The organism is Bacillus sp. JJ675 (genome assembly GCF_036963165.1).
Taxonomy (GTDB): domain Bacteria; phylum Bacillota; class Bacilli; order Bacillales; family Bacillaceae; genus Bacillus; species Bacillus glycinifermentans.
The window spans coordinates 10,112-67,782 of sequence record NZ_JBALMR010000040.1; the positions used below are offsets into that span (position 1 = coordinate 10,112).

A 57,671-nucleotide genomic window follows, 5' to 3' on the forward strand; every position below is an offset into this window, starting at 1 on the left:
ATGCGGATGCTGTCGGCTGCCGCTTGTCCGAATTCTGCAGCGACCGTTTTGCGGATGTGTGCGCACACCTCGTTTGCGTCTTGTGCTGTTGAAGATTTGCCTGTTCCGATCGCCCAGATTGGCTCATAAGCGATAACAGAAGCAGACACCTGGTCAGCCGTCAGTCCGGCGAGCGCTTTTTTCACTTGATCTGCAACAAGGGCATTTGTTTTACCGGCTTCACGCTCTTCAAGCGTTTCACCTACGCAGATGATCGGCACGATTCCGTGTTTGAAGGCTGCGTGCGCCTTTTTGTTTACGGTCTCGTCGGTTTCGGCGAACATTTCGCGGCGCTCAGAGTGGCCGATCACGCAATATTGAACCCCGATGTCTTTCAGAGCAACAGGGCTGATTTCTCCGGTGAAAGCGCCGCTTTCTTCAAAGTGCATGTTTTGCGCGCCGACTTTCAGGTCGGTGCCTTTTACAGCTGATGTCAGCTTTTCAAGGAACAGCGCAGGCGCACAGACAACGGCTTCTGCTTTATCTGCTGCGGGAATGGAAGATTTCACTTCTTCAACGAAGCTGACAGCTTCTGAAAGCACTTTATGCATCTTCCAGTTACCGGCTATAATTGGTTTTCTCATGTGCTCCACTCCTTATGCTGTGTGTTTTGCTTACTTGTCGTTCAAAGCTTTGACGCCAGGAAGTTCTTTTCCTTCCATAAACTCAAGAGAAGCTCCGCCGCCTGTTGAAATGTGGCTCATTTTGTCAGCAAGACCGAACTTTTCAACTGCAGCTGCAGAGTCTCCGCCGCCGATGACAGAGTATGTATCTTTTGCCTCTGCTAAAGCTTCAGCGACAGCTTTTGTTCCTTTAGCGAACGCATCGAGTTCGAATACGCCCATCGGTCCGTTCCAAACGACAAGCTTGCTGTTTTTGATGACGTCGGCATACGTTTTCTGAGTCTCAGTACCGATGTCGAGCGCTTCCCAGTCGCTTGGGATTTCGCTGATCGGAACGATTTTCGTATTGGCGTCATTTGAGAAATCGTCGGCAACAAGCACATCTTTAGGCATGTAGAAATTCACGCCTTTTTCTTTGGCGCGGTCCATGAACGACTTGGCCAGGTCAATTTTGTCCTCTTCAAGAAGGGATTTTCCGACTTCATGGCCGAGCGCTTTGACGAATGTATAAGCAAGACCGCCGCCGATGATCAGATTGTCGACTTTTTCAAGAAGGCTTTCGATCACGCCGATTTTGTCTTTTACTTTCGCTCCGCCGATGATCGCTGTAAACGGACGATCAGGGTTTGAAAGGGCTTTTCCAAGCACTTCAAGCTCTTTTTCCATCAGGAAGCCTGCCACAGCCGGAAGGTGCTCAGCGATTCCTGCTGTTGAAGCATGGGCGCGGTGGGCCGCTCCGAATGCGTCATTGACATATACATCCGCAAGGTCGGCAAACGCTTTTGACAGCTCGGGATCATTTTTTTCTTCTCCCGGATAGAAGCGTACGTTTTCCAAAACGAGAATGTCTCCGTCCTTCATTTCGGAAATTTGCGCTTTTACGGCGTCGCCGTATGCTTCATCCGCTTTTTTCACCTCTTTGCCAAGCAGTTCTCCGAGGCGGGCCGCCACAGGAGTCAAACGAAGCTCTTCCACAACCTGTCCTTTTGGACGGCCGAGGTGGCTTGCGAGAAGAACTTTCGCACCTTGCTCAGTCAAATATTGAATCGTCGGAAGTGCGGCGCGGATTCTCGTCTCATCCGTCACTTTCCCGTCTTTCATCGGCACGTTGAAGTCAACGCGGCAAAAAACAACACGGCCTTTTACATCAATGTCTTTTACTGATTTTTTGTTCATGGCTTTTAGGAGATCCTCCTTTGATTGATTTACAAGCCCGAAAACGGAAATCCCCAAATGCGGCGTTTTCATTCGACTTCCAAGGCGCCGCATACGGAAAAAGGGAAAGGGAGTGTCTGTCCCCTTCCCTTGTCCGCTTTCATTATAGCGCTTCTCTCTTAAAGAACCAAGTCCGATTCTATTTTATTAAAGACCTTGTTTTGCAATGTAAGCTGCAAGATCTACAACACGGTTAGAGTAGCCGCTTTCGTTGTCATACCAAGAAATGACTTTCACCATGCTGCCTTCCATAACCATTGTAGAAAGGGCATCGATTGTAGAAGAGTTTGTGTTGCCGTTGTAGTCTTTAGAAACAAGCGGCTCTTCGCTGTAGCCAAGAACGCCTTGAAGTTCGCCTTCTGCTGCTTCTTTAAGCGCTGCGTTTACTTCTTCTGCTGTTACTTCTTTATCAAGTTCCGCAACAAGGTCAACAAGTGATACGTTTGGAGTCGGAACGCGCATTGCGCCGCCGTTCAGTTTGCCTTTGAGTTCAGGCAGTACAAGAGAAACGGCTTTCGCAGCACCAGTAGTTGTCGGAATGATGCTTTCTGCTGCCGCACGCGCACGACGGTAGTCTTTGTGCGGAAGGTCAAGGATTTGCTGATCGTTAGTATATGAGTGAACAGTTGTCATCATACCGCGTTTGATGCCGAATTTGTCGTTAAGCACTTTTGCAAACGGCGCAAGGCAGTTTGTCGTACAAGATGCATTAGAGATGACATGGTGGTTTGCAGCATCGTATTTATCTTCGTTAACACCCATAACGATTGTGATATCTTCTTCACTCGCAGGAGCTGAGATGATGACTTTTTTCGCGCCAGCTTCCAAATGTTTAGCTGCATCAGCGCGTTTTGTGAAGAAACCAGTTGATTCAACGACGATTTCAACGCCTTTTTCTCCCCAGCTTAATTTAGCAGGGTCGCGTTCAGCTGTTACTTGGATCGTTTGACCGTTAACAACAAGGTTGTTTCCGTCAACAGACACCTCTGCGTCAAGTTTGCCGTGAACTGAATCATATTGTAATAGGTGAGCAAGCATGTTAGCGTCTGTTAAATCGTTAACCGCCACAACCTCAACATCAGGATTATTTAACGCTGCACGGAATACGTTGCGTCCAATACGACCAAAACCATTAATACCGACTTTTACTGCCATGATGATTTCCTCCTTTAAGTAAGTAAGAGATATTTTAATTTATATTGAGGGAAGAAACTTCCCTTAATAACTGTTTTGCGGCTCCTTCGTCAGTGATCAGAACCGTGTTGCGCGGCTTTTTAAAATAGGCCTCAATGGCCTCCGCCTTTGATGAGCCTCCCGCCACCGCGATGATGTTCGGGATCGAATCGAGATCCTCAAGCTGAATGCCCACGCTGTGCACCTTGTGAATGACTTCTCCGTGGCGGTCAAAATAATAGCCGAACGCCTCTGCAACAGCTTCGTTTTCTTCTATCTTCCGCAAATCTTCCTCCGGCGTATTCCTTCGTTCAGCCATTGTTTTAGCATCCCCGATACCGTGGATGACCATACTGGATGATCGAATCGTTTGCAGCACTTCCTTGATGGAAGGCTCTTCGATGATAGAAGAATAGGCTTCTTTGCTCAGCTGCCCCGGCACGAATAACAGTTTGTATGTACCGGAAGCTTTTTCAGCCATATGGGCGCAAATCGTGTTCGCCTGATTTCTGACGTTTTCGCCGAGTCCGCCTCTTGCCGGAACAAAAAGCAGTTTGCGATTTTTCGAGTCGGGCGTCATCATTTCAGCCACAGCTTCGAGGGTCGTGCCTCCGGTTACGGCGACGATATTTTCCCCTTGAAACCTGTTTTTCATGCATGCGACGGCCGCTCTCCCCATCTCTTTTTTGACCCATGGGGAATGGTCGCTGTCTCCGGATACGATGATAACCTGTTCAAGATTCAGCCTCTCTTTTAATGTATTTTCCAAAAGAGTCAACCCTAAAACGTCTTTCATCGTATCTTCGAGGATGTACAGCAGGTCAGAGCCTTCAGGTGTCAATGTCATGCCGCTCGTTTTGATCTCGAGAAGATTTTGTTCTTTTAAAAACTGAACCTCCGCCCTTAATACGCGTTCGCTTATGCCGAGGCTGGCGGCGAGGCTTCTTCTGCCGATCGGTTCAGTCAGCCTTATGTACTGCAAGATTTCGTACCTTTTTTGCATGACATCGAGAAGATCCGGCAATAATTTTTTTTGAGCCTGTATTAATTGATTCATGCCAAAACGTTCCTTTCATCTCGTCCTGGACAAAAAATGTCCCACTGTGACTGAAAACGTCCCGCCTCAGCCAAAAAAAATTACTCCTGCTTACATGTCTTATTGTAACAGGGTTAAAATGTTTATTCAACTGTTAAGAAACCAATTCCTTGACAATATTCGCACCGTTTCGACAAAACGTTTTTTTGTCATCATCAATTGTTTCCTATTATTCTCCAGCTTATACAGCAACTGATCAAAAGGTGCAGACGAAAAAAAGCCCTTTTCTCGAAAGGGCCTTAAAGCGCTTTTATTTTACCCAAAGCTTTTCTATCTCTTCCAGCGACTTATTCTTTGTTTCTCTTTCAATATTTTAATAGACTGAATGTGCAAATATTTTATTAAAATACGATTATCTCCGGCGTTCAGATGTTTCCCGGCTTTCAACTTGAATAGACATAAAAAAGCAATGGATTGGCTTCCCATTCCATTGCTTTTTTTCGGCTTTTGTCAGCTTTTCCAGACGTCTGCGATGATTTCGAAGGACCGCAGCCTGTCTGCATGATCAAAGGTTTCTGAGTTCACGATGATTTCGTTTGCCTGTGTCGTTTGAATGAAGTCTTCAAGCTTTGCTTTCACTTCTTTCGGTCCGCCGATGATCGTTGAGCTGAGCTGTTCATTGACCATCGCTTTCTCGCGCGGGGACCAGATCTGGTCCATATCGTCAACAGGCGGCTTAAGCTTTGTCGAATTCCCGCGGACGAGGTCCAAAAATTTCTGATAGTGTGATGTCGCAAGATGCTGCGCTTTTTCATCAGAATCAGCCGCGATCACCGTCACTCCGACCATCGCATACGGTTCATCCAGCACGCCGGGTGTAAATAAACTCCGGTACAGCTCTAAAGCGGGAATCGTATTAGCCGGCGAAAAATGAGCCGCAAATGCAAACGGCAAACCGAGCTCACCCGCGAGACGGGCGCTGAATCCGCTCGAACCGAGAAGCCATATCGGCACATTCAGCCCTTCGCCGGGGATGGCGCGCACATGGTTCCGGACATTACCGGACGGCTGAAAATAATTGCGCAGCTCGGCAAGCTGCTCGGGAAAATCCTCGCCGTTGTTAATGTTTCTTCTCAATGCCCTTGCTGTTAATTGATCGGTGCCCGGCGCCCGGCCAAGCCCCAGATCGATTCTTCCCGGATAGAGGGATTCAAGCGTTCCGAATTGTTCCGCAATGACGAGCGAAGAGTGGTTCGGCAGCATAATGCCTCCCGATCCGACGCGGATCGTTTTTGTCCCTCCGGCGATATGGCCGATCAAAACAGCTGTGGCTGAACTCGCCACGCCCTCCATGCTGTGATGCTCGGCCAGCCAGAACCGGTGATAGCCCCATTTTTCGGCGTGACGGGCCAAATCCATGGAATTCTGAAAGGATTCTTCAACAGTCCCGCCTTGGACGACGGGAGACAAATTCAATACGGAGTATTTGGTGTTTTTGAAATGCTGTCCAGGCATGTTTTCTCCTTCTTCCTATTCGATATCGTACTTAGACGATACCACAACAGAAGATGATAATTAAAGAAATTAGTTCGATCAAATTCGAACCGTTATTCAAAAAAACCGCCTCCTTAATGCGGAGGCAGTCATTTTTACGCCAGTTTTCGTCCTTTGACGAGATAAGCGATGGTAATGAGCAAGTATATTCCTGCCGTCACCAACGTGATAGCAATCGAAGTTGTCCAAATGACGCCGATTAAAATTGCCAAAAGCGCCAGTATCGCCAGCCAGGTCGTATAAGGAAAACATTTGACATAGTAGCCGCCTGGGGCCGTCTGAGTCCGTTTTCTTGACTTCAAGTGGGCGAAGGCGATGACGAGCCAAATCATCAGCACCGTATAGCCTAAAGACCCCATCAAATATTCGAATGCCTGGCTGCCCGCAAAGATTGAAAACAATACGCCTAAATATAAGAAAGAAGTACATAGCAAAATCGCATATACCGGAACCTTTCTGCCGGACAGCTTTGAAAAGATTTTCGGCACCCGGCCGTCTGCAGCCTGTGTATATAATATCCGCGAAGACCCGTAGAGTCCGGAGTTCATCGAAGAGATGACCGCCAATAAAATGACGGCGTTCATGACATGGTCCGCCCCTGGAATTCCGATCAATTTAAACACCATGACAAACGGGCTTTCGGACACCTGATTCACTTGATTCCACGGTATCAGGCTGACGATGATGTAAAACGGAAGGATATAAAAAGCAATAATCCGCGTCAGCGTCCCGCGGACGGCTTTCGGCACAACCTGCTCAGGATTTTTTGTCTCCGCCAATGTCACGCCGATGATTTCGGTTCCTCCGTAAGAGTAAATGACAACAAGCATCGCCGTGACCAGCCCTCCGGCTCCGTTCGGAAAGAACCCGCCGTGATCGGTCAAATGAGAAAAACCTACAGCTGTATGACTGCCAAATGAGAAAAATAATAAAATAAATCCGGCAATAATAAAGACGACAATCACTGTGATTTTAATCAAGGCGAGCCAATATTCCGTCTCGGCAAAGCTTTTAACAGAAAGCAAATTGACGCTTGTAATGACGAGGGCGACAAACAGCGCCAGCACCCACACCGGCATGCCCGGAAGCCAATATTGCAAAAAAGTCGCCGCCACGACAGCCTCTGCCGCAATATTCAACACCCACATTTTCCAATAAATCCAGTCCAAAAAATACGCTGCATAAGGTCCTAAAACCGATTGAACGAGGTCCCTGAACGTTCTCGCTTCGCTGTTTTTGACCGCCATTTCGGCGAGACCCTGCATGATGAACAGCAGGATGATTCCGCCGATTAGATAAGCGATCAGAACCGACGGCCCCGCTAAATCTATCGCATTGCTGCTTCCTTTAAACAATCCGGCACCGATGGCTCCTCCCAAAGCCATCATCATAATGTGCCGCGATGTCATCGTTCTCTCCAGTTTCTGCGTCTTTTTCTCCATTCTTTGCCACTTCCTCTGCTGAAAATAAAAAAGCTCACCGTCTCTTTTCTTCATCATTGAAGATTAAGAGACGATGAGCTATTAAAGCCTACCGCGGTACCACTCTTTTTGATTCCACTAATAGAATCCGCTTGTAAACCCGGTAACGGGGGTTAATCGTAAAGCCTTCAGGAATTGATGTCTTTCCCTGTTAGCAAGTCCACTCCCGGGCGAGTTCAAAGATTCATTAGGCTGCGTCACACCGACCCGCAGCTCTCTTGGCTAATGATTGTCTTCTACTGCTCCCATTCATCGCGTTTCTTTTTGCCTGAAAATTTATTCATTTAATATACGACCTAAATTTCACTTTGTCAATAACAAATAGAGTGATAAAATTAAAAAAACAGAATATTTCTCTATTTCCAGGGAAAATCGCCTTTTCTTTTGCAGAATGCAAGAGGATTTGAGCATGAGTTTTCAGTTGATCGGCCGTTGCATGAACAGATCGACAGGAAAAAACCGGCTGAAACTCCCCGAAAAAAATGGTTGAATCGATATAATATTCAAACTTTACAAAATATTTTAACGATGATAGAGTGGGACCCGAATCAATTGATCAGCTAAAGGAGGAAGATGCATGAAAAAACTGTCGTTGATGGTGATCCTATCCGTATTGACGATCGTATTCAGTACGCCTGCCAGCTTTGCGAAAGACGTGCCGGAAGATAAGTATACCGTGCCGACAAAAGCCGAATTTAGCCAGATTCAACAAGTCTTGGAGAATGCTGATATTAAGACCGGCAGCCTGAAAAAGGATAACGGAGTAATCGTGAATGAACCTCACGAAAAAGTCGGCATCATTTCGGACATCCCCGACAAAAAAGACGACTGGAGCCATGTCAGGTTCCATTCATACTACGCTGATCTGAACAGCGACACGCTCATTGCAGACATCCGGTTTACATTGAAACAAAACGATGACGGTACATCAACAACTGAATACAAAAATGTCACGAACGGCGGCAAGTACGTCGTCAAACATGACAAAAAAGGCAATGTCGTCTATGAGAAAACGACCGGTGATATGTCGATTTTGTGGAGATACTGAATTCTTGCCTGCCCCCCTTTTATAACGCCCTTTTTATCAGGGCGTTTTTTTGTTTTGAATGCCTTCGGACTCCCTTGTTCTATAACGTACAAACCACTAGTTAAAAATTTGTTCTATGACACATATAAACAATATATTTACTTTTATGTATTTTTTAGAATCAATCTACAAAAAACCTCAAATAACGCAATCGGCTTTAATACAGTAGAAGGGTAATATCACCTGATAAAGGCCGTTGTTCCAGGAAGAAAACCGGCGAGCTCAATCTACAACGGATCCCGCATGCAGAACGACAAAGGATGTAGTTATCCCTTCATTTAGAATTCAAAATGTCATCTATGTCTTGACTATCGTATTGGCTGAAATCAATCATTGGTTCGAAATTCTTTTTTTTGTTCTTCACGTTTTTAAGGTATTTTTCAAAAAAGGGTTTATCCAACCTCGGCGGTATATAGCCTAATCGGGTCTTCATAATGTTTTCAACTACGTACATTTTTTTAGAGACGAATATATAATCTTCATTGAGTACCACATAAGCTTCTTTAAAAGAAGAAGCACTTCCTGCCTGTTGAATTTCCTTCTTTAATTTACGTATCTCACCTGTGATGTCGTTTCTTACCTTTCTTGCTTTCTTCAATAAGAATAGAAGATCGACGGTAGGAAGTGTCATCAACTCAGGGGTGCTTTTTTCTAGGTCTTTTTTTGATGCACCTTCTTTGTAAATTACGCTAATTCTTACTCCGGCCTCTTTAACAAGGTCTGAAGGAATGTTCATGGTACAGAATTCGCAATAATATCGTGAAAGGTCTATTTTCTCGGCTTTGCTGCCGCAGTATGGACATGTTTTCATTGTTTAAACTCCTTATTTTAAATGATCATTTCCCCAGCAGCTAAGTACGAGGGGAGGTTGTATATCCACTGAAATCAGACGGATCTTTTCTTCTTCCATCTACAACAACAAAGGTGTTTCGTGAATTGCACCGATGTTTTTATTCTATCATCAAGCCCTTAGGTGCAGCAGATGTAGATACTTTATGCTTGAATAATGATGACAGAAAAACTGTGTGCCAAAGAATTGCTACGGTTTTCTAATTGGTAAACATTATGATAATATCTTTTTTTAATCAGATATACATCTATAGTTTTTATAAAGCTTGCAGCACCGGTTGTTCCGTCTAAAAAATTCAATGACAAGGTTGTGCCCCGGGATTTGTTTTGACTTTGTAAAGATGATTTGGTTGGTTGATTGTATATTCCAAGGTGTTATATCCATTTTCAATGGCCATAATGTCCTTCTTCGGAAGGGCATTCGCTCGCAAATGAAAGACGAGAGTCTTATGATCTCTTTTGGCTTTTTTTCGGGTGCGAAATTGATTGTATAAGCCTAGGAAAACAACTTCTCATCATTTTGCGCTTGAGTCTTTTCATAATCTATATCGTCCATAGATGTCTCGATATAACATGGGGCAGCTTCTAATGATTTTGTTAGCAGCTGTTTAGCATTATCGATTCTTACATATACAGGATTAATCGTACCTTTGCCATCGTAAATATTGAGCGCCCGATCAAACGTGTCAAAAAGTGAGCTGTGAAGAAGTTGCAGTTTTCGGTATATAATAAGGTTCTTGTTCTTTTTCATGGCGTTCCCCTTTTCTTTTTACAACATGGGGAAATGCGACAAATAAGATAGCTATTCCTGTTGCAAAAATGCGGTAATGTTGTCTCCTACAACAATATTCTCACTTTGGCTTTCAAGTTCATGTAATTTGATCATACATCTGTATGATCAAAATCTGTGTGTGCACCAATGCTTCTATCAATTATGCTATAATTAAATTTACTTTATTGTTTGGAGCAGTGATTCTTTGGTCGGGGTCACCTGCTCTTTTTTATTATTTTTGGTTCAAGAACGCAAAGCACGCTTTATAAATTTTTCTACATTTAGTTTTAGATATTGAAGTTTTTTGCCTTCAAAATCAAGCATGATCAAGACGGACTGATGCCGATCGAGACGCCGCATTTGGAGCTGCCGGCTTCACAGACTTATATGATATGGAAAAGAAACAGTGAGCATATTAAACAATTCCACGCCATGTTATGCGAATTTTTGAGGCAGGAACAGATGTAGTGATCAAAAATCAATCTGCCGGTTGACGCATTCCTTTCCAGCGTTCGTTATACTCGTTGCAGAAAGGATTTGATCAACATGACAATGACAATGGGTCCATACATTTTAGTGGTTTTTGCCCTTATGATTTTAAATATGTACCGTGAACGGACAGTGCGGCCCTGGAAGCTGCTATTCTTTCCCATTCTGCTTTTTTGGGGGGTGTCTTCTTCCGTTCAGCCGGGATATTTCAATTCTACACTGCACATCATAATAAGCGGCATTTTACTGGTCATCGGCTTGGGAATCGGATGTGCCATCGGAAAAATGGTGACCGTTCGAATTGATGAGGAAAGCGGAAATATTACATCACGCGGTTCTCTCGGTAGTGTCATCCTCATCATAGCCGTACTGCTGCTTCGGATGGCTTTAAGAACATGGCTGCCAGAGGATAACGAATGGTTTTCAGCGATTGTCCATTCCATGCTGTTCGTCCCGCTCGGCACCATTGCCGCCCGCAATTTCATGCTGTTCAAGGAATACAGCAGGCTCACAAAGGTCAAAGCACAGATTCACTAACTGAAAGAAGGATCTGCATGGTCAGACAATTTTCAGCTCGGCATTATCGACCGCTTTTGCCGAGCTCCATTCTTATTGCAAATCTCATACAATCTCTTTCTTCTCCTGCCAATGCCGATCCGCTCTTTACTGCGGCGGTATTCGCGCTCTTTGTGGCGGCAGTCTGGATCATTCCCCGCCTAACGCCGGTTGCTGCCCTTTTAAGTATATTTGCAGTCCTTTGGCTTTCGGCAGGCTTGTTATGGATCGTGTCCGGGCATGAACAAGGGTCTGCGTTATTTTTAATGGCCTTTTTAACCGTCTATGTCTCTTCAAAGCTTCCGGGAAGGCTATCAGCGATATTCGTTGCGTTTTTGGTCATATTCAACAGCTTGCTGGTCTTTAGCGTTTATCATAGCGGTTTGGGTGTGCTCGTCGATAACGCAGCGGTGATCACCGGGCTGTATATTCTCTTTACCTCTTTCCGCATCAGAAAAGAAGCCCGGTAAGAGACGGAGCGAAATCACGCCAAGCTGGCGCACATGCACAAGGAATTAGAGAAAGCACACGCAGAGCTTCAACAGGCACACCTTGAACTCAAGGAAGCATCAGTCCTTTCCTTGCGGTATGCCGTCCTTGAAGAACGGACGAGGATCGCCCGCGACATACACGACAGCATCGGCCATGAACTGACGTCTGTCATCGTCCAGCTCCAATCGCTTCCGTATGTATTGAAAGGAAGCGCCGAAGATCCGGAAAAAGTCATCCAAAACGTGCTCACCGTCGCAAGGGGATGCCTTCAGGAAGTCCGATCGGTCGTACATCAAATGGGCAAAAGCGAAGCCATGGTGGGACTCGCCGCGATCCGGAGCCTTATTCACCAAACCGGGGAACGCAGCGATTTGGCCATTTCTTTGGATACGTCCGGCCTGCAAGAAGAATCATGGCCGCAAAACATCAGCGAGACGGTATACCGCGTTTTGCAGGAATCGCTGACAAATATTCTGCGCCATGCAGGCGCTTCCCGTGCGGACATCGTCCTGTCAAACGATGAAGGCCGTCTGAATATGACTGTTTCAGACGACGGCAAATTCAGCGGAGATCTCACATTCGGGTTCGGATTGACAGGCATGAAAGAGCGCGCCGAGCAAGCAGGCGGCTCCTTCTCTATCAAGGCACTCCAGCCGAGCGGCATGCAAGTCGAATTACAGTTGCCGCTTTCGCAACAAATCAATAAGGAGGAAGCAGATGAACGATCATAAAATCCGCGTCGCGCTCGCCGACGACCAGCCGCTTGTACGCGAAGGCTTCCGCTATGTCATCAATGCACAACACGATATGACCGTATCATGCGAAGCAGGCGACGGAGACGAAATCACATCACTCGCAAAACAAACAAAACCCGATGTCATCCTCATGGATGTCCAAATGCCGTCTTGCTCGGGCATTGAAGCGACGAAACAGATCATGTCTGCATATCCGGATACGAAAATCGTCATTTTAACGACCTTTGACACTGAAGAATATGTATTTGAAGGCATCCGCGCGGGTGCAGTCGGCTATCTGCTGAAAGATACCCTTCCCGAAGAACTGATTGACGCCATTCGCGCCGCAGCCAGAGGAGAAGCCATCTTCCGGACCGCCACAGCCGCCAGAATCATCAGCGAAACGTTCCGGACAAAACAACAATATCAACCGCAGGACGGAGACCTGCTTGAGCCGTTTACAAAAAGAGAGCTGGAGGTGCTCCAGCAAATGGCCTATGGCTTAAGAAACGAAGACATCGCAGACAAGCTTTTCGTCAGCGAAAGCACCGTCAAGACGCACGTCCACCGCATCCTGCAAAAATGCAGCGCCCAGGACAGGACGCAGGCCGTCGTTTTTGCGATACGGAACGGGATCGTTGAATAGTTTGTTGAACGGAAAAGCTCCGCTGTGTTGATTGTAAAGCAAAGCGGCCGGACAACCTTTCACACCCGATTGTTGTGCAAAAGGTTATCCTGCCGCGGGGTCTTTTTTATATTTCATATTCGCAGCAACAGTTACAGCAGTTCTATCCCAACCTGTTTAGAGAACTTTACCCTTACTTTCTCTTCATTCTCAACGAATATCACCATTGAATGTTTGTCAGCTTTTTTTATTCTGGTAACATTTATAAAATCACCTGCAAAAACGATGCAATCGTTATATGTTATGCTAAGGCCGCACGTTTTTTGATAGACTTCCAGGGTTAAAATCAATTTAAAATTTTGATTATCTTCATATGTATAATTAAATTCACCAGCATCTTGATGTGTGATAATTACCGGTTCATTCTCAAAAAGTTCTAAAAGGTCATATTCATTATACTTGATAAACATTCAAGCACTTCCTCTTCTATGTGCGGGCGTATTTTTCCAGTACCGTGCCTTTCCGGAGGCTGCCTAATATCCGCTGTTTTCTTGTTCACGGTCCAAAAAAATGTCTTCCAGAGACGGTTCGTCGACATGGACCCTGTAAATGTTTACTTTGCAATTGGTTAAGACGCGGATAATGGCGGGGATTTTTTCTTCTGAATTGACGACGAGCGAAAGCTCAGTGTCACGGAAGTTGACTTCCTCGCCTGCTGACTCGAGGAAACTGCTGATCAAGCCGAAATGCTGTTCGGGAATTTGCGAATGCCTGATATAAACCGTAATAGAAGACATGAAATGCTTTCTTAATTCATCGAGCGTCCCTTCGCATAAAATACCGCCATCCTTCATGATCGCAATTCTGGTACAAATCTTTTCGATTTCATATAGATTGTGGGACGTCATAAATACCGTTTTTCCTTCTTTTTGCAGATCGATGATCAGCTTTTGTATATTCAAGGCTGATTCTGCATCGACTCCGGAAGTCGGCTCATCCAAGAAGATCAACTCCGGGTCGTGGATAATGGCTTGGGCGATCCCAAGCTTTTTTTTCATGCCGAAGGAAAAAGTCCCCGCCTTTTTGTCGGCGTGTTCAAGCAGACCGACCCTTGCCAAAACGGACTCGCACTGCTGTCTTGACACGTTTTGTCCGGTCAGCTTGGCGAAGTATTTTAAATGACAGGCCGCCGTCATTGAATCGTAAAAGGTCGAATAGTCCGGCAAAACGCCGATGCGGTGCTTTATATGATCAATAGAAGATTCGTTTAATAGTTGAAAACTGCCGGCTGACGGTTCAATAATTCCGGTGATCATGTTGATGAACGTCGATTTCCCGGCGCCATTGCGGCCGAGGAATCCGTAAATCTCCCCTTTTTCCACCTGAAGATCAACATTGTTTACGACCGTCCTCGATCCGAATGTCTTCGTCAATCCCTTTGCCTCGATCACAACACCCATTATAAATCTCTCCTTTTAAATAAAGCGATGGCCCCGCCAAGCACCGCAATCGCGTAAACGATGTTGATCAGGGTAAAATAATGTCCTAGATTTGAATAATAATAGGGCGACAAATATTTAAACCAGCTGATCATCATATTGTCCGAGAAGATGGCCCATATGCTGAGTGCGGGAAAGAACAGGGCAAACACGATGCCGAAAAACATTGACATAGCAGGCTTTGGAAAGATAACCGAGAATAAGAGATTTAACGCGATTGCCGCTGTCAGAAATGCCATGCTGTCAGCAGCGCTCTGCCATAAAAACGTTTTAGATACGACCATGACCAATATGTATGATGCCAGAATACACGTGAACCAAAACAGCCAGACTCCTAAAAATTTGCCTATGATAATTTTTGGACGCGACGTTTTCGTCACTAGAAATCTTATCGTCCGCGTATAGACCTCGCGGTTGACGATGTCATGGGACAGTCCGGTGATGATCAGGAAACCGAGCAGGAATACGATCATAGCAGTTCCGGCTGCATTGGCGTCGCTTCCCAAATCCAATTCGCCGACCATATCGGCCGGCAAGTTTTCGATGACATCGGCCACCTTAAAGCTCACGAAAAAAATGGTAGCGATCACTATAATCGATTTAATACTTTTAAAAAGACTTTTAAATTCATTCAGACAGATTGCCCTCATCACAAGTCACTCCTTCATCCCTTTATTATAGAGACTGGAGATTATCCGGAAATAATTTTATCCTTAACATTACCTTAAATCGAAAAGTGCGCAGCTTTCTTGACTTTCCCCTCTGCTGGAGGGTTTATACTCGCTTTTAGAAAGGAGGAGATTATAGTTTTGTTTAAAATCAGCGAATTTTCCAAACTGAGCCAGGTTTCCGTAAAAGCCCTGCGGTATTATGATCAGATCGGTCTGTTAAAGCCGGCCTGTACAGATCAGGAAACAGGCTACCGCTATTATGCGGCAAACCAGCTCTTTCTATTGAATCGCATTCTCGCTTTCAAGGAGCTCGGTTTCACGCTTCAGCAGATTGCAGAGCTTATAGAAGAAAATGTGCCGACAGAACAGATCAGGGGGATGTTCCGGCTGAAGAAGGCAGAGATTTTGACGCTCATTGAAGAAGAACAGGCGCGCCTGAAACGAATTGAAGAACGGCTTGAGCAGGTAGAAAATGAAGGATATGGAGACGCCGAGCATGAGATCGTGCTGAAAACAGCGGAAAGCAGGCAGCTCATATCCGTACGGAGGCGGACTTCGATCAATCGAATCCCCGCTCTTTTTCAAGAGCTGGATGGGCGGTTCGATAAGCGGTTCACGGCTTCGCTTCCCAAGATCATTCTTTGGCATGGCTGTGAAGAGTGTGAAGATGCAATTGATTTAGAAGCAGGCTATCTCATCAGCCGGCCGCTGCCGTCTCTTCCGAATGGCAGCGTGCGCCGGCTGCCGGAGATCCCGGTAATGGCGACGCTTCTGCACCGCTGCAATCCGGCAAGCCCCTGCAAAGCAAGCGCGCATCTCGGGGTTTGGATTGAACAAAACGGGTATCGCATAAAGGAAAATGAGCCGCGCCGCGAAGTATTTCTGCACCCTGAACATGAACATTCAAACGATTATATCGCAGAGGTTCAAATCCCGATTGAAAAGGCCGGCATCAGAAAGGAGTTTGGAGCATGACTGATCAAATCATAACTGAATTGAATGTTCCGGTGGCAATGAAAGACGGAACAGTGCTTCGCGCGAATATTTACCGGCCGGCAGGCGAAGGCTCGTGGCCTGTTCTTTTGACCCGCCTCCCCTACGGGAAGGACGTTCCCCATGTGCTGTTAGGTTTTCACGACGTGATTCGGGCGGTTCACAAAGGATATGCCGTAATTCTTCAAGATACGAGAGGACGCTTTTCATCAGACGGGAAATGGGATCCGCTTGTGACGAGCACCCATGAAGCCGGGGATACAGAGGAAACGGTCGATTGGGCGGCAAAGCTCCCCTACAGCAGCGGGCGGGTCGGAATGTTCGGTTCGTCTTATTACGCATTTACGCAATGGGGCGGAATAGAGCGTAAAGCAAAAGCGCTGAAAGCGGCGGCTCCGGCATTTTCCTGGAGCGATCCTTTTGACGGCCTGATATTCCGGGGCGGTGCATTGGAGTTAGGTTTTTTATCTTATTGGCAAATGGGCATGTATCTTGATACATTGCCGGCGCTCTATTCAGACGAACGCGAACTCGCGGCTGCGAGAAAACGATTGATCTCAGACATCGATCAGCTCAAAACAGAGATCGAAGCGCTCCCGCTGAAGGATTTTGCGCCGTTTCAGCGAAACGGCGTCGCTCCTTCTATTCTTGAACTGATCAAGAGGGGGATGGATCGGGAATATACGGCCCATTTATCTGTAAAAGGGAAATATCATACATTCACGACGCCTGTGCTGAATATCGCCGGCTGGTACGATATATTCCTGTCGGGAACGATTGAGAACTTTCTGCAAATGCGAGAAAACGGCGCCACTCCCGAAGCCCGGCAAAGCCGGCTGATCATCGGCCCGTGGCAGCATTTGGATCATAGCCATCAGTCGGGCGAAAAGAATTTCGGATTATCCGCCCATTCCGCTTCCATTGATTTGGACGGCATCCATTTGCGGTGGTTTGATCATTTCGTAAAAGGAATCGATACCGGGATAACGAATGAAGCGCCGATCAAATTGTTCGTGATGGGAGAAAACGTGTGGCGCGATGAATACGAATGGCCGCTCGCCCGCACCAGGTTTACGCCGTATTATTTGCACAGCGGCGGTCAGGCGAATACATTGCATGGCGACGGAACTCTCAGCACGGTGCCCCCTGATGCGGAAGCACCCGATCATTTTGTCTACGATCCGCTGCATCCCGTTCCGACAAAAGGCGGAGCCATCATGATGCCGCCTGATTTTACAAGCGGCGCCCATGATCAAAGGGAAGTTGAAAAGCGGGAAGATGTATTGGTGTATACTTCCCCCGTTCTCGAAGAAGACACGGAAGTGACGGGGCCTGTAACGGTCAGGCTGTGGGCGGTTTCTAGTGCGGCTGACACCGATTTTGTCGCCCGCTTGATTGACGTACACCCCGACGGCTCGGCATACAATTTGACCGACGGCATCATCCGGGCCCGTTTCCGAAACAGCTCAAAAGGCGAAAAACCAAGCCTGATCGAGCCGGGAAAAGCGTATCTTTATGAAATCGACCTCTGGGCAACGAGCAACGTATTCAAAAAAGGGCACCGCATCCGCTTGGATATCACAAGCAGCAGTTTTCCCCGCTGGGACCGGAATCTCAACAACGGGCTTGATATCGGAAGCGGACGCAAGGAAGATGCCAGTGCAGCAAGGCAGACCATCCTTCATGACAGAGATCATCCTTCTGCAATCATTCTCCCTGTCATACCGGGAAAGTGACTCTCTAAAAAAAACTTCAGCGCATGATAGCGCTGAAGTTTTTTTAGCGGTCTGTCACCACAATATAAGCCGCTTTTACAGGTCCGTGGACGCCTACAACGAGATCCATTTCGATATCGGCGGAATTGCTCGGTCCTGTCACATAGTTGATGCAGGAGGGGATGACGCTGCCTTCTGCAATCCTCTGTTTAATGATCCGGCTTGCCTGCGTCATTCTCGGGACGATCGTGCTTTTCGGCACGATGGCGATGTATGTCGTCGGCAAAAGGCTCACGGAGCGCCCTTTATCTTTTGAGCTGAAAAGGACGACGGTGCCTGATTCCGCAAGGGTGATTTCGCTGAATGTGATGCCGACGTTCGCCTGTTCGGCGCGCTTAATATTTTCGTCTCCAGCGGCCGCATCCCATTCCCACACTTGTGTGCCTTCTTGCGGCCATGTATCGGCAAGCAGCCCGGACAGTCCGAATTCTTTAAAGCGATCGTCTTTCGGAACGATCACAGGCCCTCCGCCGAATCGCGATACTTGATTATAGAGCGAATCGTACAAGCTGACGGCGTCCGTTTCAACCAGTTCGGTATGAATCTTCAGGCAGTGCTCCTTTAATACGCCTAAGAGCTCATCGGGCGTATATCCTTGATACACTTTGTGCTGCGGCTGATATTCGTAATCGGGTGTTGTGACGCCTGATGATCTCCTTTCGCGGCCGAGTCTTTCGGCAACCCTGTTTAAGAAGCTTTCCTTGTTTTGGATCGTTCCGTTTGTCATCTGTCCTCCCCCTTCTGTCTGTCCTGGAACCAGTCGCGGAATCTGGACCGGTTCGGTGCAGGAAAGTCGCGGATTTGCGTCCATTGCTTCAATGGCCCCGGTCCCTTCGTAATCTTTTCGCCTTCTTTAAACGGCTTCATGGCAGCCGGAGCCCATTTTGATCCCATTTTATAGAGCGACGGCGCAGACGTTCCGAGACCGAAGGCTTTCATCGCCAGCTTTTCGGCAATCGGGGCGCGTCCTTCCTGTTCTACGATGCGCTGGCGGTGTTTTAAGAGCAGCTCGTGAAGAGGAATTTTCACCGGACAGGCTTCCGTACAGGCCGCACACAACGACGATGCGTAAGGAAGCTCTTTGTAGTCGTCATACCCGCCGAGCAGCGGAGACAATACCGCGCCTATCGGTCCTGGATAAATCGAGCCGTAGGAATGTCCGCCGACATGGCGGTAGACCGGACAGACGTTGATGCAGGCCGCACAGCGGATACATTGAAGAACCGATTGAAATTCGGTTCCGAGAATCTTCGAGCGGCCGTTATCGACGATCACGAGATGAAACTCTTCCGGGCCGTCCGCTTCACCGGGCAGCTTCGGTCCTGTCAGCGCGGTGATATAGCTTGTCAGCCGCTGACCGACGGCGCTTCTCGTCAGCATTCCGACAAGCACCTCGAATTCGTCGAAAGACGGGACGATCCTTTCCATCCCCATGACGGTAATCTGCGTTTTCGGAATCGTCGTGACGAGGCGTCCGTTCCCTTCATTTGTGACGAGGCTGACGGAGCCCGTATCGGCAATTGCGAAGTTGCAGCCCGTAATTCCGATGTCCGCCTCCAAAAATTTCTTCCTGAGCACGGTTCTCGCGTGCATGACGAGCTCCTCGGGCTTTTCCGTTTTGCGGTAGTCGAGCCGCTCTTTGAAAACGTCGCGGATTTGCTCTTTGTTTTTATGAAGCGCGGGCGCCACGATATGCGACGGCGGATCGTGGTCATCGATCTGAAGGATGTATTCACCCAAATCGGTTTCGACCACCTCGCATCCTTCTCTTTTAAGCGCTTCGTTCATATTGATTTCTTCCGTGACCATCGATTTTGATTTAACGATTTTTTTGCCTTTTTTCTTTTTGACGACGTCGCGTATGTAGCCTGTCGCTTCTTCTGCCGTCTCCGCAAAGAAAACGTGTCCGCCTTTTTCGGCGACATTTTCGGCGAGCTGCTCAAGATAATAGTCGAGATTCGCCAGTACGTGCTGTCTGATTTCTTCTGCGAGAGACCGCCATTCTTCCCAGTTGCCGAGCTCTTCTGCCGCCTCAAGCCGACGGGCCCTCAACCGTTCCTGGGCGCTTGAAACGGCGCCTCTCATGAAGTGATTTTCAAGCCCCTCTGATACGCGGTCTTTGAAATGTTGTGTTCCGATCTTCATTGCCATGACCATCGTCCCCCTCTATCTGTGAAATGACCGGATGTGTTATCTGCTGTTTAAGACCTCAGCGATGTGCATCACTTGAATCGGTTTTTCCTTCCTTGCGATCCGCCCGCCGATATTCATCAGACAGCCGCAGTCCGCCCCGATGAGCACATCTGCGGCCGTTTCTTCGACACACGCCACTTTCTCATCGACCATCTGCTCCGAAATTTGCGACATTTTCACCGAAAATGTTCCCCCGAATCCGCAGCAGTCATGCTTTCGGGGCAGCGGTGTGAACTCGAGCCCCTTCACATGCTGCAATAGCTTCATCGGCGCGTCTGTTACTCCGAGAAGCCTGGTCATGTGGCATGACGTATGATAGGTCGCCTTTTTCTCAAGCCTTGCCCCCACGTCCTCCACTTTCAGTACATTGACGATAAAGTCGGTCAGCTCATACGTTTTGTCGGCAAGCCGCTGCGCTTTTTCCGCCCAGGCAGGCTCATCCTGAAAAAGGTGCGGATATTCCTTGAACATAAAAGCGCATGAACCGGAAGGACTGACGACGTATTCTGCCCCTTCAAACGTTTCAATCATCCGTCTCATCGCCTTTTTGGAGTCTTTGACATACCCGCTGTTGTATGCAGGCTGGCCGCAGCAGATCTGGCCTTCGGGAAAATCGACTTCACATCCCAGCCGTTCCAGCAGCTCAACGGTTGCTTTTCCGACATTCGTCTGGAACATGTCGACCAAACACGTGATAAACAGTGAAACTTTCATCTTGATCCCCTCTCCCCTGACCTGAATTAGTCAGGTCATCTGATGACTTGGATGTAAAAACCTCTTTTTTCATCTTACACCTTGTGAACTTTTTTTGAAAGGGGTTTCTTTCGAGTTTTGGGACCGGCTCGATAAAAAAAGCAGACGATCGTCTGCTTTTCAATGAGGCTGCTCTGTTTCTTCAAAGTACGATGCCAGCACTTTTTCGACGTTTGTCAGGTGCTCAAGCATCGCCTGTTCCGCTTTTTGTCCGTCCTGCTCTTTCACGGCCCTGTAGATCGCTTCATGTTCTTCGTACAGCCGCTTTACGGTCGTCTTTTTGGAAAACAGCCAGATTTTCCGCGTTTCTCTCATCGTTTCGATCAGGAGGGATGAGACATGGTTCATCAGGCCTTTTAACAAGCCGTTTTGCGATGCGCCGGCCAGCGCCAAATGAAACGCAAGATCGGCTTTTTCGCCGAGTTCATCGTTCCCGTCGGCCAGATTCATATCGACAAGCGCCGCATGCATGCGTTCCAGGTCTTCTTCCGTCCGCTTTTCCGCCGCAGCCGAGACGGCGCCGATTTCTAGAACTTTTCTCACTTCGAGCAGCTCAGCGACATCTTTCTTTTTCATCAGCAGGGCGGCGGAAAGCGGGATTGAGATTTGTTCAGGCTCGAACGTTTTCACATAGGTGCCTTCCCCTTGCTTCATTTCGACCATCCCCATTGCTTTTAAAGCGGAGAGGGCTTCTCTGACGGCTGAGCGGCTGACTTGAAAGCTGTCGGCGAGCGATTGGACGGAATCGAGTTTATCCCCAGGCTGAAGCTCGCCTTTTTTGATCGTATCAAGCAGCGCTTCAGCTACTTCCTCGTATATTTTTTTCGTCTTGATTTGCTTATATTTCAATTTTTTCACCTCATCGACAGACTGCACGTGATGCTTCATTTTTTTATTATACCGCTCTTTCCAGTTTGAATATATAGCCGGAGCGTCATGCAAAAAAAGATTGTAATTTTGAACATTCAGAAATATAATGCTTAATGTGATTGGTCCTGTCATCATGTCATCAGATGTCTGATTTTGGACAGGCCGTTTTAACAACAAAGGGGGAATGAGGAGATGGGATGGACTCAAAGTTACACTCCGCTGGGGAACAATTTGCTGCTCTCTTCAATTGCAGCGCTTATACCGATCTTATATTTTTTCTGGGCTTTGGCCATCAAAAGAATGAAAGGGCATACAGCCGGGTTGACGACCTTATTGATTGCGCTTGTTTTGGCCGTTTTCGTCTACGGCATGCCCGCCGAAAAAGCCGTTATGTCCGCATCGCAGGGCGCGGTGTACGGACTTTTGCCAATCGGCTGGATTATCGTCACATCGGTCTTTTTATACAAGCTGACGGTAAAAACGGGGCAATTTGACGTGATTCGGAGCTCCGTGTTGTCGATCACCGATGACCGGCGCCTGCAGGCACTTTTGATAGCGTTTTCATTTGGCGCGTTTTTAGAGGGAGCAGCCGGGTTTGGGGCCCCGGTTGCGATATCGGCCGCACTGCTTGTCGGGCTCGGATTCAATCCTTTATACGCGGCAGGCATCTGTTTAATCGCCAACACGGCGCCTGTCGCCTTCGGGGCGATCGGGATACCGATTATCGCAGTCGAAGGGCCGACCGGAATACCGGCGATGGATATTTCAAAAATGGTCGGCCGTCAGCTCCCGTTTTTATCCGTTTTTATTCCGTTTTATTTGATCGTGATCATAAGCGGCTTCAGGAGGTCTTTGGAAGTGCTGCCGGCCATTTTGGTGTCGGGCGTTTCTTTTGCCGCCACGCAATATGTAAGCTCGAATTTCCTGGGGCCTGAGCTTCCGGATATCCTGTCGGCCATCGTTTCGCTTGTTGCGCTCGCCGTATTTTTAAAGTTCTGGAAGCCGAAGACGACTTTCAGATTTCCGGGAGAAAAAGAGGCGGCCGCCGCCGCGGAAGCGAGAGAGGAAAAACAAGAGCGCACGTATTCGGCAGGCCGCATTTTAAAAGCATGGACACCGTTTTTATTGCTGACTGCAATGGTCTCTATATGGGGCATTCCCGCTGTGAAAGAAGCGCTGACAGGTCATTATCAAGGGGCAAATCCGTTCCTGCTTTTCATCAATGAAATCGGCAGCCGTCTGTCATTTGCTCCTGGTGTGCCTTTTTTGAACAACGAGATCCTCGATGGGTCAGGCAAGCCGCTTGAAGCCCTTTATAAACTCGATCTGCTCGGCTCAGCAGGAACTGCGATTTTGCTTGCCGCTGTGCTGACCAAGTTTGTCACGGCTGTTTCATGGAAAGAGTGGGGCGCCGTTTTTATCGACACGCTGAAGGAACTGAGAAAGCCCGTGTTGACGATCGCTTCCGTCGTCGGCTTTGCCTATGTCACCAACTCTTCGGGAATGAGCACAACGCTCGGTATGTCGCTTGCCATGACGGGTGCGATGTTTTCATTTTTCTCTCCTGTGCTCGGCTGGCTCGGCGTCTTTATTACAGGCTCCGATACCTCGGCAAACCTGTTGTTCGGCAGCCTGCAAAAAGTGACGGCGTCATCGGTCGGAATGGAGCCGGTGCTTGCGGTTGCCGCCAATTCATCGGGCGGCGTTACGGGGAAAATGATATCCCCGCAATCGATCGCAGTAGCCTGCGCCGCCGTCGGTCTGGCCGGAAAAGAATCCGATCTGCTCCGCTTTACGGTGAAATACAGTTTATTTCTCTTGCTGCTCGTATGCATCATCACGTTTTTGCAGCATCATGCGTTCTCATGGATGATTCCGTAAAAAAAAGGCCGGCGGTTCGCACGTCGGCCTTTATTCGTACCGTTTCCTGACGGATGACGGCAAAATGTTGAGCTGGTCTCGATATTTGGCGACGGTTCGCCTCGAAATGACGATCCCGTGAGCTTCCTTTAATAAATCGGCCAGCTTTTGGTCTGAAAGCGGTTTCATTTTGTTTTCCTCTTCGATCAGGCGGCACAGATGCGCTTTCACTGTATGGCTTGACGTATGGCCGTCGCCTGAATCCTTTACTTTTGCCGAAAAAAACCGCTTCAGCTCGCAAAGTTCATAAGGCGTTTGCACCGTTTTCCCCTTTACCGCCCGGCTCACTGTCGATTCGTGGATGCCGAGGGCATCTGCCACCTCTTTTAAGGTCAGGGGCTGAATATCATGCTGTCCGTTAAGAAAATACCCCTTTTGGCGAACCATGATTTCCTTCATGACCCTTGTCATCGTTTCCCTTCGCTGCCTGAGCGCCTGGTCAAGCCATTTCCACTGCCTGTATTTCTCAGATAAAAACGAGGCAGTTTCATCCTTTGCCCGCCTTTCGAGAAACGCTTCGTAAAACGAATTGAGCTGGATATCCGGAAACGAGCGGCGGCTGAGCTCTAGCGTCAATTTTCCGTCCTCGGCGGAGACGACGACATCAGGCTCGATATAGACGTCCCGTTCATCAGCATCATACGCCAGCCCCGGCCTTGGCGACAAGTTGGCGACAATATCTTGAATATTCTGAAGTTCAGCCAGAGACAGGCCTGTTTTAACAGAAAGCTCCTTCCACGCTTTTTTTGCGAAAAGCTCAAAATAGCTTGAAATGACGGTTTCCGCCTGATAGGTATCTTTCGGCAGCCGTCTTAGCTGGATGAGAATGCATTCCTGAAGAGAACGCGCACCGACGCCTGCAGGCTCCAGAGACTGCAGTTTGGCCAGAACCGCTTCTGCCTCCCCGGCTGGTACGGACAGCTCGGACGCGATAAATGACAGCTTTTCCGTCACATAGCCGTTTGAATCAAGCGATTCAACCAAGTAGGCGAAAATCCGTTTTTCCCGGTTTGACAAATGCAGGTCAAGCGCCTGCCGTTTCAGGGCGCTTTTTAGCGTCTCGCGGTGATACGCCGCCTCTGGAACAATCGTCTGCTCCCGCTGCAAATGCTGCTTTGTTTTATGGTAAAATGATCGGGGAACGTCGGAGTCCTTCCGTTCGATAAGAGGGTTTTCCATTGAGAGCTCATCTATCTTGCTGTTGAGTTCGGCCGAGGTGTACTGAAGCATGGTAATTGCTTGTGTAAGCCCCTGGGTCAAGTGAAGTTTTACCGTTTGCTGCTGCTGCACATGCAGTTTCATCATTTCTCCCCTCCCATTATTAGTTTACACGATCGAATCTTTACCGTATAGACATAAAAAGGAGTGTTTTCTGTAATGACAGAACTATTTTCAGTGCCTTATTTCATAGAAAATTTTAAAGCCCATATTGAAATGAATCCAGACGAGGATAAGATTCATGCCATGAACAGCTATTACCGTTCCGTCGTTTCGACGCTTGTGCAGGACCAGCTGACAAAGAACGCAGTTGTCCTAAAACGGATTCAGCATTTGGATGAGGCTTACAACAAAGTAAAGCGCGGAGAATAAGGGAAAGAAAAAAGCCGTCTGTTACACGGGAACAGGCGGCTCTTCTGTTTTTTCCTGGATGAGCTTCGTATTGGGGATATCTTTCATCCATGTGTTGTAGTAGTTTGCATTTTTCCCGTAGGAGTTGTCGATCACGATGTTTTCCTTTTGAAGCAGGCAAGATAAAATGTGCCCGTGAAGCCGTGAGGTGACGACTGATTCGTAGCAGCTGAAAAATCGGATCGATTTGTTGACGAGCATGTCTGAATAACGCTCCCAATAATGAGCGATCGGCAGCGGGTTCCCCGCTTTTTTATTAAGGGCGTTCAACGTTTGCAGCCGCCTGATGCCGCGTTTGTCGCGGTCTGACAAAATCACAGGCCAGTCGTATGTATCAGGCTCCTGCGCTTTTTGCAGGCTTCCGTTTGCTTCTTTATCCGTTCTGATTAAGCGCAGCACGGATTCCGACGGCTTCTCCGTCGGCTCAATCGGCCAGAGCTGATGGGCCATGTCAGGCATCATCCTGATGTTGTTGAGCCCTTCAAAGTGTTCGTTTGCAAATTGAAATGACGCTTTTTCCCTCGTATATAAATGAAGATCCGGGTGTGCCGTCAATATATCTCTTGTCCGCCTGATGTTTTCTTCATTTTCATAGTAAATCGACTGCGGGAGGATCACGATCCGATTGTTCGGGTAATGCTCGATGACGCGCTCCCTGAACTGTTGAAAATGAGGGTACAAATCTCCGAAATTGCCGCCTCCCTGGCAAACGATAATCGCTTCTTCGGGAATTTTCCGTCCCGGATTAAAGTTTTCCGCGTTCCACCTTTCGCGGACGCGAATGCCGTATGCTTTAAAAAAGGCCTCCGTTCCTTTCATAATCAATAAATCGCCTACATTCCCGTAGAGGGGATAATCCAAGTAAACGACTGACGAATGCTTTGGAATGACATCCAGCAATTCCGCCAGCTTTTCCTTCAAGCTGTCCATGGAATAGATTGTGGTCATTGTTTTACACCTCATTTATATATGATCCGGTCACAGAGCACCTGAATGATCCGGTCTTGTTCTTCGCGCGTCAAGCTTGAGCCTGACGGCAGGCAGAGCCCCCGTTCAAAAAGGTCGTCGGCAACCGGGCAGGTTTCATCATGCGCATAAAAGGCGGCGCCTTTAAAAAGCGGCTGCCTGTGAAGCGGCTTCCATAACGGACGCGCTTCAATATTTTCGCGTGCAAGCTGTTCGATGATGTCCGCCGGTGACGTTTTGATCTTTTCTGCATCAAACGTCAAGGTCGTCAGCCATCTGTTTGACATGCCGATTTCAGGCATGAAGTCGATGCCGTCGATGTCAGAGAGCGCCTCCTGATACCGTTTAAAAACAGCGCGCCGCGCTTTTACCCTGTCATCCAAAACGCCGAGCTGGGCGATGCCGATCCCGGCCAGGACATTGCTCATCCGGTAGTTGAAGCCGGCTTTCTCATGCTGGTAGTGAACGGCCGGCTCTCTCGCCTGGGTCGCCAAAAACCGCGCTTTTTGCAGGGCTTCCTCATCATCGCTGACAAGCATTCCCCCGCCGGAAGTCGTGATGATTTTATTGCCGTTGAATGAATAGATGCCAAACCGGCCGAACGTTCCGCTCTTTCTTCCTTTATATTCTGATCCGAGCGATTCGGCTGCATCTTCGATGACCGGTACGGCATATTTGTCGCAGATCGCGATGATCTCGTCCATTTTGGCGCTTTGCCCGTATAAATTGACAACGATGACGGCCTTTGGAAGGCTCCTTTCGCGCTCCGCTTCGTCCAGCGCCCGTTCGAGCGCTTCGGGAGACATGTTCCACGTATCCGGTTCAGAATCGATAAACACAGGTTCGGCCTGTTCATAGAGTACAGGATTGGCACTGGCGACAAACGTAAAGGAGGAACAAAATACTTTGTCGCCTTTTCCGGCCCCCAATAATTTGAGGGCGAGATGAATCGCAGCCGTCCCCGAGCTGACGGCTGCCGCTCCGGCCGTTCCGGCATATGATGCCAGCTTTTCTTCAAACGCATCGACGAGCGGACCGAGAGGCGCGATCCAGTTTGTCCGAAAAGCTTCCGCTATATAGCGTTCCTCCTCACCGCTCATGTGCGGAGGCGATAAATAAATTCGCTTTTTCTGATCCATTGTTTTCACCCTTTTTACGCAGTTATTTAATCGTTCGCGCCGGTGTTCCGACTGCGGTCGAATCGTCCGGAATATCGGTGATCACCACCGCGCCCGCGCCCGTCACGCTTCTCTCTCCGATCGTTTTTCCGGGAATGACAACGGTTCCTGCGCCGACGTGCGCTCCGTCTTTAACGGTCACGCTTCCGGTCAAAATCGTTCCCGGCGACAGGTGGACATAGTCGCCGATCACATTATCGTGTTCAACGATCACGCCGGTGTTGACGATGCTGTGTGCACCGATAAAGGCATCAGCCTGAATGACGCTCGCCGCCATGACGACCGTCCCGTTTTGAATCTGCGCCGATTTGCTGATGACGGCGGACGGATGAATAAGCACCGCATACCGTTCAAGCGGGAGGCCGAGATTTTGAAACAGCTTTTCCCTCGTTTCATTGCTTCCGACCCCAAGCATAAACTTCGCGTCCGAAAGCTCCTGAATCAGCTCTCTCGCCGCATGGGAAGGTCCTTTATAAAGCCCGTTTACTAGCTGAAGCTTCTGAAACCGGTCATCAAGAATTCCGGCCAGCACTGTATCCGGCAGCTCTTCGACGATCTCCCGGATGACCTTGCCGTGGCCCCCCGCGCCGATGATTACCACGTTTTGCATCATGCATTCCTTCTCCCCGTGAATTTTTCGGCGGTGACATGATGGTCCTGGCTGACGCCCTCTGACTTCATCACCTTGCCGATCGTCAACATAATGATTTTCAGGTCGAGAAAGAAAGACCTGTGATCGACATACCAAACATCGAGTTCGAACTTTTCTTCCCATGTCACTTTATTTCTGCCGTTGATTTGCGCCCAGCCCGTAATGCCGGGTCTGACTTCGTGCCGCCTCCACTGCCGCTTTGTATATAAGGGAACATATTCCATCAACAGCGGCCGCGGACCGACGAGGCTGAGATCGCCTTTGATGACGTTGATCAGCTGCGGCAGTTCATCAAGGCTCGTTTTTCTGATCAGCTTTCCCGTCTTTGTCAGCCGTTTTTCGTCGCTGAGCAGGTTCCCTGCTTCATCCCTTTCATCTGTCATCGTTCGAAACTTATACAATGTGAAAGGCTTCCCGTTCAGCCCCGGACGCGTCTGGCGGAACAACACGGGCGAGCCGATTTTCCACCTGATGATGCAAGCCACAAGCAGCATGGCCGGACTGAGAACAAGGAGCAAAACAATCGCTGACACAAGATCAAAAAACCGTTTAGCTTTCACGAATACCGCACCCTTTCTCCTATTTGAAAAATCCCTTCTGAAAAGGGAGCAACGCAGAAGTCCGAAACTTTTGCAGCCAGCTTAGAACTGAAAGCCGTTCTTCTTTTGTACATAACACAAAATATGCAAACAATACGTACGCACCAGACGCTGCCAGCGCCGTCATGATAAGGGACGGCAGGCCGTCGACCGCAAAAAAGAACTGGATTGCGAAGCAGACGCCCAATGCGAATGAAGCGCCGGCAAGCGGGGCATACACGCCTTTATAAAAGACCCGTTTTCGTTCATCCGTGATCTTTGAGGCGTACATCGGGGTGAAGACGACGTTTTTCAGCATTAACGCAACAGCCCCGGAAAGCGCGATTCCGTAAAGGCCGAGTCCCGCCGGACCGCTCAGCACGACGGCAAGGATCAAGTTGACGGCGCCGAAGGCGACCGTCGTCAAGGCCGGCGTTCTCAGCTTGTTGTAAGCTGTAAAAATGTAAAAAAGCGGCGCAGGGCTTAAAGATACGACCAAATAGCCGGCATGTATCAATAAAAGCCATTTCAAATGCTCGAAAGAAGGTCCGAGCCAAATCGTCAAAAACGGGCCGGCCAGCCCGCCGAGCAATGCCGCAGGCAGCGCAAGGATCAATCCGTTGAACCTGACGGCCCGATTGGCATAGCGGACAAGCCCTTCTTTGTCACCTTTTGAATAATAGAGCGTAATCGTCGGGGAAAATACGGCCGCAAGCGTTGACGACAGCGTCCTCAATAAAAGCGGGAACTGAATGATCGCCGCGTACATTCCGGATTCGCTGACCCCAAGCATAAGATTGGCCACCATTAAATCGATTTGCAGAAACAGCAGCACGCCGACCTGGCTGACCGAGCTCCATCCCCCGGACTGCAGCAGCTTCCTGCATTTTTTGAGCGACATATCCTTGATCCGAAACGAATACCAGGGAATCAGTTTTTTAAAGAAAACGAAAGACAGCATGCACGCTGACACGGTAGCGATGAAAGCGGCAAGCTGAATGTGCCAAATCTTCGGCGCGAACAATGAAAAAATGCAGACGACCGACAGCACGCGAATCAGCATTTGCACCGCCTGGATCGTGCTCGTGATATAGATTTTATTGGCGAAAAATGGACCTGCCGCAAATCCTGACATAAAAAACGTCAGCAGAAAGAGCAGGCCGCCGATGAACAGCGCGATTTGCACATCGCTCAAGAGACCCGCAGGGACGCGGATGATCCGGTCGACAAAATAGATCGTTCCGCCAAGCGGCAAGAGCAAAACGAGCGAAAGGGCAAAAGACGAAATCATATACGTATTCATATAGCCTCTTGCCTCATCGAGCGCCCCCCTGTGGGCCGAGACGGAAAAAAATCTGACGACGACCGCGCTCAAGGCGACTGTAATTATCGAAAAATAATTGATCATGTTTTGCGTTAAATGAACGAAGCCGAACGCTTCAACTCCGAGCGTTTTGATGACAAACGGAGTCAGCCACATCGAAAACAGCACGGATAGCAAAAAGGACGCCACATTGGCGCCCAGATTCAGTAAAAATGTCTTATTCAAAAGGCTCATCCCTTACTGGGCAGATTTCGTTTAAAAAACAATTCGAGCAGGATCGGAACATGCAATTTGCATAACAGTAAAACAATCCGCTGTCCGAGCAAAAGCTTTTTATTGCGCAATGACGTTTTTTCCACCGATGACTGTACCATCCGGTAGGATAAAATATCCTTAATATGCCGCCTCACTTGTTTTGAAGGCTTCGGTTCGGCGCATGCATTGGCCAGAAGCATCGGGATCTGGTGTTTGCACATGTACGTCTGCAGATCCTCGGAACATTCCTCAAACATCTGGAATGTCTCGTAAAATCTCTTTTTTGCACGATATTGCCTGATCAGGCTGTCATCCATGTACGGCTTAAAAGGAAGCTCTGTCAGGCTCTCCGGATTACACCTGTACATGTAATAGCCTTCATCAATCGCTTTTACGCGCTTTGCGGCGTAAAAAGCGTACAGGTTAAACGGCGAATCTTCCGCAAAGCGAATATCTTCATAAAAATAAAGCTCGTTATGCTTCAGCAGGTCGCGCCTGTACAAATTCCGCCATACATACCAGATGAACCGGGTTTCGTGCGCCCTTCTCAGCTCATGCTTAATATCCCAGCCCAGCAGCAGGCGTCCGGCCGGCAAAGACGGAGGAACATACTCGTTTCCTTTATCAGAATGCTTATGATAGCCGCACATGACGATATCAAGATCGTCCTCCTTCGCAGCGGCGTACATATTTTCAAACATCGCCGGCGACACAAAGTCGTCTCCGTCGACAAAGCCGACATACTCCCCTGTTGCTGCATGGAGCCCGGCATTTCTGGCGGAGCTCAGCCCGCCGTTCTTTTTATGGATCACTTTGACTCTTGCATCCTGATCACAATACCGTCTTGCGATGTCTCCCGATCTGTCGGGTGACCCGTCATCAACGAGAATGATTTCGATATTTCTCAACGTCTGCCTGAGCAAAGAATTGACGCACTCTTCAATATAAGCTTCGACATTGTACATCGGAACGATGATGCTGACGAACGGCTTCATAGGGCATCACCTAATATCTTCCGCTTCAGATCGGTGAAATAATGATCCCTCGTCGGAGCGTTTTCGTATGATGCATCTCTTTTGATCAATTCCTTGATCGCACCGAGCACCTCTGCCGTTCCGGGCTTTTCGACAAGCTTCATCGATGGGATGTCTTTCAGCCAGTTGAATCCTTCAAGCACCTTATGGTCGAAGGAACGGATCACGACGCACGGCGTTCCGGTAATCGCGCAAAAGATCATGCCGTGCAGCCTGTCCGTCACCACAACTTCAGCGCCTCCCAATTGATCCCAGAGCTTGTTCAGCTCCATCTCGCGCGAGACGCTGCTCACTCTCTTGCCGATCGTCGTCGTAAACGTTCTGACCCCTCCGTATTCGTCAGTAACTGCTTTCAACAGCGCTTTTCGCTCTTCTTTTTTTAGAAAGCTTTCTTTATCATCCCTCAAGCACACCAAAATGCCGTCTCTTTCCTCCTGCTTCTCTTTCTTTAAATACAGCACCATGTCCGGCTGCTTTAAAATCGTTTTGCCCGCAAAATGCCGTTTCATAAATTGATAGGTTGTCTCGTCGCGCGCCATCAGCAACAGGCGGGGATGGGCATTGTAGATTTTTTTTGCCCTTTTTAATTCCTTTTGTCCGTAAGGCGTCTTCGAAAAATGGGCAGTGGCCGGAAGCTGCACGATTTTATACTGCTTAAAGGTCTTGATGATAAAGCGTCTCGTCCATTCTTCATTTCTGTATAAATCGCCCATATTGCCGCCGCCGATGATAAACACCATATCCTCGGGGTGGCGGACGCGCCGCAGCGCTTTTGCGTGTTTGTAAATATCATTGATGCCGATCTCGATAACTTCAAAATCGGGAAACTCATTTTCTATAAATGTTCTGCTTGCCAGGGCAATCGCGTGATCCCCCAAATTATCGTGGGAAGGAATTAGCGTCAAAATGATCTTTTTCTTCCCGTTATATTGGTCAAATCTTTTTAAACCAGGTGTTCCCATCACGAATTCTGATGGATATTTCACCTTCAGCAGAAGCCATTCCGCAAGATTGACTTTCCATTCCTGAAAGGTCATGTCCTCACCGCCTATTTCTTCATTCTGTACTCGATCGTTTTCTGATACAGCGCTGCGAATCCGTACACGGCCGGCACGAGACGCCAGCGTACGAGCAACAGCAGCAGCTTCTTCTTCGAATCAAAAGCCGTCAGGTCGACAGCGGGAATTTTCCTTCTAAACTCAGGAGAGGCGCAAATCCGCCTGATATTTTTGTATTTTTCCGCCGAAGGGTTTTTATTCAGGCTTTTGCACTCATTCAAAATGCTGCCCAACGCGTGGTTGACGAGAAAGACGTGAAGCGCGTCTTCCAAAGCTTGAAGCCCGCCGTGCTTTGCCAGGCATTCAAGATTTGCCTCGTATAGGGCAAGGCCGTCTTCGTAAAGCCCCGGCTGATACTTTTGGACAATCGATGTCAGGTGAACCCTGTAGTGGTACAAAGGCTTTGTCACAAACGCCGCTGTATTTGCAAAAAACAGGCACCTGAAACTGAAGTATTGATCTTCGATATTCTCCAATTCATCCCTGAGCGGAAAGGCGAGCCGGTGCTCTTCAATCAGGCTGCGCCTGTAAAGCTTGTTCCAGGAAAAACCGCTCACCTTGCCCTTGAGCAGATCTGTGATGTATGCGTCTTTCGGCTTTCCGGCGTAGCGTTTCCCAATCTCGGGAAAGATCGTTTTCCCCGTATCCTGAATGTCTACGGCATAATCGCAGATGACGAGATCGGCTTCCTCGGCCTTCGCTTTTTCATACATGGCCCTGCAATAGTCGGGCTCAATCCAGTCATCCGAATCGATGAAAGCCAGATACTCTCCTTCGGCGGCTTCTATTCCTTTATTCCGCACGGCCCCGAGCCCTTGATTTTCCTGCTGGATCGTTTTGATCCGGCCGTCCTTCCTGGCAAAATGATCAATGATTTTCTGGCTTCCATCCGTCGAACCGTCATTGACGATGATGATTTCGATATTTTTTAAGGTCTGGCTGATCAGCGATTGTAAACAATTCAGCAAAAAAGCTTCTGTATTGTATACTGCGACCAGTAAGCTAACGGCTGGGTTTTCCAATATGATTGACTCCTTTGTCGACATTTTTCACAAGACCGGAATGATCCGCCGCCTTGTCTGTTTCATAGATTAACGTTCAAAAATCGTTCTGTACGGCAGCACCGAAGAATCGAACGGCATGAGCATAAAGCTGTATAAGAAATAACAGATCAAAAACAAAACGTATAAAAGCGCATTCGATTTCGGTTCAAAAATCCGGACAAAGTAAGGAACGAGAATCAGCTGATAAAGTCCAAAATAGATGTTAAACCTTGCAAAGATGACATCCTTTGTCGCCAAAACACCGAATAAAAAACCGATTAGGCAAAAGTTGACGATATAGTCGATCTCTGGCCAGCGCTTCCTCAGCTGCTCTCTGAAGCAAAACGCAAGCACGAGCGGAAGGAGAAGGACGATGATTTTAATCGAGTTCATCCCGTTTGAATTTTTCATAAGCCACTCTTCATAATGTCCGTATGAACTGTTTTCAAGCACGACGATAAAGACGGAAAGAAACTTTTGATACATGAAAGTCCCGGCTAAAAATAGAAGAGTGAGCAGACCCATGACAGGCGACCACGCTTTTCTTCTGACAATGAAATAGACGGGAATCATGATAAGTGCAGATGAATGAAACAGCGAGCAAATCAGCACGGTCATCGTATAGCGCACCCAGTTTCCGCCGATCACGTATTTGACAGCCCAAAACAAGGCAGCCGCCACCATGTACTGGCGAATCCCGTTGAATGACGCATAGTAATAGAACATACCTAAAAATAAAAACATGCTTAATTCAAACGGCCGTCCGTATACATAAAGCGTCTTGACGATAAAAAAATAGGTGATGATGCTGACGGTGACAAACATGATCTGCGGATCTCTTGTGATATGATTCAACAGCCACAAGAGCGCTGTGAATCCCGGATCTGTCGAGGCTTTGGCCCCGCCGAATCCGAAGATCGCCCAAATGCTGTCGTATTTGCCGGCCAATTCGTAAAGCAGCATATAGGTTTGGAAGTCTGTTCCGACCTTGTACCTCAATCCGGCGACGATGATCAGGGAAGCGAGCGGCACGGCAGCTAGAATCGCATTCGGACGGTAGCCCGTCGGCAGAGAATGATCTTCTTTGCCGTACATTTTCGCAAACCATGACCATACGAAAACGATCCCCATATTCAGCATGTAAACGGCCATGTTTACTGTCCTTCTGCTAAGGAGATCGAATAGAGATCCATTAACCTTGTCAGATTCGCTTTCGCATCATATCCCCTCGCCGCCAGGGCGCTTTCGATTTCGGGCCAAGCCGGCTGTTCCGCCTGCTGTGCCCTGCCGATCTCCTCTGCCCATCGGTCAAACCCCGCTCCAAGGCTGACCCTTTTCAATAAGCCGAGACCCAGGTCGGTTTCCTTCGTGATGGTGTCCGAGACGACGCAAGGAAGACCGGAAGCCTGCGCCTCCACAAGAACGAGCGGCAGCCCTTCAAACAAGGACGGCATCACGAATACGTCAAACGTCCGCATCAAGGAAGGAACGTCTTCAACAACGCCGAGAAACAAGATCTCGTCTTCAAACCCGAGCCTTGCCGCTTGTTCTTCGATTTGTTTGCGAAGCGGTCCGTCGCCTGCGAAAACCGCCTGAAAGGGAGTGCCCGTTTTTTTGAGGCGGCCGGCGAGCTCAAGCAGAAACGGGTGGTTTTTTTGTTCGAAAAAGCGGCCGACATGACCGATCACAAACGCGTTTTCGCTGATGCCGAACCTTTTTCTCATACCGGCTTTTGAGCGGCTGTTCGCCACTTGAAAACGGTCAAGGTCAATCCCGTTTTGCAAAAGGTGAACCGCGTTTTTGCTCATCTTCTTTCCGCCGAACAAAAAACGGCCGGCATCTTGGCCGCAGGCGCAAAGCGCCGTGGAGCACGCAAACATGAGCCGGCGGAACAACCGGAGCTGAACCGCATCCATAAAACGGGGATTCGGCTTCCAGGCCGTATTATGCGAATGGCAGATGCGGACCGGAACGCCCGCAAGCTTTGCCGCCAAAGCGGCGAAGCCCGTCTGAAAGTCGGTGTGAGCGTGAACTGCGGAAAACGGCCCTTCTTCGATCAAAACGTCCCTGATCCTTTTGATATAAGAAAGAAGACCGGCCGTGCCGATGCTCGGCACATAAAACACGCGCCCGCCGAGCGATATGATTTCCGGGTCGTAGTCGCACGTTTCCTCCCGGTGTGAAATGAAATCGAATTGGATCTGGCTCCTGTCGGCATGGCGGTACATGTTCATAATCATCGTCTCCGCGCCGCCGCGGTTCATTCCGCTTACGATGTGGAGCACCCGTTTTGGTCTCGCGCTTCTGTCATTCATGTTTTACGACCCCTCCGCCTTCATTCATCAGTCTTTTTTTATGATATTTGTTCATGATAAAGGGAGGCATGAGCCCCCTGATGATCGGTTTCATGATGTAGGCATAGTCGGAAAGCGGCAGCTTCAGCCGTCTGCATGCGTCATAGACGATAAACGCATTATCGATGGAATAACTGAGCTTTCTCCTTTTAAACGCCGATTCGTCTTCCCTTACTTTGTACAATGCCTCCTGAAGATTGTAGCCTCTGTATCCCGCTTCAAAAAACCGGAGCCATAAATCGATGTCTTCCATTCTTCTCGTCCGCCTGCCGACGCGGTAGCCTTTCAGCGCCTGATAAGCTTCAGCACGCATCATGATCGTCGCATGGCAAAACGGCGTCCCTTTTGCCATGATTCGCGGAGTCGGCGCAGGAGGCAGCATTCTGACGCCTCTCACGCCTTCTTCATCAAAAGCGATCATCCCGCTTCCGACGACATGGTAATGGGGCTGCTTTTCCAAAAACGCGACCTGTTTTTCAAAGCGGCGCGGCAAAGAGATATCATCGCCGTCCTGGCGCGCGATATATGTCCCGCCGGCATATTGGAGGCAATGATTCAGTGAAGCGGCAAGGCGCTTATTTTTCTCATTCCTGACCAGCCTGATTTTATCGCTGTAATGGTCGGCATACCGCCTGGCGATGTCATAGGTCCGATCTGTCGAAGCGTCGTCGCAGATGATCATCTCCCAATTTTTATAGGTTTGGCTCAAAATCGACTCGATGCTTTCGGCTAGCGTGTCTTCGCAATTGTACACTCCCATAATGACCGATACTTTCGGCTTTTGCCGGTTTGTCATCCTTTCAGCCTCCTTTCAGCTGCATCGTTTTTCATAAAGGAAGAATATATGTCCGCCATCTCTTTGACCGTGCGCTGCTGCGAATAAGCGGCAGCCGTTTTTCTTCCCTCTTCACCCATCCGTTTTCGCAATTCGGGAGAATGGTAAAGCTGGAAAAGACGGTCGCTGAAGGTTCGGGCGTCTCCCTGCGAAATGAGAAAGCCGTTTGCTCCGTCTTTGATGACTTCGCGATGGCCGCGGTTGTCGGTGGCAACGGCGGGTTTTCCGGCTGCCATTCCTTCAAGGAGATTCATGCCGAGGCCTTCCCTTATGCTTGAGGCGACAGATACGTCGGCAAGCTTGATCCATTCGTGAATGTCCTTTTGAAACCCCGCAAACGTAACATGGTCAGCAGCTCCTTTTTGCTCGGCCAGGCGGCGGTACTCGGCTTCCATCAGCCCCTTCCCGGCAAAGACGAACCTGACGTTTGGCATCCTTTCTTTTAAGTAAGCCGCTGTTTCGATTAAAAGCGCCTGATTTTTGTTCATGTTCAGCTCAGCCGGATAAATGAGAACGAAATCGTCTTCATTCAGACGGTATTTTGCTCTAAGCCGTCTTTTTTCTTCCTCATCAACAGGGTGAAACCGCCCGGTGTCAACGCCGATGCCGTGGATCTTTTCCGTCCGCATCCTGCTGCTGAGGCCCTTTGCAAGCTCATAATCTTCTTGATTAATCGTGATCAGGCAATCCGTCAAAAAGGAGAGCCCTTTTTCGATCGGATAGTACAGCAGCCAATTTTTCAAGGGTGCTCCCTGGCAAAAGTGGAAACCGTGGGCGGTATACATCACTGCCGTTCCCCTTTTTCTCTGCTTTCTGGCGGCAAGTCTGGCTAATACGCCGCCCATCGGAGTGTGGCAATGGATGATATTGTACTCATGTTCATCGATGATGCGCGAAAGCTCTCGAAATGCCGCCAGGTTGCCTGTACGAAAGGGAGAACGCTCGATCCCGATATCGAATTGCCGATCGGCAAAAGGCAGCTTCATGCTCCCTTTCGCCGCTGCGTGAACCGTCCAGCCCTGCTCTTTGAACCACTTAAAATACGGAAGGTGAAATGCTTTAAAGTGATAATCCACCGTCGCGCAAAACAAAACCGTTCTCGTCATGATTCTTCCTCCTAATGCGCTGTCACCAGCTTTTTCTCACGCTGTCCGATAGCGCTGAACAAACGCTCTCTCAGTTCGCGGTCCGACAGATACATAAACTCATCCATAAAGGTTTTGAGCACTGTCCATTCGACATCGACCGCCTTGCCGATATGAATTTTCGGAAAAACCTGTTCAGCCAGCACTTCATTTTTGTTGAGCAGTTCTTCGTACATTTTTTCGCCCGGCCGTATGCCCGTAAATTCGATTTTGATCTGATCTGTCGTGTAACCTGACAGCTGAATGAGATTTTTCGCAAGATCCACGATTTTTACAGGCTCTCCCATATCGAGCACGAAAATCTGCCTTCCCTTTGCAAGGGCTCCCGCTTGAATGACCAGTCTTGAAGCTTCCGGAATCGTCATAAAATACCGGGTCATATCCTGGTGTGTCACGGTTACGGGGCCGCCTTTGGCGATTTGCTTTTTGAAAATCGGAATGACGCTTCCCCTGCTGCCGAGCACATTTCCGAAGCGGACAGCGACGAATTTTGTTTTGCTCGTTTTGCCAAGATTCATAATCAGCATTTCGGCAAAACGCTTCGTCGCGCCCATGATGTTGGCCGGATTGACCGCTTTGTCCGACGAAATGAGGACAAACGTTTCGACGCCTGACTCATCAGCGGCTTCGGCGACGTTTTTCGTGCCGAGAATGTTGTTCTTGACCGCTTCTTTCGGACACTTTTCCATGAGCGGAACATGCTTGTGCGCAGCTGCGTGATAAACGACATTCGGTTTATAGCGCTCCATCAGCAAGAACATTTTCTCCCTGTCCTGGATGTCGGCGATTTCGGGATAGTAGCTGACACTGCCTCCGAATTTCTCTTGCAGCTCAAGCAATATGGAATGAATGCTGTTTTCTCCATGGCCGACCAAAATGATTGATTTGGGCTTGAATTTGCTGATCTGCCTGCAGATTTCCGAGCCGATTGAGCCTCCTGCACCTGTGACAAGAACGACGCGGTCTTTTACGGTATTGGAGATTTCGCTCGTATCAAGCTGAACGGGCTCCCTGCCGAGAAGATCCTCTGCCTTGACGTCGCGAAGCTGGCCGACGGGATGCCTGCCGAGCAAAATCTCGTCGATTTTCGGCATGATCTGCGTTTTGACGCCCGTTTGTGCGCACGCTTTGTACATCTCCTGCATTTGAGTGACGGTCAAGGACGGAATGGCGATGATGATCATGTCGATATTCATTTGCCTGACCGCCTGAACGATCTGTCCTTTCCCTCCCAATACGGGAAGTCCCATAATTTCGAGGCGGTGCTTCGTTTTGTCGTCATCGATAAAAGCGACAGGCTCGATATTCAATTCGTGCTTCTGCAAAAGCTGCTTTGCAATTAGGTTGCCTGCTGAACCTGCGCCGATGATGAGGGCTCTGGCAGATCCCTTGCTTCCTTTGTTCACGCGCTCCCTGATGATCCGCCACATCATCCGCGATCCTCCGATCAGCAGCAGCTGGAACAGCCAGCTTAAACATAGCAGGCGGATCGGAACATTTTGAAAGAACAGCAGTTCAATAAATATTGTCATTAGATGGGACAATGTAATCGATTTTAATAACACGCACAATTCCCCAATGCTCGCATATTCCCACACTTTTTTATAAAGATGAAAGAAATGGGCAAATAAGTGCTGGGAGCCGAGCAGAAACAGCGAGGTCATCAGCAGCATTTCCGAAGGGTATAATTCATATGATGGCAAAATCAGCTGGTACCCGATGAAAATAGACAGCATAACCAAGTACGAATCGAGTGCGGTGATAATGGAAAGCCTTCTCCGATATGTCAATTTCCTACCTCCTCAAGTATCTTTCTAGCTGATGACATTTTTTCAGGCAAAATACCATCAGCTAAAAAGATACAAACATTGATGAATCCGAAAATGATGAGAGTAAAATGGGCATTTAACCCGTCCTCACGCCCCGCCATCGACGACTTGCATCTAAGGCAGCCGAAAACGCCTGCCCACAGTAGAGCCGAGTGCCTCCATTGATATAGGTAAGGAAGACATCACCTTTTTTCGGCCTGATGCGGCCTTTGAATTGCTAATAGTTGTATTGACGCGCTTTTTTGACTTTCCTTCCGTTTAAGACCGCCCCAAGCAGCTCGCTTTTTGAGGAATTGAGCGCATCCCTTGCCTTAATGGCGTTATCAAGCTTTGTTTTTCCGCTTAAAATGATCAGGATGCTCCCGTCCACCTGATTCGCTAAAATCTGCGCATCGGCAACTGGCAAGAGCGGTGGAGAGTCCAGAAGCACAAGGTCGTACTGCTTGTACGCTTCCGCAAGCAAATCCTCCATAGCCTGTGATGACAACAGTTCGGCCGGATTCGGCGGAATCGGCCCGCTTGTCATCACATGGAGGCTCTCTGCCTGGCTTTGCTGAACGACGTTTTCCAGGTGCGTTTTTTTCATAAGCACATTTGTGACGCCTGAATGATTATCAAGCTGAAAGATCTTGTGTATAGACGGCTTTCTCAAATCCGCGTCGATAAGAAGAACCTTTTTTTCCTGCTGTGAAAAAACGACCGCCAGGTTTGCAGCGGTGAACGATTTCCCTTCTCCCGGAAGACCGGATGTAATCAGCAGTGATCTGAACGGCTTTTCAAAAGAGGAAAATTCGATGTTCGTCCTGATCGTCCGGTACTGTTCGACAATCGGCGTATTTGGCTGATGCAAAGCGACAAGCGCTGACTCGTATTTTCGCGAGCGTTTTTTTCTAATAGCCAAGCGGCTCACTCCTTCCGGTTTTTACGCGAATATTCATATTAGAGTCTTTTCGGAAACTGCTTTTCTTGCCTTTCATCTGTTCGATGCTTCCGAGATAAACGAATCCCGCCTCCTTCTCGACTTGCGACGGACGCGCCACCGTATCATCGAGAAAATCGAGAAAAAACGCCAAGGCGATTCCAGCCATCAATGCAGCTCCAAAAGACAGCAAAATATTCATTTTGTAATTCGGTCTGACCGGTGTCGGCGATTTGACAATGTCAGCCTTTGAAAGAACTGTTACACGATCGGTATTCATAATCTGTTTAATTTCTTTTTTGAGAACAGCCGTTAACGTGTTCGCGATTTCGGCCGCCCTTTTTTGGCTTTTATCTTGAACCGAGATGTTGATAATTTCTGATTCGCTTTCGCTGCTCGTCGTAATTTTCTCCTTCAATCCGCCGACAGATTCCGGTAAATCAAGCTCTTGTTTTACCTGCTCCAAAATAACCGGATTCTTTAACAGCGCTTGAAACGTCCGCGTATATTGAAGGTTGATTTGAATATCGCTGAATGTGGCACTCCCCTTTTTCTCACCGACCTGATGGACCAAAATCTGCGTCGAAGCCTGATAGACAGGTGTCAGCACAAAGAACTGAATGAATCCGCTGATCATCGTTACACCTATTGTCAAAGCCAGGATTAGAACAGTTCGTTTTCGTAATATCGCAATCAATTCTCTAAAATCTATGTTTTCCTTCATGCTTGACTGCCTCCTCAGGAATGCCGTTTGTTAATGATTGGATTATAAAAGAAAAAATTTGAATTGAAAAATGCTGAATTTAGCTATATAGTTCTCTTTAGAGAACAAATTCGTTCGTTTTCTTCTATTTTCTGTTGATATCTTAAATTTTTGAATTTTATAAAGAACAATTTATTTCTTATAATGAACAAGAAAGCGTTTAAATCGAATGGTGAAGGGGAAGGGGAGGATTTAGTATGATCGGGAAGGTCATCCGCATGTACCGAAAAAGAAAAGGCTACTCCATCAACCAGCTTGCAGACATAGCCGGCGTTTCAAAATCGTATTTAAGCAAGATTGAACGCGGAGTTCACAGAAACCCTTCTGTCGAATTTCTCAAAAAAATCTCCCAGGCGCTGAAAGTGGAGCTGAAAGAGCTGTTTGATACAGAAGTGATCCTTTACCGTCGGGCCGAACATGATGAGGAATGGAGAACCCATTTGGTAGAGGCTGTTCAGGCGGGGATGAACCAGGAAGAACTGTTTCAATTTACACACCGCCTCAGGCAGCAAAAGAAAGAACGGACCTTTTACCGAAGCAGACAGATTACACAAGCCAATATCGACGACTGGAGAGCGCTCATGACAGAGGCGAAGGAACTGGGGTTAACGATTCAGGAAGTGAAAGCATTCTTGATGAGGACACGAAACAGTTAGGACAGCACTCATCCATATTACCTGCATAAAACGGAGATCATTGACTTTGATCATTCTGAATCTTCAAATGATCGCAAAAACAATCCAATACAAAATTACCAAACATTCGGAATAGTCGTATTACTAAATCGAGCGAATGACATGCGTCTTTAGCTCCGTTTTCACCTATTTGTTTTATTTACCGAACCTTTGATTTCATGACAGGTCTTTAAAGACTTTTATATATAATGAAGAAACTCGGTTTTTGATTCCCGGACACCAGGCAGCCGGCTGAAACAAAGTGACTTTTGTCATCGGCAGATTTGATTAGAAAGAGGCGGCTGTGCATATTTGTTGAATCGCTCATCCCACATCGATTAAAATGAATAAAATGGAAAAGAAGGTGATGAATATTATGAAAGTGTTGGTGCTGGCGGTTCACCCGAATATGGAACAATCCGCGGTGAACAAGGCATTTGTCGAAGAATTGAAAGGCGAGCCGAATATCACGGTACATGAGCTGTATAAAGAGTATCCGGATGAGGTCATTGACGTGGAAAAAGAGCAGCGCCTTTTGGAGGAGCACGACCGGATTGTGTTTCAATTCCCGCTGTATTGGTACAGCTCGCCGCCGCTTTTGAAGAAATGGCTGGATCACGTCCTTCTCTACGGATGGGCCTACGGATCAACCGGCAAGGCGCTCCAAGGGAAAGAATTCATGGTTGCGGTTTCTGCCGGGGCCGGTGAAGAGGCCTATCAGGCCGGCGGTTCAAACCACTATTCGATCAGCGAACTGTTAAGGCCTTTTCAGGCTACAAGCAACTTCATCGGCACTACATACCTTCCGCCGTACGTCTTCTATCAAGCGGGCACGGCCGGAAAAAGCGAGCTTGCTGAAGGTGCGAAACAATACAGGGAGCATGTGCTGAAATCATTTTAAATGAGAGAACGCCCGGCCGCTCATGAGCCGGGCTGTTCCTTATACTTGAATCTGTTTCACTTTTCCCAATAGGAATAGATAATTTAAAATGGCAACGATGATCAAGGCAGCCGAAAAAAGGAGCGCCGGCACGAAAGAACCCGTTGCGCCGACGATGAAGCCGGTGATGATTGGTCCGACGACTCCGCCCATATTAGAGACTGTATTTTGAATACCGGCAACCATCGATGTCATATTTTTCGGCGCCACATCCCCCGGAAGCGCCCAGACTTGGGACGCGGCAACGGTCGTTCCCGATTTCGCTACACAAAGAAGGATGACGGCCAAGATAGCCGAATCTGCAAAAGCGGCAAAACCGATGCACGAAGCCATGGCAAGCCCGATAATTAAAAACAGCTTCCGGACAGCTGTCAGCGACAGTTTTCCCTTTGCATATATCCGGTCGGACATCCACCCGGCTCCGACTTCGACGACCATTGCAGTCAAAAGCGGGAGAGACGCCATGATCCCCATTTCGATTAAATCCATGCCCCTTTCTTTGACAAGGTANNGTCGGCAGCCATGTGATAAAGAAGTAAGAATTATAATTGATCATAAAAAATCCGATGCACATCGCCCATATGTTGCGATATTTAAATAGCTGATACCACTTCAGCGGCTGGCCGCCGCCCGTTTCTTCCGTGTGAGCCTGCCCTTCCCTAATATGGGCAAGTTCAGCCTCATTGACGCGCTTATGATCGGCGGGATTCTCCTTAAAGAAAATCATCCAGACAATTCCCCACACGATGCCGACAAGTCCGATCAAAAGAAATGTCAGCTTGCAGTCAAAGACCGCAATCATCCAGGCGATCAAAGGCATTGCAACAGCTCCGCCAAACTTTGACCCGCTGTCAAAAATTCCGGCTACTGTCGCCCTTTCTTTCTTCGGAAACCATTTGGCGGCGATCCCCGCATTGCTCGGATATGCAGCAGCCTCCCCGACTCCTAGTGCGACCCGCAGCCCGAGCAGGGATTTGAAGCCTGTCGCAAGCCCCGTCAGCGCCGTAGCAACAGACCACCAGACGACCGCAAAACCGAGCGTTTTTTTCTGGCCGTACTTGTCGGCCGCCCAGCCTGAAGGCAGCTGCAGCAGAGCGTACGACCAGAAGAAACCGGACATGATGATTCCCATTTGGCCGGCTGTCAAGTTGAACTCCTCTGTAATATAGGGAGCAGCAGCCGAGAGCACTGTCCGGTCAATATAATTGATGGCAATGGCAGCCCACATCATAAACGCGACAACCCAGCGTACATTCGACTTTTTTTGAACCGGGTGATTCAACATGTTATCCACCTCATCCCTTTTGTAGAAAACGCTTTCAAATCTTGATGCAGGGCATGAATAAAAACACATTCACAGCCCGTTGACGACAAACTCCGGTTTTTGTTTGTCGATCAGTACACTGGCAATGTTTTTGACGCATATCATGCCAAGGTTCTGTACGGCATCGCGGGTGTACCCCGCGATATGCGGCATGGCGATAAAACGGTCCAGCTCAAAGAGAGGGTGCTGCTTCAGCGGTTCGGTTTGATATACGTCAAGCGCAGCCCCTGAGATGCTCCCGTTATCCAAGGCGTCATATAACGCACGCTCAGACACGATGCCTCCCCTTGAAGCATTGATCAGATAAGCCGTTTCTTTCATGGCGGCTAATTCTTGTTCGCCGATCATGTTTTCAGTTTCGGCTGTCAGCGGCATATGAAGCGTGATAAAATCGCTTTCTTTCAAGAGCTGATCAAGCTCTGTGAATTGGATGTGATGATCGGCTGCGAATGCACGATCGGGAAATACATCATAGGCTAAAACACTCATATTGAAGCCTCGCGCCCGTTTGGCGACTTCTTTTCCGATCATGCCAAGTCCGACGATGCCGAGCGTTTTGCCGTAAACGTCAGATCCAAAAATCCTCGGCCAATTTCCTAGCTTTGTTTCCCTGTCGGCCGCGGGAATCTGCCTTGCAGCCGATAGCATGAGGCCGAATACAAAATCTGCGACTGCATGTTTGTTGGCGTTAGGGGCATTCGTCACCCAGACGCTGCGCTCTTTCGCAGCGTGCAGATCGATATTGTCAACGCCGACGCCATGTTTGCAGACGATTTTTAAAGAAGGGAGACGATCCAGGACATACGGCGTAATCTTGTTAAACGCCACGATCGCGGCATCCGCTCCTCCTGCCGCTTCAATGAACTGCTCCTCGGTTATATCTGCAGGAAGGCGTTCGAGCGACATGCCCCTTTTTTCCAAAAACAAGACGGGATCATCAGAGTATTTCGCAAATGACGGTGATGTACATACAACTTTCATGAGATGCACCAACCTTCTTTCATTTTTCTACGATTTGGGCGCAAGCTCAGCGGCTGACCGCAAAGCAGCGAGCATGCTTCTTTCATCGGCTTTGTTCTGCCCCGCAATGTCAAATGCGGTTCCGTGGTCGACAGAGGTGCGAATAATCCCGCCGTTTAATCCGACCGTAATGTTGACGCCCTCTTCCAGCCCGAGGACTTTGACCGGAATATGCCCCTGATCATGGTAGCAGGCTACGACAAGGTCAACATCTCCCCGAACAGCCTTGTAAAACAGTGTGTCTGCGGGGTATGGGCCGTCGGCATCGATTCCCTCGGCTGCCGCCTGCTCGATCCCCGGAAGCAATTGCCGTTCTTCTTCGCCGTTTCCGAACAGCCCGTTTTCCCCTGCATGAGGGTTGATTCCGCAAACCGCAATTTTCGGCAGTTTGAATCCGGCTCTTGTCAATGTATCATGTGCGAGACGGATGACTTTATAGGTCCGCTCCGGCGTAATCGACTGAATCGCCTCAATCAGCCCTTGATGCGTTGTCAGATGAATCACCTTCAGTTTTGGCGAAGCCAGCATCATGCTGTAGTCGGTTGTATTTGTTAAATGAGCGAGAATTTCCGTATGCCCCGGGTATCGGTGTCCGCCTTTATGCAGCGCCTCCTTATTTAACGGTGCTGTGCAAATCGCTTGAATACAGCCTTCTTGAGCGAGTTCAACCGCTTTTTTCACGAAATGAAAAGCGGCGTTTCCGGCTTCAGCCGATACCTTTCCAACTGGCAGGTTTTCAGGCAGCAGATCGATATCGAGACAATCGATCTTTCCATGTACAAAACCGCACTCGTCCGGATGCATCACCTGGTTAATGACAACCTCTGATCCGATTTGGACGGCGGCTTTTTTCATCATTTTCATATCGCCGATGACGAGCGGCTTGCACATGTCATACACTTTGCGGGATTTGAGAGCTTTTGCGATAATTTCCGGACCGACGCCTGCCGCGTCGCCCATTGTAATGCCGATAACCGGTTTCTCCATTGTTTATCCTCCTTGTAGCTTGATTGCCGCATTTGCCATCACCGACCGGGAGCCAAAATTTCCGGCCTTTGTCACAATGTACAAATCGTCTCCGGCTGCTCCCAGCGGAACGCCTGGCTCTACTTCGTCCAGCAATCGTATCTCATGGACGCGAAGCTGACGCAGCACTTGGTATGCCGTGTCACCTCCGGTTAAAAACAGCCGATTCACATGAAAAGCTTGAATCAGCTCGCCCGCCAATTCGCCAAGTGCGCCGGACACCGCATTGCTCGTTTGAACCGGGGTGAATCCGCGGCTTTCACCGATCTTCTGTGTCTCTGCTGCATTATCCGAGGTGCAGAGGACGATGTGTTTCGAACGGCGCCGGACGTCCGCCGCCCTTTCCTTCAGCCGTTCGAACTCGTTTCTTTTCTCAGCTTCGCCGCACAGCACGCGTTCTGATCTCAGTTCTACTTTTTCAGCCAAACGTGCGGCAAATAGCTCCTGAAGCTGTTTCCTCCCCGTCGGGCTCATGCTGCCGACGACAAACATAACCGGTAAACCGGAAGAGGGAACGGTTTGCCCGAGCTTCCTTTCTTTCAGATTGAACGCTTTAGGCAGACAGCTCATCAAGCCCGCCGAGCCGGCCAAAATGATAGAATACGGCAAACTCCGCAGGATAAACGCCAGATCCTGCAGATCGGATTCATGAACCGAATCAGCCGTGACATACGAAATCCCCTTCGCCCGAAAGCGTTCCAGCTTGTTTCGGACATGCCCGTCTCCGCGGCGGATGTCTTCATATGATAGATGCCCGCTCTTTTTTCGAGTCTGCTTTTCTATTAACCTTTGAATATTCGATTCTGCTACAGGCGTTTTCGGATCGTTCGCCGCTTCGGTTTCTTCCAGCTTTGCGCCGTTCACATAATGGACGCCGCCGATGACCTGGCGTCCGTTTTGGGGGTATCCGGGAGCCACCAGCACGAAATCCGGCTGAAACACTTCGGACATCGCTTGAAGTTCGGCTCCGATATTTCCCCTCATCGTGCTGTCAATTTTTTTGTAGACGATATCAAACGATTGCCGGGAGATGTGTTCACTGATGTTTTTCACAGCCGCCTTCGCCTCTGCGGCTGACAGCGATCTGCTGTCCGTATTGAAAATAACGGCACCGTCCGTTTCCCGTCTGGTGAATTCGGCGTCGAGTTTGACGGAAACATCCATCCCGTAATGAACCAGCTGGCCGCTGCAGTCGTTCGCCCCTGTCAAATCATCCGCGATGATTGCAATTTTCAATGTCTTCATCCTTTAGTTGATTAGTTTTCGATAGATATCTTTTATATTTTCCAAGCTGAGCGGTTTCGGATTGTTATGAAGCAGGCGCGTCACTTTTGAAGCTGAGTCGGCTAAATCGTCCACATCGCTTGCGGTTACGCCGTACGCTTTTAAATTTTGAGGAATATTCAGCCGCTTCGTCCACTCTCTTATTTTCTGCACAACGGCCTCAGCCGCTTGTTCAACGGTCAGATCAGAGGCGGTGATTCCCATCGGTTCAGCGGCAAGAGACAGCCGTTCTGTAATGGCATCCATATTAAACTCCATCACATGCGGAAGGAGCATCGAATTGGCGACACCATGGGGAATTCGGTATTTCCCCCCAAGCGGATAGGCAAGGGCGTGAACGGCAGCAGTTCCTGCGGCCGTCAGCGCCATGCCGCCATACATCGAACCGAGCAGCATGTTTTCTCTCGCTTGTATCGATGAACCGTTTTCATATGCTTCCACAATGCTTGCCGAAATCAGTCTGATGGATTCTAAAGCGAACATATCGCTGATCGGGTTTGCTTTCGTCGAAATGAACGATTCAAGCGAATGGGTGAACGCGTCCATTCCGGTAGCCGCCGTAATCGGTTTTGGCAATCCAAGGGTGATAACCGGGTCAAGAATGACCAGCTTCGGCAACATCAGCGGACTGACGATGCCGACTTTCAATTCCTCTTCGGGAAGCGTAACGATTGCGTTCGGCGTCACCTCTGCGCCCGTCCCAGAAGTACTTGGAATCAGCACGGTCGGGATTCCCGGCTTTTCGACCAAATCAGTCCCGAGCAACTCCTCGACCCTTTTCGAATTCGTTTGCAGCACGGACAATATTTTCGTTCCGTCCAAAACGCTGCCTCCGCCGATTCCGATGAGAATGTCGTATCGTTTCTCACGGATGCCTCTAAATACATCTTCAATATTTTGAACGGTCGGTTCCGGCGATATGGCTGTGCAAACATCTGACTGGATGCCGATCTCTGTAAGCTGAGCCTGTACTTCGCCGATCGTGCCGAGCTTGACGATCGACGGCTGGGTAATAATCAGGGCTCTGTCCGCCTTCGGCACAATCGTTTTTACATGATCTTTCAGCCGGCGGATCGAATGTTCGCCTGCGACGATATGAGCGGCCGTCCGAAATTGATAATTCGCTGGCATTTTTGAAACCTCCCTATTTTGATTGATAGTAGGCGACCATTTTTTCGACCTCCAAGAGCGCCGGACCGGTCAGCTCTTTGACGGGCGCTTTCGGCGGGCCTACAGGGATCGAATAAAGCTCCACCGCTTTTTTCAGGGCCGCCGGGATCGTTCCTAACCGAAACGTATCGCGAAGCGGCTGAAGCTCCCTCTGGGCAGCCTCCGCCTTTTCAGTCTCACCCTCTGTCCAATGGCGATAAATCGACGTCACGATATCAGGGAGCATATTTGCCGTTGCTGCGACTGCTCCCGCTCCGCCCGCTTGAAGCGTCTTCAATATGAGCGAATCGGTGCCTGCAAAAACGGCAAAGTCTTCTTGTTTCGTCTGCTCGATATACTTCTGTATGTTTTCAAATTTTCCGCTGCTGTCCTTAATTCCGACGATATTATCCACTTTTGCAAGCTCTGCCACCGTTTCCGGTTCTAAATGGAAACCTGTTTTTGAAGGGATATTGTACAAAAGGACCGGAAGTGAAACGGATGCCGCGATTGTTTTATAATGCGCCACCGCTTCTTCCTGTGTCGGCGGGATAAAGAACGGCGTGATGACCGACAGCGCATCTGCGCCAAGCCTCTCCATTTCCTTAGAAAGCCAGATCGTTTCTTCTGTACTGTTTCCCCCGCTCCCTACCATGACGGAAACGCGTCCGGCTGTCTCTTGAATGATGATTTCTGCAACTTTCAGCTTGTCTTCGATGTTGAACATATGAAATTCCCCGTTGGTACCCAACGCAAAAAGCCCGTGTACATGAGCATCGATCAAATGGTTCGTCAACTGTTTCAACGCCGATTCATCAATGCTTTGATCTTTTGTGAGCGGTGTCAGCATGGCGGGATAAATCCCCTTTGGTACGAATCCCATGATTGCCTCCCCTTCCTGTAAAGCGTTTTCAAAAACGATTATATACATAAATGTTTCAATAATCAACGTTATTTATCTAAATAATTTTTATTTAGCGTTGCATATTAAAACAAACAAAATAAAACACCCGGCTAAACCGGGTGTTTATCAATGCGGCGATTTCAATTTTCTCCAAAGCGTCGTTCTGTTGATGCCGAGCCTCTCCGCTGTTCTTGTTTGATTGTTCCCTTCTTCGGCATAGATTTTTTGAATGATCCTTTTTTCGATCTCTTCGAGCGTTCCGGATAGATCGATGTCTTCTCTTTCTTCTTCGTTCAAGCGGCACAGGACCCGTTCAGCGTCAGCTTTCTCGATATAAACGCCCTGCGCTTCAAGAACACAGTTTTGGACCGCTTTTCTCAATTGGCTGAGGTTGCCCGGCCATTTCGCTTCTTCAAGCAGAACACCAGCTTCACTTCGAAAGCCGACGATTTGTTTGCCGAATGCCTCATTGCTTTCTGCAATAAATTGATAAGCCAGATATAAAATATCCTCTTTTCTTTCGGAAAGAGGGGGAACGTCCAGTTCCAAATGACAAAGCGCATCATATAATTCATTTGAAAATTCCCCGGCGCGCCTGCGGGAAGAAGAAACGATCAGCCTCGGCCCATCATACGGTTCGCTGATCCGCCTGAGCAAAAGCCGTTGCGAGGACAGCGGCATGCGATCGACTTGTTTGATGTATAGCGTTCCTCTCCCTGAAAAGAATTCTTCGCTTTCACACGCTTGCTCCCATTCTGCTTCAGACAGCAAACCGGCATCGATTTTTCGAAACGGCTCATGCTTGTCCTCACCCTTCATATGGATCAGCCCGGCCAGGCTCTCTTTCCCTGAGCCGGGCGCTCCGTTGATCCATACGGGTTCCCGCCTTGCCGCGAACAACTCCGCTTTTTTCAGCACCTGCTGCATCGTTTCATTCCTCGATGTTTCCATATAGCTTGTCCGCAAAGGAGAAAGAATCGCTGCACCGGGCAACGAAGAAACGCGAACATCTTTTGCTTTTTCCGCGGTAAATACGGTCAATGCCTCGTCTGATGCGAAAAACCTGCGCCCCGTGATATTCCATGTCCGCCCATGCTTTCGGAGTCTAAAATGGATGATTCCCTTCTTTTCCGCTTCCCCGATCAGCTCTTCCAGATTATCCAGCAAGCCGATATGTTCGGCAAATACGCCGTTTTGAAAAACCTGCCGCAATGTCTTGTTATATACTGCATAACCGGTTTCGGCCTTTTGTAAAATGTGATACGGCACAGCGTACTTCTGCTTGATGCCCTCTAAAAAGGAATACAGTTTTTTAGCGTATGCAAAAGCTTTGGCAATGCTTTCTTTTCCGGATGTCAAAAGCAGTCCGTTTAAACCGAGCCGCTCTGCTTTCTCAATTGTGATCACATCGCCGATAATGATCTGATAGCCCTGTTCTTTGAGCTGAAGAAGCACCGGTTCAACATCGCGTTCGTCTGATACGGCGTAGGCATCGATCCGGATATCCAAAATTTCGCACACTGCCGACGCGCCATCGGCAATCATCGGAAATCCGACAATTGCCGCCTTGCCGGGATAGCCCTTGGCAAGCGTAAGCACACGCAGCATATCGTATCCCGACACTTCGATATCCACAACCGGTATGCAAACTTCTTGCTGGATCAGCTCAGCGGTTCCACCTCTGCTGATAATCAAATCAGTCCCGTTTGCTTCCGCTTGTTTCGCCAGCTCCACGCCCTTCTCTAAATCTCCGGAAGCCGCCTCGAATTCAAAATCCTCGCCGCCGGCCAATTGAATCATCAGCTCTTTCAATCCTTCATAAGGAGCAATTGCCATCACTTTCATATTCGATCACCTTTTGTTGCAAATTTAAACATATTAACACTATACCAAAAGGCAGAAATATTTGGAACTGCAAAACGAAGGCAAAATAAAAAGGCTCCATTACGGAAGCCATTTTTCTCCCCAGCTGGCCATCTCCTTAAATACGATGTGGAACTCTTTTCCTTTTTCTGTTAAGGCATACTCGACAGTGACCGGAACCGTTGGGAACACCCTGCGGGAAATCATTCCGTTTTCTTCAAGGTGTCTTAAAGTATCCGTTAATCCCTTTGTGTTGACGTTGCCCAAGTTTCTTCTAAGTTCGTTGAAGCGCCGCTTCCCTTTTATCAATTCAGCCAGAACAGCAAATGACCATTTTCCCGACAGAATATGGAGTACATCGTGAATCAAAGAAGAGCATTCCTGATACCGCACAGCCGAATTCATAAGCAAATCCTCCTTGCTTCGCTGATCAATTTTGACTAATCCTATCACAGGAATGTAAAGGTATCAAGACAAATGTACTGCAGTTTATTTTTGTAAAGCATATATAAAAAAATTGCGTTCTTGTGAAGCCTCCCGGTGATTGTTATTGTTATTGCTATATCGAAAAGGAGGAAAAAACATGAAAAAACAATACGCTTCATTATTCACGCCCTTTACTTTTAAAAACGGCATCCAATTGAAAAATAGGATGATCATGCCGCCAATGGGGCATTCATCCTCAATGCCGGGAGGATTCATTTCTGATGACGAACTCGTCTATTATGCCGCGCGGGCAACAGATGTCGGGATGGTCATCACATCAGGAACAACCATACAGCCCCGAACCGGATTCCCCGGCGTCCCCGGAGCTGAAAACGATGATCAAATCCCGGGACTTACCCGGCTTGCAGCCACTTTAAAGAAACATGGAGCAAAAGCGATCCTGCAGCTCTTCCATCCTGGAGCCAAAGGTATAGAGCGGACAGTCAGCGCCAGCGCCGTCGCTCCAAATCCGGATGCACCGGTGCCAAGGGCACTATCTGAACAAGAGATTCAAGAACTGATCCATGCCTTCGGCCAGGCGGCGCGAAGAGCGATAGAAGCCGGGTTTGACGGAGTAGAAATTCACGGCGCGAACGGGTTTCTCGTCCATCAGTTTTTCTCACCTTATTACAACCGGCGCAATGACAGCTGGGGCGGCACTTTAGAGAAACGGATGAGGTATCCGCTTCAGATTATAGAAGAAATCAGACGCGTAGCGGAAAACTGCCATAAACCATCCTTTATCATCGGTTACAAGTTTTCGCCCGAAGAGCCGGAAACGCCCGGAATCACGATGGATCAAACGCTGTCTTTCGTCAATGTACTGCGGGAACAAGCATTGGATTACCTGCACGTTTCTCTGATTGATTTCCGGTCTTTTCCGCGCCGTGGTGCAGACAAATCCCGCACGCGGATGGAACTGATCAAAGAAGCGGTCCAAGACCGCATCCCCCTAATCGGAGCAGGGAAAGTTCGCGCACCGGAAGATGCCGTTCAAGCGCTGAAAACAGGAGCCGATCTCATCGGAATCGGCCGGGGCCTTCTGATGGATCCGGAATGGCTTCAAAAAGTTAAAGCCGGAAAAGAGGACGATATTCAAACAACCCTGTCAAGACATGACCAGAGAAAGCTCATGATGCCAGACGCTTTTTGGAAAAGCATCCCGATGTATATTGATTTCAATGATTAAAGATTTTGCCTCCTTATACAGACTATAGATTCATATAAAAAAGGTGTCTTTTATCTTAAAATAAATGCCGTTTTCAAAAAAATGTATAAGGAAAAAGGAACTTAGACCTGTTGAGTCTATGACCCGGGTATATTAGAATGATGATAATTCAATAACGTCGGGATTGTTACTGTGCTTTAGCAGGCAAGACCTAAAATGTGTGAAGGGCAAAGTCTATCTTTTTGCCGTTATGACCTTACACATTTTAGGTCTTTTTTCTGTTCCGGCGACATCTGGAGGTGACTGACAACCAAAAAGATCGTTTTTGAAAGATTGACCTATCACGATCATGAAAGGAAGGAATTTTGATGAACATCAAAAAAATCGCAAAACAAACAGCAGCCCTAACCTTTGCAGCCGCACTGCTGACAGGAGGAGCAACACAGGCTTTTGCCAAAGAAACCGAAACGAAAGATTACAAGAAGAGCTACGGAATTTCGCACATTACAAGAAATGATATGCTGAAAATTCCTGAACAGCAGAAAAGCGCACAATTTAAAGTCCCTCAATTCGATCCGGCATCCATCAAAAACATTCCTTCGGCAAAAGGATATGACAGCTCAGGAAAATTAATCGACTTAGACGTTTGGGACAGCTGGCCGCTGCAAAATCCTGACGGCACAGTGGCAACGTACCACGGCTACAATCTCGTATTCGCCTTGGCGGGAGACCCGAAAAACGTCGATGATACATCGATCTACCTGTTCTATCAAAAGAAAGGCGAGACATCGATCGACAGCTGGAAAAACGCCGGCAGAGTGTTTAAAGACAGCGATAAATTCATTCCTAACGATCCGTACCTTAAATATCAAACACAGGAATGGTCAGGTTCTGCCACATTAACAAAAGACGGAAAAGTCCGACTGTTTTACACGGCGTTCTCCGGCTCGCAATACGGCAAGCAAACGCTGACAACGGCTCAAGTCAATTTCTCTCAGCCGGATTCAGACACTCTCAAAATTGAAGGCGTGGAAGACCATAAATCGGTCTTTGACGGCGCCGACGGAACGGTATACCAAAACGTCCAGCAGTTCATTGACGAAGGAAACTACAGCTCAGGCGACAATCATACGATGAGAGATCCGCATTATGTCGAAGACCACGGCCATAAATACCTCGTGTTTGAAGCAAACACAGGCACAAAAACCGGCTACCAAGGCGAAGATTCTCTATTCAACAGAGCTTACTACGGCGGAAACAAATCGTTCTTCAAGGAAGAAAGCACCAAACTGCTTCAGGGACCGAAGAAAAAAGACGCTGAATTGGCAAACGGTGCGCTCGGAATAGTTGAATTAAACAATGATTACACCTTGAAAAAAGTGATGAAACCGTTGATCGCTTCCAATACGGTGACAGACGAAATCGAACGCGCCAACCTCTTTAAAATGAACGGCAAATGGTATCTGCTCACAGATTCAAGGGGCTCAAAAATGACGATTGACGGCATTGGTTCAAAGGATATTTATATGCTCGGCTATGTATCAAATTCTCTGACCGGGCCATTCAAGCCATTAAATAAATCCGGACTCGTACTTCATATGGATCAGGATTACAATGACATCACATTTACTTATTCACACTTTGCCGTTCCGCAAGCGAAAGGCAATCAAGTTGTGATCACAAGCTATATCACAAACAGAGGTATTTCGAACGAGCATCACTCCACATTTGCGCCAAGCTTTTTGCTAAACATCGAAGGGTCAAAAACATCCGTCGTTCAAAACAGCATTCTGGCGCAAGGACAATTAACAATCGATTAATAAAGCGAAAAAGAAAATGCCGGTCGCAATCGGCATTTTCTTTTCGTGTGTCATCTTATAACATAAAGTGAGGAATTTGCTTGAATATGAAAGTATATCAACGGATAAGCGTTTTTATCTCTTGTCTCGGGGTTTTCACGGCAATCCTGCTGCCGGCCCGCGAGACGGAACAAAAGGGAGAAATCCGAACCGTCGCATCACACCGTGCCGCGTTTCATTTGACGGCGCCGGATAAATGGAAAAACGATCCCCAAAGGCCCGTCTATATGAACGGACAGTACCACTACTATTATCTTTACAACCGCGATTATCCGGACGGTGGCGGAACGGAGTGGCGCCATGCGGTATCAAGCGATCTGGTGCACTGGAAGGACGAAGGAGTTGCCATTCCGAAATATACAAACAAAAACGGTGATCCATGGTCCGGATCAGTCGTCGTTGATTCAAAGAACACGGCGGGCTTTGGAAAAGGAGCGGTCATTGCGATTATGACCCAGCCGGCATCAGACAGCGGCCAAGAAGAACAGTTTTTATGGTACAGCAAAAACGGCGGAAAAACGTTTACTCCTTACGGGGACGACCCGGTTTTGTCAAATCCCGGTACGGTGGATTTCAGAGATCCAAAAGTAATCTGGGATGAGCAGGATCAAAAATGGGTAATGGCGCTGGCGGAAGGAGCGAAAATCGGTTTTTACGAATCTCATAATTTGAAGAAATGGCGGTATACAGGAGGATTTCTCACGCAAAACATCGGCACGGTCGAATGTCCAGATCTCTTCATGATGCGGGCAGACGACGGAACGTATAAGTGGGTGCTCGGCACGAGCGCCAACGGCAAGCCTTCAGGCAAACCGAATACGTATGCATATTGGACAGGCACCTTCACCGGAAAGGAATTCAAGGCCGATCAAGAAGAACCGAAATGGCTCGACTACGGCTTTGACTGGTATGCCGGCGTGACCTTCGAAGACGGCGAGTCCAGCGATCAATACGACAAGCGCTATGCCATGGCCTGGATGAATAATTGGGATTATGCAAATGATACGCCGACGCAGAATGACGGCTTCAACGGGACAGATTCGATCGTCCGGGAGATTCGCTTAAAACACGACGGCGGGAATACATACAGCCTCGCATCGCAGCCTATCAGCCAATTAGACCAATTAACCGTTTCAACCGATGAGTTTGAAAAAATCGAAGTCAACGGGTCAAAAACGCTGTCTGTCAAAGGAGATACCTACATGCTTGACGCAGATATCTCCTGGTCTGACGCTAAAAATATCGGATTGAGGCTCAGGGAATCGGCTGACGGAAAGCGCCACATTGATGCGGGAATATGCGCGGAAGACGGATACTCTTATGTGAACAGAGGCTTTACGAAACAGCCCGACAAAAGCCGCACTTACATTGAAAGCAAAGCGCCGTTTGATGCAAACAACAAAAAGGTCCATGTCACGATCATCGTCGATAAAACAACGGTGGAAATGTTCGTTGACGACGGCCGGGTTGTTCATTCAAATCAGGCTTTTCCCGGCTTGCACGATCAAGGCATCACCCTGTTTGCCGAAAACGGGATAGCCGTTTTTGAACATTTGAAAATCAAACACTTTCAGTGACACTCAGCGAAAAAAGACAAGGGCATGATGAAACCCTTGTCTTTCCCCTTTTTTCCTTCAATCCGCGCCCAGTCTGTTTCAATTTCTCTCCCTGATGATGCGGGATCCGAGTGGAGCGTATTTTTATGTATTGCATCACGCTTCAAATGGATGTAAATGATTAAAGCTGTTAAAATGGTCCTGCGGGGGGATTCAATTGGAAACATACAAAAATAAAATTAGGCAACTGTTAAAAGAGCATCATCGTGAACATACGTTTGAAAAGCAAAGCGAAGAAGACATTCAAGCAACTGAAAAAGAGCTTCAAGTGACATTTCCTCAAAGCTTCAGATGGTTTTTAAAAGAGTTCGGCGGCGGCGGCCATGAACTTGATATCAACGGATGCCGTGACATCTTGGCGTACCATCATTCATTCAAGTCTTTTCGTATTCCAAAAGGGTATGTCATCATCCAGGATGTTGATGAATACTGCTATTGCCTTGATACCGAAAAGATGAAGGACGGAGAATGTCCGGTCGTCAATTGGAGCGCGTACGAAGAAGGAATCTATCATATGGCAGATCACTTCTACGAATTTATGTTGGACGAAATTAAAAATGCGATAGACAATGATTGGTTTGATGTATAAAAAAACAAGGGCGGCACCATGCCAAACCCTTGTTTCCCTGACTTTATATGACGCGCTCGGAGGGATTCGAACCCCCGGCAGACGTGGTACCGGAAACCACCGCTCTATCCAGCTGAGCTACGAGCGCACGTTATGTTCTTTATGCGTCAGCAATGATTATTATACTCGATCTTCTTTCAAATTTCAACCTTTTTTCTTATCATGCAAAACGTACTGAAGAAATTTAGATTTCCGCATGCCGTTTGAATCTTTGTCATTTTGGGAAAAATGGTACACAGATCATAACGTTTGGGGAAACGCTTTTTGTTTGACCTTTATTGACCAAAAATGTATGATTAAACTACATACTTACCTTTTAAGGTGAAGGAGGAGCATTATGAATTTAATACCTACAGTCATTGAACAGACGAATCGCGGGGAAAGAGCATATGACATCTACTCACGCCTGCTGAAAGACCGCATCATTATGCTAGGGTCGGCAATCGATGACAATGTTGCGAACTCCATTGTATCACAGCTTTTGTTCCTTGAAGCGGAAGATCCTGAAAAAGATATCAGCATCTACATTAACAGCCCGGGCGGCTCCATTACGGCCGGTATGGCGATCTATGATACGATGCAGCTTATTAAGCCGCAAGTCTCCACGATTTGTACGGGAATGGCGGCATCCATGGGTGCGTTCCTTCTTGCTGCAGGTGAGAAAGGGAAACGCTATGCCCTTCCAAACAGTGAAGTGATGATTCACCAGCCGCTCGGCGGAGCTCAAGGTCAGGCGACTGAAATCGAAATTGCCGCAAAACGCATTCTTT

Annotated in this window: 53 protein-coding genes, 1 tRNA gene, 2 pseudogenes and 1 other annotated feature (1 of these 57 cut by a window edge); of the genes and pseudogenes, 15 read left to right on the top strand and 41 right to left on the bottom strand. The window is 48.3% G+C overall.

What is annotated here, in order from left to right; genetic code table 11:
• From tpiA to V7126_RS10735, 6 genes are all read right to left on the bottom strand, one after another.
• A partial coding sequence (gene tpiA, locus V7126_RS10710) for a triose-phosphate isomerase (RefSeq protein WP_335497581.1) occupies positions 1 to 623 on the bottom strand: 623 nt, incomplete at its 3' end.
• A 30-nt stretch (positions 624 to 653) separates the two neighbouring features.
• On the bottom strand, positions 654 to 1,838 hold the full coding sequence (locus V7126_RS10715) for a phosphoglycerate kinase (RefSeq protein WP_175075525.1): 1,185 nt from the start codon (positions 1,836 to 1,838) through the stop codon (positions 654 to 656).
• Positions 1,839 to 2,024: 186 nt separating this feature from the next.
• Complete coding sequence (gene gap, locus V7126_RS10720) at positions 2,025 to 3,032, bottom strand: type I glyceraldehyde-3-phosphate dehydrogenase (RefSeq protein WP_046131102.1); 1,008 nt, start codon at positions 3,030 to 3,032, stop codon at positions 2,025 to 2,027.
• Between the two features lie 34 nt (positions 3,033 to 3,066).
• Positions 3,067 to 4,107, bottom strand: coding sequence for a sugar-binding transcriptional regulator (locus tag V7126_RS10725; RefSeq protein WP_046131101.1), 1,041 nt, complete (start codon positions 4,105 to 4,107; stop codon positions 3,067 to 3,069).
• Between the two features lie 489 nt (positions 4,108 to 4,596).
• Complete coding sequence (locus tag V7126_RS10730; RefSeq protein WP_335497582.1) at positions 4,597 to 5,601, bottom strand: LLM class flavin-dependent oxidoreductase; 1,005 nt, start codon at positions 5,599 to 5,601, stop codon at positions 4,597 to 4,599.
• Between the two features lie 134 nt (positions 5,602 to 5,735).
• Complete coding sequence (locus V7126_RS10735; RefSeq protein ID WP_335497583.1) at positions 5,736 to 7,082, bottom strand: amino acid permease; 1,347 nt, start codon at positions 7,080 to 7,082, stop codon at positions 5,736 to 5,738.
• Positions 7,083 to 7,145: 63 nt separating this feature from the next.
• Positions 7,146 to 7,383: a binding site (T-box leader), on the bottom strand.
• 315 nt (positions 7,384 to 7,698) lie between these two features.
• Here V7126_RS10735 and V7126_RS10740 point away from each other — a divergent pair.
• Positions 7,699 to 8,169, top strand: coding sequence for a hypothetical protein (locus tag V7126_RS10740; protein ID WP_046131098.1), 471 nt, complete (start codon positions 7,699 to 7,701; stop codon positions 8,167 to 8,169).
• A 313-nt stretch (positions 8,170 to 8,482) separates the two neighbouring features.
• Here the strand turns inward: V7126_RS10740 and V7126_RS10745 are convergent, their stop codons facing one another.
• Positions 8,483 to 9,019 carry a hypothetical protein gene (locus tag V7126_RS10745; protein WP_046131097.1) on the bottom strand — a complete coding sequence of 179 codons (537 nt, stop codon included), beginning with the start codon at positions 9,017 to 9,019 and terminating at the stop codon, positions 8,483 to 8,485.
• 534 nt (positions 9,020 to 9,553) lie between these two features.
• Positions 9,554 to 9,808 carry a hypothetical protein gene (locus tag V7126_RS10750; protein WP_175075529.1) on the bottom strand — a complete coding sequence of 85 codons (255 nt, stop codon included), beginning with the start codon at positions 9,806 to 9,808 and terminating at the stop codon, positions 9,554 to 9,556.
• A gap of 573 nt (positions 9,809 to 10,381) precedes the next feature.
• Here V7126_RS10750 and V7126_RS10760 point away from each other — a divergent pair.
• The 3 genes and pseudogenes from V7126_RS10760 (at position 10,382) to V7126_RS10770 (ending at position 12,745) form a co-directional block, all read left to right on the top strand.
• Complete coding sequence (locus V7126_RS10760; RefSeq protein WP_046131109.1) at positions 10,382 to 10,855, top strand: DUF1453 family protein; 474 nt, start codon at positions 10,382 to 10,384, stop codon at positions 10,853 to 10,855.
• Positions 10,856 to 10,872: 17 nt separating this feature from the next.
• Positions 10,873 to 12,096: pseudogene (locus V7126_RS10765) on the top strand (sensor histidine kinase).
• A complete protein-coding gene (locus V7126_RS10770) occupies positions 12,083 to 12,745 on the top strand; it encodes a response regulator transcription factor (protein WP_046131094.1) in 663 nt (220 codons plus the stop codon). The pseudogene V7126_RS10765 and the gene V7126_RS10770 overlap by 14 nt, the downstream one beginning before the upstream one ends.
• A 131-nt stretch (positions 12,746 to 12,876) precedes the next feature.
• Here the strand turns inward: V7126_RS10770 and V7126_RS10775 are convergent, their stop codons facing one another.
• The 3 genes from V7126_RS10775 to V7126_RS10785 form a co-directional block, all read right to left on the bottom strand.
• Positions 12,877 to 13,194, bottom strand: coding sequence for a hypothetical protein (locus V7126_RS10775; protein WP_046131032.1), 318 nt, complete (start codon positions 13,192 to 13,194; stop codon positions 12,877 to 12,879).
• 63 nt (positions 13,195 to 13,257) lie between these two features.
• Positions 13,258 to 14,184 (bottom strand): ABC transporter ATP-binding protein, encoded by a 927-nt coding sequence (locus V7126_RS10780; RefSeq protein ID WP_175075530.1) that lies wholly within the window; start codon positions 14,182 to 14,184, stop codon positions 13,258 to 13,260.
• Complete coding sequence (locus tag V7126_RS10785; RefSeq protein WP_175075532.1) at positions 14,184 to 14,873, bottom strand: ABC transporter permease; 690 nt, start codon at positions 14,871 to 14,873, stop codon at positions 14,184 to 14,186. The genes V7126_RS10780 and V7126_RS10785 overlap by 1 nt, the downstream gene beginning before the upstream one ends.
• A gap of 159 nt (positions 14,874 to 15,032) precedes the next feature.
• Between V7126_RS10785 and V7126_RS10790 the strand changes: the two genes are divergently transcribed.
• On the top strand, positions 15,033 to 15,869 hold the full coding sequence (locus tag V7126_RS10790; protein WP_175075533.1) for a MerR family transcriptional regulator: 837 nt from the start codon (positions 15,033 to 15,035) through the stop codon (positions 15,867 to 15,869).
• A complete protein-coding gene (locus V7126_RS10795; RefSeq protein WP_175075535.1) occupies positions 15,866 to 17,623 on the top strand; it encodes a CocE/NonD family hydrolase in 1,758 nt (585 codons plus the stop codon). The genes V7126_RS10790 and V7126_RS10795 overlap by 4 nt, the downstream gene beginning before the upstream one ends.
• 43 nt (positions 17,624 to 17,666) lie before the next feature.
• Here V7126_RS10795 and V7126_RS10800 read toward each other — a convergent pair whose 3' ends face one another.
• From V7126_RS10800 to V7126_RS10815, 4 genes are all read right to left on the bottom strand, one after another.
• Positions 17,667 to 18,389, bottom strand: coding sequence for a LutC/YkgG family protein (locus V7126_RS10800; protein ID WP_175075536.1), 723 nt, complete (start codon positions 18,387 to 18,389; stop codon positions 17,667 to 17,669).
• Positions 18,386 to 19,813: a LutB/LldF family L-lactate oxidation iron-sulfur protein gene (locus tag V7126_RS10805; RefSeq protein ID WP_175075538.1), complete on the bottom strand. Its 1,428-nt coding sequence runs from the start codon at positions 19,811 to 19,813 to the stop codon at positions 18,386 to 18,388. The genes V7126_RS10800 and V7126_RS10805 overlap by 4 nt, the downstream gene beginning before the upstream one ends.
• A 39-nt stretch (positions 19,814 to 19,852) precedes the next feature.
• Positions 19,853 to 20,569, bottom strand: coding sequence for a (Fe-S)-binding protein (locus V7126_RS10810; protein WP_046131039.1), 717 nt, complete (start codon positions 20,567 to 20,569; stop codon positions 19,853 to 19,855).
• Between the two features lie 159 nt (positions 20,570 to 20,728).
• On the bottom strand, positions 20,729 to 21,457 hold the full coding sequence (locus tag V7126_RS10815; RefSeq protein WP_046131064.1) for a FadR/GntR family transcriptional regulator: 729 nt from the start codon (positions 21,455 to 21,457) through the stop codon (positions 20,729 to 20,731).
• A gap of 213 nt (positions 21,458 to 21,670) precedes the next feature.
• Here V7126_RS10815 and lutP point away from each other — a divergent pair, with 213 nt between their 5' ends.
• Complete coding sequence (lutP, locus tag V7126_RS10820; protein WP_175075539.1) at positions 21,671 to 23,359, top strand: L-lactate permease LutP; 1,689 nt, start codon at positions 21,671 to 21,673, stop codon at positions 23,357 to 23,359.
• A gap of 30 nt (positions 23,360 to 23,389) precedes the next feature.
• On the opposite strand, the gene rpoN is transcribed toward lutP, so the two are convergent.
• Positions 23,390 to 24,700: an RNA polymerase factor sigma-54 gene (gene rpoN, locus V7126_RS10825; RefSeq protein ID WP_236809574.1), complete on the bottom strand. Its 1,311-nt coding sequence runs from the start codon at positions 24,698 to 24,700 to the stop codon at positions 23,390 to 23,392.
• Positions 24,701 to 24,775: 75 nt separating this feature from the next.
• Between rpoN and yvfG the strand changes: the two genes are divergently transcribed.
• A complete protein-coding gene (gene yvfG, locus V7126_RS10830; RefSeq protein WP_175075543.1) occupies positions 24,776 to 24,988 on the top strand; it encodes a protein YvfG in 213 nt (70 codons plus the stop codon).
• A gap of 21 nt (positions 24,989 to 25,009) precedes the next feature.
• Here yvfG and V7126_RS10835 read toward each other — a convergent pair whose 3' ends face one another.
• From V7126_RS10835 to V7126_RS10905, 15 genes are all read right to left on the bottom strand, one after another.
• Positions 25,010 to 25,975: a polysaccharide pyruvyl transferase family protein gene (locus tag V7126_RS10835; RefSeq protein ID WP_175075544.1), complete on the bottom strand. Its 966-nt coding sequence runs from the start codon at positions 25,973 to 25,975 to the stop codon at positions 25,010 to 25,012.
• 11 nt (positions 25,976 to 25,986) lie between these two features.
• Entirely contained in the window at positions 25,987 to 27,132 is a 1,146-nt protein-coding gene (locus tag V7126_RS10840) for a DegT/DnrJ/EryC1/StrS family aminotransferase (RefSeq protein ID WP_175075546.1), read from the bottom strand.
• A 22-nt stretch (positions 27,133 to 27,154) separates the two neighbouring features.
• Positions 27,155 to 27,781 carry an acetyltransferase gene (locus tag V7126_RS10845; RefSeq protein WP_335497584.1) on the bottom strand — a complete coding sequence of 209 codons (627 nt, stop codon included), beginning with the start codon at positions 27,779 to 27,781 and terminating at the stop codon, positions 27,155 to 27,157.
• On the bottom strand, positions 27,781 to 28,383 hold the full coding sequence (locus tag V7126_RS10850) for a sugar transferase (protein WP_175075549.1): 603 nt from the start codon (positions 28,381 to 28,383) through the stop codon (positions 27,781 to 27,783). Before V7126_RS10850 ends, V7126_RS10845 begins: the two co-directional genes overlap by 1 nt.
• Before the next feature lie 19 nt (positions 28,384 to 28,402).
• On the bottom strand, positions 28,403 to 29,959 hold the full coding sequence (locus V7126_RS10855) for an MATE family efflux transporter (protein ID WP_236809550.1): 1,557 nt from the start codon (positions 29,957 to 29,959) through the stop codon (positions 28,403 to 28,405).
• Positions 29,956 to 30,975 carry a glycosyltransferase gene (locus V7126_RS10860; protein ID WP_046131047.1) on the bottom strand — a complete coding sequence of 340 codons (1,020 nt, stop codon included), beginning with the start codon at positions 30,973 to 30,975 and terminating at the stop codon, positions 29,956 to 29,958. Before V7126_RS10860 ends, V7126_RS10855 begins: the two co-directional genes overlap by 4 nt.
• Positions 30,972 to 32,051, bottom strand: coding sequence for a polysaccharide pyruvyl transferase family protein (locus V7126_RS10865; RefSeq protein ID WP_175075553.1), 1,080 nt, complete (start codon positions 32,049 to 32,051; stop codon positions 30,972 to 30,974). The genes V7126_RS10860 and V7126_RS10865 overlap by 4 nt, the downstream gene beginning before the upstream one ends.
• 11 nt (positions 32,052 to 32,062) lie before the next feature.
• Positions 32,063 to 33,094 (bottom strand): glycosyltransferase family 2 protein, encoded by a 1,032-nt coding sequence (locus tag V7126_RS10870; protein WP_175075555.1) that lies wholly within the window; start codon positions 33,092 to 33,094, stop codon positions 32,063 to 32,065.
• A 69-nt stretch (positions 33,095 to 33,163) separates the two neighbouring features.
• A complete protein-coding gene (locus tag V7126_RS10875; RefSeq protein WP_175075557.1) occupies positions 33,164 to 34,267 on the bottom strand; it encodes an EpsG family protein in 1,104 nt (367 codons plus the stop codon).
• A 2-nt stretch (positions 34,268 to 34,269) separates the two neighbouring features.
• On the bottom strand, positions 34,270 to 35,430 hold the full coding sequence (locus tag V7126_RS10880; protein ID WP_175075559.1) for a glycosyltransferase family 1 protein: 1,161 nt from the start codon (positions 35,428 to 35,430) through the stop codon (positions 34,270 to 34,272).
• Positions 35,423 to 36,265: a glycosyltransferase family 2 protein gene (locus tag V7126_RS10885; RefSeq protein ID WP_046131052.1), complete on the bottom strand. Its 843-nt coding sequence runs from the start codon at positions 36,263 to 36,265 to the stop codon at positions 35,423 to 35,425. The genes V7126_RS10880 and V7126_RS10885 overlap by 8 nt, the downstream gene beginning before the upstream one ends.
• Positions 36,262 to 37,410 (bottom strand): glycosyltransferase family 4 protein, encoded by a 1,149-nt coding sequence (locus V7126_RS10890; protein ID WP_175075560.1) that lies wholly within the window; start codon positions 37,408 to 37,410, stop codon positions 36,262 to 36,264. Before V7126_RS10890 ends, V7126_RS10885 begins: the two co-directional genes overlap by 4 nt.
• An 11-nt stretch (positions 37,411 to 37,421) precedes the next feature.
• Positions 37,422 to 39,239 carry a polysaccharide biosynthesis protein gene (locus V7126_RS10895; protein ID WP_175075563.1) on the bottom strand — a complete coding sequence of 606 codons (1,818 nt, stop codon included), beginning with the start codon at positions 39,237 to 39,239 and terminating at the stop codon, positions 37,422 to 37,424.
• A gap of 256 nt (positions 39,240 to 39,495) precedes the next feature.
• Complete coding sequence (locus V7126_RS10900) at positions 39,496 to 40,179, bottom strand: CpsD/CapB family tyrosine-protein kinase (protein ID WP_175075565.1); 684 nt, start codon at positions 40,177 to 40,179, stop codon at positions 39,496 to 39,498.
• A complete protein-coding gene (locus tag V7126_RS10905) occupies positions 40,169 to 40,921 on the bottom strand; it encodes a YveK family protein (RefSeq protein ID WP_046131056.1) in 753 nt (250 codons plus the stop codon). The genes V7126_RS10900 and V7126_RS10905 overlap by 11 nt, the downstream gene beginning before the upstream one ends.
• 236 nt (positions 40,922 to 41,157) lie before the next feature.
• On the opposite strand from V7126_RS10905, the gene slrR reads away from it, so the two are divergent.
• On the top strand, positions 41,158 to 41,616 hold the full coding sequence (gene slrR / locus V7126_RS10910; protein WP_046131057.1) for an HTH-type transcriptional regulator SlrR: 459 nt from the start codon (positions 41,158 to 41,160) through the stop codon (positions 41,614 to 41,616).
• Between the two features lie 394 nt (positions 41,617 to 42,010).
• Complete coding sequence (locus V7126_RS10915; protein WP_175075567.1) at positions 42,011 to 42,535, top strand: NAD(P)H-dependent oxidoreductase; 525 nt, start codon at positions 42,011 to 42,013, stop codon at positions 42,533 to 42,535.
• 39 nt (positions 42,536 to 42,574) lie between these two features.
• On the opposite strand, the gene V7126_RS10920 is transcribed toward V7126_RS10915, so the two are convergent.
• The 9 genes and pseudogenes from V7126_RS10920 to V7126_RS10960 all read right to left on the bottom strand — a co-directional run bounded on the left by V7126_RS10920 (position 42,575) and on the right by V7126_RS10960 (position 51,549).
• Complete coding sequence (locus tag V7126_RS10920) at positions 42,575 to 43,063, bottom strand: MFS transporter (RefSeq protein WP_335497585.1); 489 nt, start codon at positions 43,061 to 43,063, stop codon at positions 42,575 to 42,577.
• A 61-nt stretch (positions 43,064 to 43,124) separates the two neighbouring features.
• A pseudogene (locus V7126_RS10925) lies at positions 43,125 to 43,928 on the bottom strand (MFS transporter); the annotation flags it as partial.
• Entirely contained in the window at positions 43,929 to 44,879 is a 951-nt protein-coding gene (locus tag V7126_RS10930; RefSeq protein WP_335497586.1) for a phosphoglycerate dehydrogenase, read from the bottom strand.
• Between the two features lie 27 nt (positions 44,880 to 44,906).
• Positions 44,907 to 45,905 (bottom strand): 4-hydroxythreonine-4-phosphate dehydrogenase PdxA, encoded by a 999-nt coding sequence (gene pdxA, locus V7126_RS10935; protein WP_175075570.1) that lies wholly within the window; start codon positions 45,903 to 45,905, stop codon positions 44,907 to 44,909.
• 3 nt (positions 45,906 to 45,908) lie between these two features.
• Positions 45,909 to 47,189: a four-carbon acid sugar kinase family protein gene (locus tag V7126_RS10940; protein ID WP_236809556.1), complete on the bottom strand. Its 1,281-nt coding sequence runs from the start codon at positions 47,187 to 47,189 to the stop codon at positions 45,909 to 45,911.
• Positions 47,190 to 47,192: 3 nt separating this feature from the next.
• Complete coding sequence (locus V7126_RS10945) at positions 47,193 to 48,359, bottom strand: iron-containing alcohol dehydrogenase (RefSeq protein ID WP_175075574.1); 1,167 nt, start codon at positions 48,357 to 48,359, stop codon at positions 47,193 to 47,195.
• Between the two features lie 13 nt (positions 48,360 to 48,372).
• Positions 48,373 to 49,260: a 4-hydroxy-tetrahydrodipicolinate synthase gene (dapA, locus tag V7126_RS10950; protein ID WP_175075576.1), complete on the bottom strand. Its 888-nt coding sequence runs from the start codon at positions 49,258 to 49,260 to the stop codon at positions 48,373 to 48,375.
• Between the two features lie 147 nt (positions 49,261 to 49,407).
• On the bottom strand, positions 49,408 to 51,126 hold the full coding sequence (locus V7126_RS10955; RefSeq protein ID WP_175075578.1) for a PrpR N-terminal domain-containing protein: 1,719 nt from the start codon (positions 51,124 to 51,126) through the stop codon (positions 49,408 to 49,410).
• Between the two features lie 99 nt (positions 51,127 to 51,225).
• Complete coding sequence (locus tag V7126_RS10960; RefSeq protein ID WP_175075579.1) at positions 51,226 to 51,549, bottom strand: winged helix-turn-helix transcriptional regulator; 324 nt, start codon at positions 51,547 to 51,549, stop codon at positions 51,226 to 51,228.
• A 178-nt stretch (positions 51,550 to 51,727) separates the two neighbouring features.
• On the opposite strand from V7126_RS10960, the gene V7126_RS10965 reads away from it, so the two are divergent.
• From V7126_RS10965 to V7126_RS10980, 4 genes are all read left to right on the top strand, one after another.
• A complete protein-coding gene (locus tag V7126_RS10965; RefSeq protein ID WP_175075581.1) occupies positions 51,728 to 52,819 on the top strand; it encodes an NADH-dependent flavin oxidoreductase in 1,092 nt (363 codons plus the stop codon).
• Between the two features lie 347 nt (positions 52,820 to 53,166).
• On the top strand, positions 53,167 to 54,618 hold the full coding sequence (locus V7126_RS10970; RefSeq protein WP_175075583.1) for a glycoside hydrolase family 68 protein: 1,452 nt from the start codon (positions 53,167 to 53,169) through the stop codon (positions 54,616 to 54,618).
• An 86-nt stretch (positions 54,619 to 54,704) separates the two neighbouring features.
• On the top strand, positions 54,705 to 56,234 hold the full coding sequence (locus V7126_RS10975) for a glycoside hydrolase family 32 protein (protein WP_046131843.1): 1,530 nt from the start codon (positions 54,705 to 54,707) through the stop codon (positions 56,232 to 56,234).
• Between the two features lie 196 nt (positions 56,235 to 56,430).
• Positions 56,431 to 56,862: an SMI1/KNR4 family protein gene (locus V7126_RS10980; protein WP_046131842.1), complete on the top strand. Its 432-nt coding sequence runs from the start codon at positions 56,431 to 56,433 to the stop codon at positions 56,860 to 56,862.
• A gap of 51 nt (positions 56,863 to 56,913) precedes the next feature.
• Here V7126_RS10980 and V7126_RS10985 read toward each other — a convergent pair.
• A tRNA-Arg gene (locus V7126_RS10985) sits at positions 56,914 to 56,989 on the bottom strand.
• Positions 56,990 to 57,238: 249 nt separating this feature from the next.
• Between V7126_RS10985 and clpP the strand changes: the two genes are divergently transcribed.
• Positions 57,239 to 57,671: the 5' portion of an ATP-dependent Clp endopeptidase proteolytic subunit ClpP gene (gene clpP / locus V7126_RS10990; RefSeq protein ID WP_046131841.1), read on the top strand. It continues 149 nt past the right edge of the window; the window shows 433 of its 582 coding nt (coding positions 1–433); the start codon lies at positions 57,239 to 57,241; its stop codon lies off the right edge, out of view.

Bases quoted from the DNA above. Each gene is read 5' to 3' on its own strand.
- dapA (WP_175075576.1), bottom strand. From the start codon at position 49,260: ATGGGATTCGTACCAAAGGGGATTTATCCCGCCATGCTGACACCGCTC.
- yvfG (WP_175075543.1), top strand. From the start codon at position 24,776: ATGACAGAACTATTTTCAGTGCCTTATTTCATAGAAAATTTTAAAGCC.
- V7126_RS10800 (WP_175075536.1), bottom strand. From the start codon at position 18,389: ATGACAAACGGAACGATCCAAAACAAGGAAAGCTTCTTAAACAGGGTT.
- V7126_RS10740 (WP_046131098.1), top strand. From the start codon at position 7,699: ATGAAAAAACTGTCGTTGATGGTGATCCTATCCGTATTGACGATCGTA.
- V7126_RS10875 (WP_175075557.1), bottom strand. From the start codon at position 34,267: ATGGCCGTTTACATGCTGAATATGGGGATCGTTTTCGTATGGTCATGG.
- gap (WP_046131102.1), bottom strand. From the start codon at position 3,032: ATGGCAGTAAAAGTCGGTATTAATGGTTTTGGTCGTATTGGACGCAAC.
- V7126_RS10890 (WP_175075560.1), bottom strand. From the start codon at position 37,410: ATGACGAGAACGGTTTTGTTTTGCGCGACGGTGGATTATCACTTTAAA.
- V7126_RS10885 (WP_046131052.1), bottom strand. From the start codon at position 36,265: ATGACAAACCGGCAAAAGCCGAAAGTATCGGTCATTATGGGAGTGTAC.
- V7126_RS10880 (WP_175075559.1), bottom strand. From the start codon at position 35,430: ATGAATGACAGAAGCGCGAGACCAAAACGGGTGCTCCACATCGTAAGC.
- slrR (WP_046131057.1), top strand. From the start codon at position 41,158: ATGATCGGGAAGGTCATCCGCATGTACCGAAAAAGAAAAGGCTACTCC.
- V7126_RS10965 (WP_175075581.1), top strand. From the start codon at position 51,728: ATGAAAAAACAATACGCTTCATTATTCACGCCCTTTACTTTTAAAAAC.
- V7126_RS10855 (WP_236809550.1), bottom strand. From the start codon at position 29,959: ATGAGCCTTTTGAATAAGACATTTTTACTGAATCTGGGCGCCAATGTG.
- V7126_RS10905 (WP_046131056.1), bottom strand. From the start codon at position 40,921: ATGAAGGAAAACATAGATTTTAGAGAATTGATTGCGATATTACGAAAA.
- V7126_RS10860 (WP_046131047.1), bottom strand. From the start codon at position 30,975: ATGAAGCCGTTCGTCAGCATCATCGTTCCGATGTACAATGTCGAAGCT.
- V7126_RS10760 (WP_046131109.1), top strand. From the start codon at position 10,382: ATGACAATGGGTCCATACATTTTAGTGGTTTTTGCCCTTATGATTTTA.
- V7126_RS10955 (WP_175075578.1), bottom strand. From the start codon at position 51,126: ATGAAAGTGATGGCAATTGCTCCTTATGAAGGATTGAAAGAGCTGATG.
- pdxA (WP_175075570.1), bottom strand. From the start codon at position 45,905: ATGGAGAAACCGGTTATCGGCATTACAATGGGCGACGCGGCAGGCGTC.
- V7126_RS10865 (WP_175075553.1), bottom strand. From the start codon at position 32,051: ATGACCTTTCAGGAATGGAAAGTCAATCTTGCGGAATGGCTTCTGCTG.
- V7126_RS10715 (WP_175075525.1), bottom strand. From the start codon at position 1,838: ATGAACAAAAAATCAGTAAAAGACATTGATGTAAAAGGCCGTGTTGTT.
- V7126_RS10810 (WP_046131039.1), bottom strand. From the start codon at position 20,569: ATGAAAGTTTCACTGTTTATCACGTGTTTGGTCGACATGTTCCAGACG.
- V7126_RS10975 (WP_046131843.1), top strand. From the start codon at position 54,705: ATGAAAGTATATCAACGGATAAGCGTTTTTATCTCTTGTCTCGGGGTT.
- V7126_RS10775 (WP_046131032.1), bottom strand. From the start codon at position 13,194: ATGTTTATCAAGTATAATGAATATGACCTTTTAGAACTTTTTGAGAAT.
- V7126_RS10730 (WP_335497582.1), bottom strand. From the start codon at position 5,601: ATGCCTGGACAGCATTTCAAAAACACCAAATACTCCGTATTGAATTTG.
- V7126_RS10835 (WP_175075544.1), bottom strand. From the start codon at position 25,975: ATGACCACAATCTATTCCATGGACAGCTTGAAGGAAAAGCTGGCGGAA.
- V7126_RS10745 (WP_046131097.1), bottom strand. From the start codon at position 9,019: ATGAAAACATGTCCATACTGCGGCAGCAAAGCCGAGAAAATAGACCTT.
- V7126_RS10970 (WP_175075583.1), top strand. From the start codon at position 53,167: ATGAACATCAAAAAAATCGCAAAACAAACAGCAGCCCTAACCTTTGCA.
- V7126_RS10780 (WP_175075530.1), bottom strand. From the start codon at position 14,184: ATGGGTGTTGTGATCGAGGCAAAGGGATTGACGAAGACATTCGGATCG.
- V7126_RS10725 (WP_046131101.1), bottom strand. From the start codon at position 4,107: ATGAATCAATTAATACAGGCTCAAAAAAAATTATTGCCGGATCTTCTC.
- V7126_RS10750 (WP_175075529.1), bottom strand. From the start codon at position 9,808: ATGAAAAAGAACAAGAACCTTATTATATACCGAAAACTGCAACTTCTT.
- V7126_RS10920 (WP_335497585.1), bottom strand. From the start codon at position 43,063: ATGGATTTAATCGAAATGGGGATCATGGCGTCTCTCCCGCTTTTGACT.
- V7126_RS10930 (WP_335497586.1), bottom strand. From the start codon at position 44,879: ATGAAAGTTGTATGTACATCACCGTCATTTGCGAAATACTCTGATGAT.
- lutP (WP_175075539.1), top strand. From the start codon at position 21,671: ATGGGATGGACTCAAAGTTACACTCCGCTGGGGAACAATTTGCTGCTC.
- V7126_RS10845 (WP_335497584.1), bottom strand. From the start codon at position 27,781: ATGCAAAACGTGGTAATCATCGGCGCGGGGGGCCACGGCAAGGTCATC.
- V7126_RS10735 (WP_335497583.1), bottom strand. From the start codon at position 7,082: ATGGAGAAAAAGACGCAGAAACTGGAGAGAACGATGACATCGCGGCAC.
- rpoN (WP_236809574.1), bottom strand. From the start codon at position 24,700: ATGAAACTGCATGTGCAGCAGCAGCAAACGGTAAAACTTCACTTGACC.
- V7126_RS10960 (WP_175075579.1), bottom strand. From the start codon at position 51,549: ATGAATTCGGCTGTGCGGTATCAGGAATGCTCTTCTTTGATTCACGAT.
- V7126_RS10940 (WP_236809556.1), bottom strand. From the start codon at position 47,189: ATGAAGACATTGAAAATTGCAATCATCGCGGATGATTTGACAGGGGCG.
- V7126_RS10805 (WP_175075538.1), bottom strand. From the start codon at position 19,813: ATGGCAATGAAGATCGGAACACAACATTTCAAAGACCGCGTATCAGAG.
- V7126_RS10945 (WP_175075574.1), bottom strand. From the start codon at position 48,359: ATGCCAGCGAATTATCAATTTCGGACGGCCGCTCATATCGTCGCAGGC.
- V7126_RS10840 (WP_175075546.1), bottom strand. From the start codon at position 27,132: ATGGATCAGAAAAAGCGAATTTATTTATCGCCTCCGCACATGAGCGGT.
- V7126_RS10795 (WP_175075535.1), top strand. From the start codon at position 15,866: ATGACTGATCAAATCATAACTGAATTGAATGTTCCGGTGGCAATGAAA.
- V7126_RS10915 (WP_175075567.1), top strand. From the start codon at position 42,011: ATGAAAGTGTTGGTGCTGGCGGTTCACCCGAATATGGAACAATCCGCG.
- V7126_RS10770 (WP_046131094.1), top strand. From the start codon at position 12,083: ATGAACGATCATAAAATCCGCGTCGCGCTCGCCGACGACCAGCCGCTT.
- V7126_RS10785 (WP_175075532.1), bottom strand. From the start codon at position 14,873: ATGAGGGCAATCTGTCTGAATGAATTTAAAAGTCTTTTTAAAAGTATT.